General features: G+C 36.9%; 52 protein-coding genes, 10 tRNA genes, 1 riboswitch and 1 other annotated feature (1 of these 64 running past the window's edge). Of the genes, 50 read left to right on the plus strand and 12 right to left on the minus strand.

Features of this window, described 5'->3' with window-relative positions; all coding sequences use genetic code 11:
- Window positions 1-2 precede the first annotated feature (2 nt).
- The 8 genes from AC6UDA_RS02925 to AC6UDA_RS02960 all read left to right on the plus strand — a co-directional run bounded on the left by AC6UDA_RS02925 (window position 3) and on the right by AC6UDA_RS02960 (window position 799).
- Window positions 3-75 (plus strand) — tRNA-Val (locus AC6UDA_RS02925).
- An 8-nt stretch (window positions 76-83) separates the two neighbouring features.
- Window positions 84-158 (plus strand) — tRNA-Asp (locus AC6UDA_RS02930).
- A 68-nt stretch (window positions 159-226) separates the two neighbouring features.
- A tRNA-Phe gene (locus AC6UDA_RS02935) sits at window positions 227-299 on the plus strand.
- 6 nt (window positions 300-305) lie between these two features.
- Window positions 306-388: transfer RNA gene (locus AC6UDA_RS02940), tRNA-Tyr, on the plus strand.
- Window positions 389-398: 10 nt separating this feature from the next.
- Window positions 399-469: transfer RNA gene (locus AC6UDA_RS02945), tRNA-Trp, on the plus strand.
- Between the two features lie 14 nt (window positions 470-483).
- Window positions 484-556, plus strand: a tRNA-His gene (locus tag AC6UDA_RS02950).
- A gap of 57 nt (window positions 557-613) precedes the next feature.
- Window positions 614-684 (plus strand) — tRNA-Cys (locus AC6UDA_RS02955).
- A gap of 30 nt (window positions 685-714) precedes the next feature.
- Window positions 715-799, plus strand: a tRNA-Leu gene (locus AC6UDA_RS02960).
- A gap of 189 nt (window positions 800-988) precedes the next feature.
- Here AC6UDA_RS02960 and AC6UDA_RS02965 read toward each other — a convergent pair.
- Entirely contained in the window at window positions 989-1,522 is a 534-nt protein-coding gene (locus AC6UDA_RS02965) for an Ltp family lipoprotein (protein ID WP_500695751.1), read from the minus strand.
- Between the two features lie 745 nt (window positions 1,523-2,267).
- Here AC6UDA_RS02965 and AC6UDA_RS02970 point away from each other — a divergent pair.
- The 7 genes from AC6UDA_RS02970 (at window position 2,268) to AC6UDA_RS03000 (ending at window position 10,105) form a co-directional block, all read left to right on the plus strand.
- Entirely contained in the window at window positions 2,268-3,632 is a 1,365-nt protein-coding gene (locus AC6UDA_RS02970; protein ID WP_500710881.1) for a purine-cytosine permease family protein, read from the plus strand.
- A 1-nt stretch (window position 3,633) separates the two neighbouring features.
- Window positions 3,634-4,869 carry a cytosine deaminase gene (gene codA / locus AC6UDA_RS02975; RefSeq protein ID WP_500710883.1) on the plus strand — a complete coding sequence of 412 codons (1,236 nt, stop codon included), beginning with the start codon at window positions 3,634-3,636 and terminating at the stop codon, window positions 4,867-4,869.
- Between the two features lie 77 nt (window positions 4,870-4,946).
- Window positions 4,947-6,002 (plus strand): zinc-dependent alcohol dehydrogenase family protein, encoded by a 1,056-nt coding sequence (locus tag AC6UDA_RS02980; protein WP_500693616.1) that lies wholly within the window; start codon window positions 4,947-4,949, stop codon window positions 6,000-6,002.
- Window positions 6,003-6,231: 229 nt separating this feature from the next.
- On the plus strand, window positions 6,232-7,533 hold the full coding sequence (locus tag AC6UDA_RS02985; RefSeq protein ID WP_500693617.1) for a uracil-xanthine permease family protein: 1,302 nt from the start codon (window positions 6,232-6,234) through the stop codon (window positions 7,531-7,533).
- Window positions 7,534-7,847: 314 nt separating this feature from the next.
- A complete protein-coding gene (locus tag AC6UDA_RS02990; RefSeq protein WP_500693618.1) occupies window positions 7,848-8,627 on the plus strand; it encodes a transporter substrate-binding domain-containing protein in 780 nt (259 codons plus the stop codon).
- 24 nt (window positions 8,628-8,651) lie between these two features.
- A complete protein-coding gene (locus AC6UDA_RS02995) occupies window positions 8,652-9,368 on the plus strand; it encodes an amino acid ABC transporter permease (protein ID WP_500693619.1) in 717 nt (238 codons plus the stop codon).
- Complete coding sequence (locus tag AC6UDA_RS03000) at window positions 9,368-10,105, plus strand: amino acid ABC transporter ATP-binding protein (RefSeq protein ID WP_500693620.1); 738 nt, start codon at window positions 9,368-9,370, stop codon at window positions 10,103-10,105. Before AC6UDA_RS02995 ends, AC6UDA_RS03000 begins: the two co-directional genes overlap by 1 nt.
- 37 nt (window positions 10,106-10,142) lie before the next feature.
- Here the strand turns inward: AC6UDA_RS03000 and AC6UDA_RS03005 are convergent, their stop codons facing one another.
- Window positions 10,143-10,838 (minus strand): hypothetical protein, encoded by a 696-nt coding sequence (locus AC6UDA_RS03005; RefSeq protein WP_500693621.1) that lies wholly within the window; start codon window positions 10,836-10,838, stop codon window positions 10,143-10,145.
- Window positions 10,839-10,943: 105 nt separating this feature from the next.
- Window positions 10,944-11,025, plus strand: a riboswitch (SMK box riboswitch).
- Between AC6UDA_RS03005 and metK the strand changes: the two genes are divergently transcribed.
- Both metK and AC6UDA_RS03015 read left to right on the plus strand, forming a co-directional pair.
- Window positions 11,023-12,210, plus strand: coding sequence for a methionine adenosyltransferase (gene metK / locus AC6UDA_RS03010; RefSeq protein WP_500695744.1), 1,188 nt, complete (start codon window positions 11,023-11,025; stop codon window positions 12,208-12,210). (Overlaps the previous riboswitch by 3 nt.)
- 61 nt (window positions 12,211-12,271) lie before the next feature.
- On the plus strand, window positions 12,272-13,741 hold the full coding sequence (locus tag AC6UDA_RS03015; RefSeq protein WP_500710885.1) for an MDR family MFS transporter: 1,470 nt from the start codon (window positions 12,272-12,274) through the stop codon (window positions 13,739-13,741).
- Between the two features lie 2 nt (window positions 13,742-13,743).
- Here AC6UDA_RS03015 and mnmM read toward each other — a convergent pair whose 3' ends face one another.
- Complete coding sequence (gene mnmM, locus AC6UDA_RS03020; RefSeq protein WP_500693624.1) at window positions 13,744-14,313, minus strand: tRNA 5-(aminomethyl)-2-thiouridylate-methyltransferase MnmM; 570 nt, start codon at window positions 14,311-14,313, stop codon at window positions 13,744-13,746.
- A gap of 87 nt (window positions 14,314-14,400) precedes the next feature.
- Window positions 14,401-14,594 (plus strand) — a binding site (T-box leader).
- Between the two features lie 62 nt (window positions 14,595-14,656).
- On the opposite strand from mnmM, the gene leuS reads away from it, so the two are divergent.
- Both leuS and AC6UDA_RS03030 read left to right on the plus strand, forming a co-directional pair.
- Window positions 14,657-17,074, plus strand: a complete 2,418-nt coding sequence (leuS, locus tag AC6UDA_RS03025; protein ID WP_500710887.1) for a leucine--tRNA ligase — start codon at window positions 14,657-14,659, stop codon at window positions 17,072-17,074.
- 73 nt (window positions 17,075-17,147) lie between these two features.
- Window positions 17,148-18,830 (plus strand): putative polysaccharide biosynthesis protein, encoded by a 1,683-nt coding sequence (locus tag AC6UDA_RS03030; RefSeq protein ID WP_500693626.1) that lies wholly within the window; start codon window positions 17,148-17,150, stop codon window positions 18,828-18,830.
- Window positions 18,831-18,874: 44 nt separating this feature from the next.
- On the opposite strand, the gene AC6UDA_RS03035 is transcribed toward AC6UDA_RS03030, so the two are convergent.
- Complete coding sequence (locus tag AC6UDA_RS03035) at window positions 18,875-19,699, minus strand: NAD(P)H-hydrate dehydratase (protein ID WP_500710889.1); 825 nt, start codon at window positions 19,697-19,699, stop codon at window positions 18,875-18,877.
- A 110-nt stretch (window positions 19,700-19,809) separates the two neighbouring features.
- Between AC6UDA_RS03035 and pepV the strand changes: the two genes are divergently transcribed.
- Window positions 19,810-21,213 carry a dipeptidase PepV gene (gene pepV, locus AC6UDA_RS03040; RefSeq protein WP_500693628.1) on the plus strand — a complete coding sequence of 468 codons (1,404 nt, stop codon included), beginning with the start codon at window positions 19,810-19,812 and terminating at the stop codon, window positions 21,211-21,213.
- A 38-nt stretch (window positions 21,214-21,251) separates the two neighbouring features.
- On the opposite strand, the gene AC6UDA_RS03045 is transcribed toward pepV, so the two are convergent.
- Window positions 21,252-21,884, minus strand: a complete 633-nt coding sequence (locus AC6UDA_RS03045; protein ID WP_500693629.1) for a deoxynucleoside kinase — start codon at window positions 21,882-21,884, stop codon at window positions 21,252-21,254.
- A gap of 157 nt (window positions 21,885-22,041) precedes the next feature.
- Between AC6UDA_RS03045 and AC6UDA_RS03050 the strand changes: the two genes are divergently transcribed.
- Genes AC6UDA_RS03050 through AC6UDA_RS03060 form a run of 3 tightly spaced genes read left to right on the plus strand, consistent with a single transcriptional unit; the run spans window position 22,042 to window position 23,873 of the window.
- Complete coding sequence (locus tag AC6UDA_RS03050; protein WP_500709179.1) at window positions 22,042-22,728, plus strand: CPBP family glutamic-type intramembrane protease; 687 nt, start codon at window positions 22,042-22,044, stop codon at window positions 22,726-22,728.
- A gap of 14 nt (window positions 22,729-22,742) precedes the next feature.
- Window positions 22,743-23,369: a hypothetical protein gene (locus AC6UDA_RS03055; RefSeq protein WP_500693631.1), complete on the plus strand. Its 627-nt coding sequence runs from the start codon at window positions 22,743-22,745 to the stop codon at window positions 23,367-23,369.
- A gap of 3 nt (window positions 23,370-23,372) precedes the next feature.
- Window positions 23,373-23,873 carry a phosphatidylglycerophosphatase A family protein gene (locus tag AC6UDA_RS03060; RefSeq protein ID WP_500693632.1) on the plus strand — a complete coding sequence of 167 codons (501 nt, stop codon included), beginning with the start codon at window positions 23,373-23,375 and terminating at the stop codon, window positions 23,871-23,873.
- 32 nt (window positions 23,874-23,905) lie between these two features.
- Here AC6UDA_RS03060 and AC6UDA_RS03065 read toward each other — a convergent pair whose 3' ends face one another.
- Window positions 23,906-24,133, minus strand: coding sequence for an SH3 domain-containing protein (locus AC6UDA_RS03065; RefSeq protein WP_500693633.1), 228 nt, complete (start codon window positions 24,131-24,133; stop codon window positions 23,906-23,908).
- A 588-nt stretch (window positions 24,134-24,721) separates the two neighbouring features.
- Here AC6UDA_RS03065 and AC6UDA_RS03070 point away from each other — a divergent pair.
- The 3 genes from AC6UDA_RS03070 (at window position 24,722) to AC6UDA_RS03080 (ending at window position 27,477) form a co-directional block, all read left to right on the plus strand.
- The gene (locus AC6UDA_RS03070; RefSeq protein ID WP_500693634.1) at window positions 24,722-24,958 is read left to right on the plus strand and encodes a hypothetical protein; all 237 of its coding nucleotides are present in this window, start codon (window positions 24,722-24,724) and stop codon (window positions 24,956-24,958) included.
- 297 nt (window positions 24,959-25,255) lie between these two features.
- Window positions 25,256-26,527, plus strand: a complete 1,272-nt coding sequence (locus AC6UDA_RS03075; protein WP_500695735.1) for a BspA family leucine-rich repeat surface protein — start codon at window positions 25,256-25,258, stop codon at window positions 26,525-26,527.
- Window positions 26,528-26,631: 104 nt separating this feature from the next.
- A complete protein-coding gene (locus tag AC6UDA_RS03080; protein ID WP_500693636.1) occupies window positions 26,632-27,477 on the plus strand; it encodes a glycosyltransferase family 8 protein in 846 nt (281 codons plus the stop codon).
- A 111-nt stretch (window positions 27,478-27,588) separates the two neighbouring features.
- Here the strand turns inward: AC6UDA_RS03080 and AC6UDA_RS03085 are convergent.
- Window positions 27,589-27,672: transfer RNA gene (locus AC6UDA_RS03085), tRNA-Leu, on the minus strand.
- Between the two features lie 131 nt (window positions 27,673-27,803).
- Between AC6UDA_RS03085 and AC6UDA_RS03090 the strand changes: the two genes are divergently transcribed.
- The 4 genes from AC6UDA_RS03090 to AC6UDA_RS03105 all read left to right on the plus strand — a co-directional run bounded on the left by AC6UDA_RS03090 (window position 27,804) and on the right by AC6UDA_RS03105 (window position 31,996).
- Complete coding sequence (locus AC6UDA_RS03090; protein ID WP_500693637.1) at window positions 27,804-28,262, plus strand: MarR family winged helix-turn-helix transcriptional regulator; 459 nt, start codon at window positions 27,804-27,806, stop codon at window positions 28,260-28,262.
- A gap of 210 nt (window positions 28,263-28,472) precedes the next feature.
- Window positions 28,473-30,020, plus strand: a complete 1,548-nt coding sequence (locus tag AC6UDA_RS03095) for a UDP-N-acetylmuramoyl-L-alanyl-D-glutamate--2,6-diaminopimelate ligase (RefSeq protein WP_500710891.1) — start codon at window positions 28,473-28,475, stop codon at window positions 30,018-30,020.
- Complete coding sequence (locus AC6UDA_RS03100) at window positions 30,010-31,266, plus strand: carboxylate--amine ligase (RefSeq protein ID WP_500711129.1); 1,257 nt, start codon at window positions 30,010-30,012, stop codon at window positions 31,264-31,266. Before AC6UDA_RS03095 ends, AC6UDA_RS03100 begins: the two co-directional genes overlap by 11 nt.
- A gap of 4 nt (window positions 31,267-31,270) precedes the next feature.
- Window positions 31,271-31,996, plus strand: a complete 726-nt coding sequence (locus tag AC6UDA_RS03105; RefSeq protein ID WP_500693639.1) for an aspartate/glutamate racemase family protein — start codon at window positions 31,271-31,273, stop codon at window positions 31,994-31,996.
- 22 nt (window positions 31,997-32,018) lie between these two features.
- On the opposite strand, the gene AC6UDA_RS03110 is transcribed toward AC6UDA_RS03105, so the two are convergent.
- On the minus strand, window positions 32,019-32,354 hold the full coding sequence (locus AC6UDA_RS03110; protein WP_500693640.1) for a DUF1516 family protein: 336 nt from the start codon (window positions 32,352-32,354) through the stop codon (window positions 32,019-32,021).
- Between the two features lie 91 nt (window positions 32,355-32,445).
- Between AC6UDA_RS03110 and AC6UDA_RS03115 the strand changes: the two genes are divergently transcribed.
- The 7 genes from AC6UDA_RS03115 (at window position 32,446) to AC6UDA_RS03145 (ending at window position 41,841) form a co-directional block, all read left to right on the plus strand.
- A tRNA-Gly gene (locus tag AC6UDA_RS03115) sits at window positions 32,446-32,516 on the plus strand.
- A 220-nt stretch (window positions 32,517-32,736) separates the two neighbouring features.
- Complete coding sequence (gene argS / locus AC6UDA_RS03120) at window positions 32,737-34,428, plus strand: arginine--tRNA ligase (RefSeq protein ID WP_500693641.1); 1,692 nt, start codon at window positions 32,737-32,739, stop codon at window positions 34,426-34,428.
- Between the two features lie 100 nt (window positions 34,429-34,528).
- Entirely contained in the window at window positions 34,529-36,643 is a 2,115-nt protein-coding gene (locus AC6UDA_RS03125; RefSeq protein ID WP_500710893.1) for a transglycosylase domain-containing protein, read from the plus strand.
- 53 nt (window positions 36,644-36,696) lie between these two features.
- A complete protein-coding gene (locus tag AC6UDA_RS03130; protein ID WP_500693643.1) occupies window positions 36,697-37,044 on the plus strand; it encodes a YlbF family regulator in 348 nt (115 codons plus the stop codon).
- Window positions 37,045-37,103: 59 nt separating this feature from the next.
- A complete protein-coding gene (locus tag AC6UDA_RS03135) occupies window positions 37,104-38,315 on the plus strand; it encodes a metallophosphoesterase family protein (RefSeq protein WP_500706612.1) in 1,212 nt (403 codons plus the stop codon).
- The gene (locus AC6UDA_RS03140) at window positions 38,305-40,866 is read left to right on the plus strand and encodes an AAA family ATPase (RefSeq protein ID WP_500710895.1); all 2,562 of its coding nucleotides are present in this window, start codon (window positions 38,305-38,307) and stop codon (window positions 40,864-40,866) included. Before AC6UDA_RS03135 ends, AC6UDA_RS03140 begins: the two co-directional genes overlap by 11 nt.
- A gap of 15 nt (window positions 40,867-40,881) precedes the next feature.
- Window positions 40,882-41,841, plus strand: a complete 960-nt coding sequence (locus tag AC6UDA_RS03145) for a 3'-5' exoribonuclease YhaM family protein (protein ID WP_500710898.1) — start codon at window positions 40,882-40,884, stop codon at window positions 41,839-41,841.
- A gap of 36 nt (window positions 41,842-41,877) precedes the next feature.
- On the opposite strand, the gene AC6UDA_RS03150 is transcribed toward AC6UDA_RS03145, so the two are convergent.
- The 3 genes from AC6UDA_RS03150 to AC6UDA_RS03160 form a co-directional block, all read right to left on the minus strand.
- The gene (locus AC6UDA_RS03150; RefSeq protein WP_500695727.1) at window positions 41,878-42,759 is read right to left on the minus strand and encodes a peptidylprolyl isomerase; all 882 of its coding nucleotides are present in this window, start codon (window positions 42,757-42,759) and stop codon (window positions 41,878-41,880) included.
- 120 nt (window positions 42,760-42,879) lie between these two features.
- Window positions 42,880-43,170, minus strand: a complete 291-nt coding sequence (locus tag AC6UDA_RS03155; RefSeq protein ID WP_500693648.1) for a hypothetical protein — start codon at window positions 43,168-43,170, stop codon at window positions 42,880-42,882.
- A 3-nt stretch (window positions 43,171-43,173) separates the two neighbouring features.
- Window positions 43,174-43,614 carry an HIT family protein gene (locus AC6UDA_RS03160; protein WP_500710900.1) on the minus strand — a complete coding sequence of 147 codons (441 nt, stop codon included), beginning with the start codon at window positions 43,612-43,614 and terminating at the stop codon, window positions 43,174-43,176.
- Window positions 43,615-43,729: 115 nt separating this feature from the next.
- On the opposite strand from AC6UDA_RS03160, the gene AC6UDA_RS03165 reads away from it, so the two are divergent.
- From AC6UDA_RS03165 to trmB, 3 genes are read left to right on the plus strand one after another with little or no spacing between them, the layout of a single operon-like run.
- Window positions 43,730-44,467 carry an ABC transporter ATP-binding protein gene (locus AC6UDA_RS03165; protein WP_500706604.1) on the plus strand — a complete coding sequence of 246 codons (738 nt, stop codon included), beginning with the start codon at window positions 43,730-43,732 and terminating at the stop codon, window positions 44,465-44,467.
- On the plus strand, window positions 44,460-45,674 hold the full coding sequence (locus AC6UDA_RS03170; protein ID WP_500710902.1) for an ABC transporter permease: 1,215 nt from the start codon (window positions 44,460-44,462) through the stop codon (window positions 45,672-45,674). The genes AC6UDA_RS03165 and AC6UDA_RS03170 overlap by 8 nt, the downstream gene beginning before the upstream one ends.
- A 9-nt stretch (window positions 45,675-45,683) precedes the next feature.
- Window positions 45,684-46,325 (plus strand): tRNA (guanosine(46)-N7)-methyltransferase TrmB, encoded by a 642-nt coding sequence (gene trmB / locus AC6UDA_RS03175; RefSeq protein ID WP_500710904.1) that lies wholly within the window; start codon window positions 45,684-45,686, stop codon window positions 46,323-46,325.
- On the opposite strand, the gene AC6UDA_RS03180 is transcribed toward trmB, so the two are convergent.
- Window positions 46,322-46,654: a hypothetical protein gene (locus tag AC6UDA_RS03180; protein ID WP_500693653.1), complete on the minus strand. Its 333-nt coding sequence runs from the start codon at window positions 46,652-46,654 to the stop codon at window positions 46,322-46,324. The two genes, trmB and AC6UDA_RS03180, sit on opposite strands and share 4 nt — an antisense overlap.
- 82 nt (window positions 46,655-46,736) lie before the next feature.
- On the opposite strand from AC6UDA_RS03180, the gene AC6UDA_RS03185 reads away from it, so the two are divergent.
- The 10 genes from AC6UDA_RS03185 to AC6UDA_RS03230 all read left to right on the plus strand — a co-directional run.
- On the plus strand, window positions 46,737-47,060 hold the full coding sequence (locus AC6UDA_RS03185; protein ID WP_500699529.1) for a thioredoxin family protein: 324 nt from the start codon (window positions 46,737-46,739) through the stop codon (window positions 47,058-47,060).
- A 19-nt stretch (window positions 47,061-47,079) separates the two neighbouring features.
- Complete coding sequence (gene ytpR / locus AC6UDA_RS03190; protein ID WP_500693655.1) at window positions 47,080-47,718, plus strand: YtpR family tRNA-binding protein; 639 nt, start codon at window positions 47,080-47,082, stop codon at window positions 47,716-47,718.
- Between the two features lie 44 nt (window positions 47,719-47,762).
- Window positions 47,763-50,081: a DNA translocase FtsK gene (locus tag AC6UDA_RS03195; protein WP_500710906.1), complete on the plus strand. Its 2,319-nt coding sequence runs from the start codon at window positions 47,763-47,765 to the stop codon at window positions 50,079-50,081.
- 77 nt (window positions 50,082-50,158) lie between these two features.
- Window positions 50,159-51,490: a UDP-N-acetylmuramate--L-alanine ligase gene (gene murC, locus AC6UDA_RS03200; RefSeq protein WP_500693956.1), complete on the plus strand. Its 1,332-nt coding sequence runs from the start codon at window positions 50,159-50,161 to the stop codon at window positions 51,488-51,490.
- Window positions 51,491-51,502: 12 nt separating this feature from the next.
- Window positions 51,503-52,204: a Bax inhibitor-1/YccA family protein gene (locus AC6UDA_RS03205; protein ID WP_500693657.1), complete on the plus strand. Its 702-nt coding sequence runs from the start codon at window positions 51,503-51,505 to the stop codon at window positions 52,202-52,204.
- A gap of 93 nt (window positions 52,205-52,297) precedes the next feature.
- Window positions 52,298-54,961: a DNA polymerase I gene (gene polA, locus AC6UDA_RS03210; protein ID WP_500693658.1), complete on the plus strand. Its 2,664-nt coding sequence runs from the start codon at window positions 52,298-52,300 to the stop codon at window positions 54,959-54,961.
- A 12-nt stretch (window positions 54,962-54,973) separates the two neighbouring features.
- Complete coding sequence (gene mutM, locus AC6UDA_RS03215) at window positions 54,974-55,816, plus strand: DNA-formamidopyrimidine glycosylase (RefSeq protein WP_500693659.1); 843 nt, start codon at window positions 54,974-54,976, stop codon at window positions 55,814-55,816.
- Window positions 55,809-56,402 carry a dephospho-CoA kinase gene (gene coaE / locus AC6UDA_RS03220; protein WP_500710909.1) on the plus strand — a complete coding sequence of 198 codons (594 nt, stop codon included), beginning with the start codon at window positions 55,809-55,811 and terminating at the stop codon, window positions 56,400-56,402. Before mutM ends, coaE begins: the two co-directional genes overlap by 8 nt.
- Before the next feature lie 17 nt (window positions 56,403-56,419).
- Window positions 56,420-56,911: a transcriptional regulator NrdR gene (gene nrdR, locus AC6UDA_RS03225; RefSeq protein WP_500693661.1), complete on the plus strand. Its 492-nt coding sequence runs from the start codon at window positions 56,420-56,422 to the stop codon at window positions 56,909-56,911.
- Window positions 56,908-57,671: the 5' portion of a DnaD domain protein gene (locus AC6UDA_RS03230; RefSeq protein WP_500710912.1), read on the plus strand. 580 nt of this gene lie beyond the right edge of the window; the window shows 764 of its 1,344 coding nt (coding positions 1-764); its start codon is at window positions 56,908-56,910; the stop codon falls past the right edge of the window. The genes nrdR and AC6UDA_RS03230 overlap by 4 nt, the downstream gene beginning before the upstream one ends.

Below are 57,671 nucleotides of genomic sequence, written 5' to 3' on the forward strand. Positions count from 1 at the left end.
TTGGAGGATTAGCTCAGCTGGGAGAGCATCTGCCTTACAAGCAGGAGGTCACAGGTTCGATCCCTGTATCCTCCATAACGTATGGTCCGTTGGTCTAGTTGGTTCAGGACGCCTGCCTGTCACGCAGGAGATCACGAGTTCGAGTCTCGTACGGACCGTTTGTTGTGGGTAACCCTTGCAACATTAATTAAATAGTTTTATTATTATAAATGTCATAAAAGACAATGGCTCGGTAGCTCAGTTGGTAGAGCAACGGATTGAAGCTCCGTGTGTCGGCAGTTCGATTCTGTCCCGCGCCATTATATGGAAGGATAGCGAAGTCTGGCTAAACGCGGCGGACCGTAAATCCGCTCCTTCGGGTTCGGTGGTTCAAATCCACTTCCTTCCATTTTATTTATAGGGATATCGTACAACGGTAGTATACCGGTCTCCAAAACCGTTGATGTGGGTTCAATTCCTACTATCCCTGTTTATGATGTTATGGCGGTAGTGGTGAAGTGGTTAACACATCGGTTTGTGGTACCGACACGCGTGGGTTCGATTCCCACCTACCGCCCTTTTGATTGCTTGGTTCCAGTAGGGAAGGGCAGTTGTTAAGGCTTAGTGCCTTTATGGCGGTATAGCCAAGTGGTAAGGCAGAGGTCTGCAAAACCTTCATCACCGGTTCAAATCCGGTTACCGCCTTTGTTTTACTGCTTTAGCAATCATTAGCATGCCGGAGTGGCGGAACTGGCAGACGCGCTGGACTCAAAATCCAGTGATCATTGCGATCGTGTGGGTTCGAACCCCACCTCCGGTATAACATAGTTATATAGCTTATCTTAGCAAATCAAGAACGTTGTTATGACAACGTTCTTTTTTTATACTTTGATCTTACTGTGTATAGTTTATTTAATTTTTAAGTGGGTCACACCCTTTAAATACGTGTTAGAAATAAAATGGCCAAAATAAAAAGCCATCGTAAAATGACTTTTTATCTTATTATGTTTTATTGGTTAATTTGACCTAAGTTGTTTTTATTAATGGCATACTTAGCTTGTTCAGGGGTGTATCCCTCAGCTTCAGAGGTTAGCTGATCGTAAACTTGTTGAGCTGATAAATGTTGTTCTTTCGAATAGTTTTTTGCTGATTTAACCGCGTTTTCTTGATAATCTTTATCACTGAATTTATTAACGGCCGATTGAGCCGCTTCTGGTTTAAATTTATTTCCAGATTGTGATGTTAATTGAGTATATAAACGCTTCTTAGACATTGGAACAGATTCCATATAGCTTTTAGCGGTATTGTATGCATTATTGCTCTCAGTGTTTGCGCTATCAGTTGTTGAAATTGCCGACGCCGTTTTAGACGAACTCTCTAGTTTTACTTTTTGGGATGTTTGACTGTCCGATGTTGCAGAACTACTTTTCTTTTTATCACTGTTACTTCCAACAACGAAGATTACTACAAGTATGATGATTGCAATTATGATCCAAACCCAGAATCGTTTATACCATTTCTTTTTTTGTTTTTCCTTTGCCATAACAAACTCCTTATATTAGCTTTTAACGTCAATCGATTTTGGACGTATTTTATAATCATACTGATTATTTATTATTTAGTGACACCCGAAACACTACCTATTTAGTATATCAAAGTAGCATAAATAAAAAAATCATCAACTTAATCTTTAGTTGCTGACACATAATTATTGATGATAAAGTAGTTTTGTCAAAATAGTTGACGTTCCTTATTCCACCGTACACGCGGCAAAGATTGAGGGAGAGGTCAGGTAATTAAGCTTTCTTCTTGCTAAGTAACACTGATGTGACATATACTAATAATGCAGGGATGAGTCCGGGTACATTAAGGTTCTGTTGATCCTTCATTGTTGTTAATTTATTAACTGCCCGGACTTAGACCTGTTTTTTGATGGCTAAGCTAATTATGATAATTGATGCATTAAGATGAAATAGGGATCACCATTTGGTGATCCCTATTTTCGTTTATTTCGAAGTTTTATTTTTAACTTTCTCAATTTTAATTTTTGTTTCTTAAGCTTTAACTTTTGTTTTTTTAATCGTAACTTTTCACGCTTAAGTCTTGCTTCACGTCTCCCAAGCATATTGATCAACCCCTTAATTGAACTAGTACTTATGATACACTCTTCTTTTTTATAATCCAATCATCATTTTCATAGCTAAATTTAGCTTTTAAATCACTTTAAGAATTACTATAATTGGTTCAATGTGAATTTTGGTTATCATTTTAATTCAAGGGAGGAAAAAATGGAAAACGAAAATAAGTACGAAATTCATCCCATTCCAAAGAACGAACGCAACATGAGCTATTGGGATATGTTTGCTAACTGGTTTGGAGCAAACGCTAATAATGGAACTTGGTTTATTGGGGGTATTATTGCCGCTTGTGGTTTATGGGGCGGTTTTAGTGCTTTGGTGATTGCCTCAATTATTTCATATCTGTTTCTAAGTTTAATTGGATATGAGGGGTATAAAACGGGTTTATCGACGACAACTTTGAGTCGGGCGACATTTGGAATCAGGGGAAGCATGATCCCATCGGTTGTCAATTTAGTGATGTTTATGGGTTGGACCGCGGTTAATACTTTTATTGCGGCAACTTCATTATCCTATATTTTTAATTCATTCTTTGGATGGCCAATCTTTGGGAAGTCTGGTGGTACGTTCGGTTTAGTTGTTGGAATTCTGGTTATGAGTATTTTACATATTCTTAGTGTTATATCAGGGCAACGATCCATTAGAATTATTGAAAGAGTTGGAATTATTCTAGTTATAGTCTTTGTAATATGGGAAGTCTTGGTAGTGTTTAGAGATGTTTCGTTTACCCAACTTGCTCATTATATGGTTCCCAAAAGGGATCGGATGCCGTTTGGAGCAGCAATTGATAGTCTGGCTGCGTTTAACTTGGCATGGGTTACCAGTGGAGCTGATTTTACTAGATTTACTAATAAAAAGCGTGTTTCAACAAGTGCACCATTTTTGGGAGCTTTACTAGGGGCAGTCAGTTTTGCATCCATCGGATTATGCACTACCATCAGTATTGCCATTACGTCTGGAGTCTATGATCCCAATAATTCTGATCCAAGTACAGTGGCCAATAAATTGGGTCTAGGAATGATTGCAATGATTGTGATTGTCTTAACCAGTATGACTGCTAATGCTGTTAATTTACAGGCGGCTGGATCAGCATTAACGAATATGTATCATAAATTGACATTAAAACAGTCGTTGTTGATTGTCACCGTGGTGGCGATGATTTTAACCTTTACCCCACTTTTAAGTGGAAGCTTTCTTTCTGCTTTTACGGCCTTCCTTGATTATATTGGGATGTTTTTAGGCCCAATCATCTCCATCATGCTAGTAGATTACTTTCTTCTTAATGATCGTGACTACCGTTTGGAATCATTTGGAGATCCGAAAGGAGAGTTTTGGTATAGCCATGGAGTGAATTGGTTTGCGTTTTCACTTTGGATTTTAGGAATTTTGTTATACTTAATGTTGAAAAATGTTGCAATTGTTAAAAATACCATTGGAGCAACTTTTATTGTAATGGCAATTATTGCTGTTCTCTACTACGTTATCGGTCGGGCGTTAGAAAGACGGGACAAATAAAATGATTATTAAACAGGGATATATTGAGAATTCGACAAAAAAACAAGACATTTTAGTTAAAGATGGAAAGATTAAAGAGATTGGTGATCACATTGATGATCTTAAAGAAGAGGTGATTGACGCGAATGGTAAATTAATTATTCCACCATTTATTGATTCACATGTCCATTTAGATTCGACTCTGACAGCTGGTGAACCCCGGTTTAATGAAAGTGGAACCCTATTTGAGGGTATTTCAATTTGGTCTGAGCGAAAACAAAGCTTATCTGAAAAAGACGTTAAGGAGCGCGCCATTAAAACGCTCAAGAATCAGGCTGAACATGGAATTCAGTTCGTTAGAAGTCACGTTGATACTACTGATCCCAATCTTACCGCTCTTAAAGCACTTCTTGAGGCAAGAGAACGGGTATCTAGTTTTATCGATCTCCAATTAGTTGCTTTTCCACAGGAGGGGATTCTATCATTTCCACATGGCAAAGATTTACTAACAGAAGCTGTCAAAATGGGAGTTGACGCCGTGGGTGGAATTCCCCACTACGAATTTAATCAATATTATGGGCGTGATTCACTAACGTTTTTGATGAACTTAGCTGAAAAATATGGCAAACTTGTTGACGTTCACTGCGATGAAATTGATGATCCCAATTCCAGAAATTTGGAAGTTCTAGCTACTTTGGCGTATGAATCAGGACTAAGTGATCGGGTGACTGCAAGTCATACAACGGCTCTTGGATCGTATAACGATGCATATGCCGATAAGTTGATGAGAATTCTTAAGATGTCAAAGATTAACATGGTAGCCAATCCACTAGTTAATATGCATTTGGGTGGTCGATTTGATACTTACCCTAAACGACGGGGTCTAACGAGAGTCAAGGAACTTTTAAAGCATGGAATCAACGTCTCGTTTGGAGAGGACGATGTAAAAGATCCGTGGTATCCAATGGGGAACGGTAACATGTTGGATGCGCTTTACGTTGGTATTTTAGCGAGTCAATTGATGGGGTACCATCAAATTATGGATTCATATAAATTGGTTACTACCAACGCTGCTAAAACTTTACATGTTAGTGATCATTATGGAATTGAGAAGGGGAAACCCGCTAGTTTCTTAATCTTTGATACAGATAATTTTTATAATGAAATTAACGAAAGAAGAACGCTTTTATACTCGATTAGAAACGGGAAAGTTTTGGTTAAAAAACAACCAGAAGAAGTTCAAACTCATTTTGATTAGGTTTTAGTCAGTGGACTTCACTTTCATTTTCTTTGTGATATGATGAACGTAAAGATTACATTGAGGAGGCAATTATAATGGTAGAAGAAGCTAATACCGAGATCCCTAAAACTATGAATGCTTGGGAAATTGTTAAACCTGGACCGATTAACGGAAGGAAATCTCCCTTAAAATATGTTAGAAAAGACGTTCCAGCACCTGGTGATGGTGAAGTCTTGGTTAAGGTATTAACGTGTGGAGTTTGTCACACGGATTTACACGTTACCGAGGGTGATTTACCAGTCCATAAAAAAGATCTAACTCCTGGACATGAAATTATTGGTAAAGTAGTTAAAAATGGTCCTCATACTCGTCGATTTAAAATTGGTGATCGAATCGGAATCCCATGGTTACGGAAAACATGTGGTGTATGTAAGTATTGTCGTTCTGGCAGAGAAAATCTATGTCCATATTCTAAATATACGGGATGGGATCATGATGGTGGCTATGAGGAGTATACAACCGTTCCAGAGGGATTTGCTTATCGAATTCCAGAACGGTTTAATTCGCTTCAAGCAGCCCCACTGCTTTGTGCTGGAATCATTGGGTATCGGGCTTTTGAACGTGCTAACATTCCAGCTGGTGGTACCCTTGGAATTTATGGCTTTGGTGGGTCTGCTCACATCACCGCGCAATTGGCGATTGATCAGGGAATTGACGTTCACGTCTTTACACGAGGTGAAGATGCCAAACAATTTGCCTTGTCACTTGGGGCAAAATCAGTAAATAACACATATGATATGTCGCCCGTTCCTCTAGATTCATCGATTATTTTTGCACCAGTCGGTGAGGCTGTTCCTAACGCGTTGAAAAGTTTAGCTTCTGGAGGGACTTTAGCATTAGCCGGAATTCATATGACTGATATTCCTCAGATGAGTTACGAAGATCATATTTTTCACGAAAAGAACTTAACGAGCGTTGAAAGTAATACGAGAAGTGATGGCGAAGAGTTTTTGACCTTAGCTGATCGGCTACACATCGAACCTGACGTTACTGAGTTTCCACTTTCAAAGGCGGATGAAGCATTGAAAAGGGTCGCAAAAGGTGATTTGAAAGGTGCGTGCGTTTTAAACGTCGGGTTAGAGAGTGATTAGTTTCTAAATAAAATAAAAGGGATCTACCAATTATAAAATTTTTCGGTTGGAAATTTTATTGACAAACAATCATATAAAATATATCATTTTAACTAAATAAATCTTTAAGTGTGTCCAGTGAGGCAGCAAGATTTCGAATTTTAAAGTGATACTGTGAAACTTTATTTAATCGAAGACTGTTGTCCACTTGGACAGCAGTTTTTTTATTAAAGAAGGGGAGTCAGTATAAATGTCTCAGAAAAAGGACTATGTATTAGGAATTCATGATCGTCCATCACCGTTAAAGTGGGTCGGACTTTCCTTACAACACATGTTTTCAATGTTTGGTAGTACAGTAATTGTTCCATTGTTGGTAGGTTTAAGCCCAAGTATTGCGCTCTTTGCATCGGGAATTGGGACCTTACTCCATGTTCTAATTACTAAGGGGAAAATTCCGGCATATATGGGTTCGAGTTTTGCCTTTGTGACTCCCATGATGGCGTTAATGAAAACGACCGGAATTTCAGGAGTTTCACAAGGAGTAGTTGCCGTTGGTTTAGTTTATGTGGTGGTTGCCACGATCATTTCATTTATTGGATCTGATTGGATTGATAAGATCCTACCACCAGTGGTAGTGGGGCCGATCGTAATGGTGATTGGACTATCACTTGCAGGGAGTGCTGCCCAAAATGCAATGATGGATCATGGAAAATATAGTTTGGTTTTCTTTAGCATCGCGATGGCCACCCTGTTTTTAGCAATTTTTTTCAACGTTAAATTAAAGGGATTCTTGGGATTAATTCCGATTTTATTGGCAATTGTCTGTGGGTATTTAATTTCAATGGCGTGTGGATTAGTTGATATTCACGCAATTGCCACTGCTCCATGGTTTAAAATGCCTCCGTTTCATATCATTGGTACCGAGCGAGGCTTCAAGTTTGACTGGAATGCCATCTTGATTATGGCTCCAATCGCTTTTGTTACGATGACCGAACACATGGGTCATTTGATGGTACTCGGCGAAATGACTCACAAGAATTTCTTTAAGAATCCAGGTTTAAATCGAACGCTTGCTGGGGATGGAGCCGCATCGCTTGCAGCTGGAATTCTTGGTGGACCAGCGGTAACTAGTTATGGCGAAAATATTGGAGTCATGGCAATTACCAAAGTTTACAGTGTTTGGGTCATAATCGGAGCAGCGATTTTTGCCATGATCTTTGCGTTCGTGAATAAGTTAAATGTTTTAATCATGCAAATGCCGCTCCCAGTTATTGGTGGAATTAGTTTTCTCCTATTTGGGACAATTGCTGCTAATGGTGTCAAAGTGATGATTGACAATAAATTGGACATGGATAAGAAACGCAATTTAATGATTGCGTCGGTTATCTTGGTAATTGGAATTGGTAATGCATATATTCAAATTGGAAGTTTCCAGTTTACTGGAGTGGCTTTAGCAACTGTGATTGGAATCGTTTTGAATCTTCTCCTACCAAAAGACGAACATGATGATCCAGATCTTGAAGATCAATCTATTGACCCAGTAAAGAAATAGTAATATTATGATTTTATGTTAAAGAACACGAAGGGAGAAACTAATTATGTGTAAACCATGTTGTTGTAAAAAAGATTTGACAAAATCTGACAACACTTTTGGTATGCACTCAAAGGTTTCTCTATAAATGATATTAATTTATTATAATTATGAGAGGACTGGTGGATCCAGTCCTCTTTTTTGTGTTCTTTTGTGATTATTTAGGAGGTATCATCATGAAAAAGTTACTTGTCTGTTTAAATTTTTAGAGTAAAATAAACATAGCGAGTTAGTTAATTTTGCACAATATATTTTAATGAATGGGGATTTTAATTATGAAGAAAAGATGGCCTTTACTTTTACTAACAGGAGTGGCCGCGTTGGCTCTTACCGTTACCGCATGTGGGAAACAATCCGAGACTAAAAAGCCTGGGACTTTGACGGTTGGTATGGAAGGAACTTATGCTCCGTATTCTTACAAGGATAAGAACGGTAAGTTAACCGGCTTTGAAGTTGATTTGGCTAATGATGTTGCTAAAAAGATGGGGATGAAGGTTCAATACAAGTTAACTGGATGGGATTCATTAATTCAGGGACTCAATTCTAATTCTTACGATGTTATTTTTAACAATATGGCAATTAATCCAGCTAGAAAAAAGCAGTATCGGTTTGCCACTCCATACATTTATTCAAAGGCAATCATGATTACTAAGAAAGATTCACCAATTAAAAATGCTCAAGACTTTAAGGGTAAGAAGGTCGCTGAAGGTACTGGTACTGATAACTGGAATAACGCCGAAAAGCTGCATGCTAAACCAGTTACTTCACCAGATTTTAATACTTCAATGCAAATGATTGATCAAGGTCGTGTTGTTGGTGCCTTAAATGCTCAGCCAGCATGGCAAAGTTGGTATGCAAGCCATAAGAATACTGACCTTCAAGCTAAACTAGTTCCAACTAATGTTATTCCACAAAGTCAAATTGCTCCAATGATGAACAAGAAGTCTGCTAAGTTAAATAAACAGATGGACAAAGCAATTAATGAACTTCGAAAAGATGGTACCTTGAAACGATTATCAATGAAGTACTTCGGAGAGAATATTACCGATAAATAATATTAGTTAGGAGCTTAAAGAATTATGTGGGACATTATCATTTCATCATTACCGAGTCTCTTAGAGGCAATGATTAAATACACCATTCCACTAACAATTATTTCATTCTTTTTTGGTTTAATTCTTGCGATTGTTACCGCACTGATAAAGTTTTTAAAACCACATGGGAATGCATTTGTTAGAGTTATGTGGGGCATTTTTAGAGCCATTGCAGACGTATACGTGTGGGCTTTTCGTTCCACTCCATTGTTGGTTCAGTTGTTCATTATTTATTTTGGTTTACCGAATCTGCAAAATTTCATTCCCGGTTTTAATTTTGAAATTCCGGCCTTTACGGCAGCAATAATTGGGTTTTCGTTAAATACTGGTGCTTATGCTTCGGAAACCATTCGGTCAGCTCTGATGTCTGTTCCCCAAGATCAATGGGATGCTGCGTATACTCTGGGTTTTAGCACCACTCAAACCCTGTGGTACATTGTTTTACCACAAGCAGCACGAATCGTACTTCCTCCACTATCTAATGAATTTATTGGATTAGTTAAGGATACCTCTCTTGCAAGTACGATTACCATCACAGAGATGTTTCAGGTTAGTCAACAAATTGCGGCGCACAACTATCAGCCACTACTTATGTACACAGAAGTAGCTGCTCTTTACGCTATTTTGTGTAGTATTTTAACGATCCTTCAACACTATCTCGAAAAGCGTTCTTCAAGATACTTAAAGGGGGATGAAGGCTAATGATTAAGATTGAAGACATTGTAAAAAAGTACGATGGAAAAACCGTTCTGAATAAAATTAGTACGGAATTTCCTGAGGGAAAAACGACCGTAATTGTTGGCCCTTCTGGTTCTGGAAAGTCAACGTTGCTACGTTCACTGGACTTATTGGTTCATCCAGATTCAGGCGTAATTAGTTTTCCTAATTTTTCGTTAAACTACGCGGATAAGATTACCAGTAAACAAAGTAAGGAATTACGAGCACAGACTAGCATGGTCTTTCAAAATTGGAATCTTTTTCCTAATTTACGGGTGATTGATAACATCACAGCTGCACCAATCCATGTTCATAAGATTTCGAAAAAAGATGCGGTTGCTCAGGCAGAAAAATTATTGAAACGGGTTGGTCTTGAAAAATATGCTAATTTCTATCCCGATGAATTATCTGGAGGAATGCAACAACGAATCTCAATCTGTCGGGCATTGGCAGTCAAGCCTAAGTACATTTTATTAGATGAACCTACCAGTGCACTTGATCCGGAGTTAGAGACGCAAGTTTTAGAAATGCTGGAAGAGTTAGCCGATCAGGGACAGTCAATGATTATGATTACTCACAACATTGAGTTTGCTAAATTATCTGCTGATAAAATGTTATTCATCGAAAATGGGGAGAAGATTTTTGATGGATCAAAGGACGAATTTTTTAATAACCCTTCGCCAAGAATCAAAGAATTTTTAGATGCAATTTCTTTACAGTAAATAAAAATGAGGACTTCATATTTTGAAGTCCTCATTTTTATATGAAAGTTGCTAATCCAATAATTATAAATGAAAGTAAACAATTTTCTGGGGTTTCTTTTTCGCTGAAGATTTGAATTCCGTATGAGATTAATACTAAAGTAATTAAAATTGCACATTTTAATAAGGGAAAATTTGCTAGCAGAAGCGCTGCAAAGATTAAAATGAAGATAAAGTTTAATTTAGTTTCAAGTCGGTGATTAAAGAACGGAACAAAGAACAAACAGTATAAGCAAAATAGAATTCCAACGTTTACGAGGACACTTGATTCTAGGTATTGGTTATCGAGATAACAAAAAGAAATGACCGGAGCAATTGAATTTAAAAAGGAAAAGCAAACCAGTCCATAGTAATTTTCGAGTTTAAATTTGGGCATCATTACAATGATGTTGGTGATTCCAAGGATGACAAACAGGATGATTAATAAGATGGGAAACAAGGAGACAATCGCTAATAACACTGGGATGACGTTGAGAAATAAATTGATCCTCGGATCATAACGAATGATGAAAAGTAGAAGGGAAGCCGACCAAAGAAACTCTGATAGGATTAGCACCACCAGTCTGGTATTCCATTGTACTGATAGTAAGTCTACTTGCGAAGCAAAGAGCCATATTAGTGTATTCAAGATGATGAATACCGTAAGAATTAGGGCATGTAAGGTGGTTTGATTTTTTTCAATAAAAGTTTTCATAATATTATCCTTTTTGTATTAATAAATCCATGTTAATCAATTATGTAAATTTGTTCAATGGAGGTTTTGTGTGCTTTTTAATTACTTGCGAATATGTTATTATTATAAAGTTATGAGCAGATTCCCGATAGGATTCACGAAGAGTGAAGTTGCCTTGTAACCACAAACAATAGGGGGAATAAGAATGTCAGAAAAGCGTTTATTTACTTCTGAATCAGTTTCAGAAGGTCATCCGGATAAAGTTGCCGATCAAATTAGTGATGCAATCCTGGATGCAATTTTAAAAAAAGATCCAGATGCACGAGTTGCCTGTGAAACCTCAGTTACTACAGGGCTTGTATTGGTGTTTGGTGAAATCTCAACTAGTGCCTATGTTAACATTCAAAAAGTTGTTAGAGATACAATTCGTGAAATTGGTTATAATGATCCTAAATACGGATTTGATGCAGACAGTGTTGCTGTGTTAGTTTCACTTGATGAACAGTCACCAGATATTGCGCAGGGAGTTGATGAGTCGGTTGAGACTCGTGGTGGAGACGTCGATCCTCTTGATAAGATTGGTGCTGGGGACCAGGGAATTATGTTTGGTTATGCAGACAGTGAGACCCCTGAGTTAATGCCACTCCCAATCTCATTGAGTCATCATTTAATGCAGAAACTCTCTAAGCTTCGTAAAAATGATTCTATTCCTTATCTTAGACCGGATGCCAAAGCGGAAGTAACGGTTGAATACGATCAAAATGATGATCCTAAGCGTGTTGATACCGTGGTTTTAAGTACTCAGCATGATCCTGATGTTACTCAAGAACAGATTCGAAAAGATGTTATCGAGAAGGTTATCAAAACGACGATCCCGTCTAAGTATCTTGATGAGAACACTAAGTATTTAATCAATCCAACCGGAAAATTTGTGGTTGGTGGACCCGTTGGCGATGCCGGCTTGACTGGAAGAAAAATCATTGTTGATACATATGGTGGGGCAGCTCATCATGGTGGCGGTGCTTTTTCTGGGAAAGATGCAACTAAGGTTGATCGTTCCGCAAGTTATGCAGCGCGGTATATCGCTAAAAACATTGTTGCGGCTGGACTTGCAAAAAAGATTGAAATTCAGTTGGCATATGCCATTGGGGTTGCTGAACCAGTTTCAATTTCAGTTAATACGTTTGGAACTTCAAAAGTTTCAGACGATAAGTTAGTCGCTGCCATTAGAAAAGTATTCGACTTGCGGCCAGCTGGAATTATTAAGATGCTTGATTTAAAGCGACCAATTTACAAACAAACGGCTGCTTATGGTCACTTTGGGAGAACGGATGTTGATCTTCCATGGGAGCATACCGATAAGGTAAAAGAGCTACAAAATTATTTTAAATAGGATTTAAATGACGACCTTCAATGGTCGTTTTTTATTGTATCAAATAGAAAGATGATGAAATATGAAGGGTAAAACAAACGTTAAAGTTGTGACAATTGCATTATTTGTTGCCACATTTATGAGCGCAGTTGAGGGAACCATTGTTTCGACGGCAATGCCCACGATTGTCGGTGATCTTCATGGGGTGTCGTTGATGAACTGGGTTTTCTCAATTTTTCTTTTGACAAATTCAATTGCCACCCCAATTTATGGGAAGTTAGCCGATCAATTAGGTCGTAAATCGGTTTTTATATTTGGTCTGGTGGTCTTTGTTATTGGCTCCATGTTGTCAGGAATGTCCAATAGTATGGGAACATTAATTTTATGGCGAGCAGTTCAAGGAGTCGGTGCAGGAGTAATTATGCCAGTATCCTTTACCATTATTGCTGACATGTATTCTTTTGAAAAACGAGCTCAAGTGGTTGGTTTGAATGGATCAGCGTGGGGAATTGCCTCAGTGGTTGCACCATTACTAGGCGGATTTTTGGTTGACAACCTTTCTTGGCATTGGGTTTTCTTCATTAATGTTCCGATTGGGATACTGACGATTATTTTGATTGCATTATTTTTGCACGAACCAAAACGCAAGATTGAAAGTAAGATGGATTTACCTGGTGTCGTCTTAATTGCGGTTCTTTTGTTTTCAGTTATGTACACGTTTCAAGTCTTAAGTGAAGCTCCAATCAATTGGATAATGGTGACTGGATGTTTGGTGGTAGCAGTTATTAGTGGAATCTTATTTTATCGACAGGAGAAAAAAGCGACTGATCCACTAATTCCAATCCAGATGTTTAAAAGTCGAACATTTGTCACCCAGAATTTAATTGCAGCTCTGATTAGTGGTTTTATTTTTGGATATGAGGTTTATTTGCCGGATTGGACCCAGGGTATTTTAGGATTAAAAGCCACCATGGCTGGCTTTGCGATCACACCCAGTTCCGTTCTATGGCTGGTTGGTTCTTTTATTTCAGGGAAAATGATTCTGAAGTACCGGCCACAACAGATTATGAACTTTAGTTTAGCGTTTGTTTTGCTAGGAGCAATTTGTATGGTCCTACTTCCGATTACTACGCCATTTTGGGTTTTCTTTGTTCTTTCAGCCGTTTTAGGAACTGGCTTTGGAATTACCATTACTACTTCCACCGTTACGGTTCAAAACGAGGTTTCACCAGAACACGTTGGAGTAGCTTCTTCATTCAATACTCTGAGCCGAACCCTCGGTCAAACAATTATGATTTCTATTTTTGGAATTGTGATGAACACCTCGATGGCAAAAGGGGTTAGTGAACATCCAGGGACTAACTTAAAAATGATGAATACACTAATTAATCCCCAGACGGCGGTTAATTTATCCAAAAAAGTTCTGCCCGTACTGCATGAGATTCTTTACAGTTCCATTCATCATATCTTTATTTTGGCTTTATTATTAGTGATTTTATCGTATGTTGTGAACTGGTTTGACCATAAAAACACGCAAAAGAAAACGAACTAACATTACTTAGCTCGTTTTTGAATTGCCACTAGGATTGGTGGATCATTGATTTGATTGATAAATTGATATTTTAAAACGTGGTACCTGTGCTGATTGAGACTACTAGCAAATTTTAAAACCTGTTCCTTTTCCTCTTTGCCGCCAGCGTGACCATAGTACAGTACTAAAATGATGATTCCGTTAGGAGTTAAACATTCAAGAATATCACTAATAGCTTTAATGGTGGTTTTGGGTTTTGTTATGATTCTTTTGTCACCAGTGGGAAGGTATCCTAAGTTGAAAATTGCGGCCACAATTGGACTGTTCTGAACGTATTTCTTAACGTTTTCATGCCCATCAAGAATAACTTGACATTGTTTTTGCTCACCATATTTCGTTAAGCGTTGTTTGGTGGCTAAAACGGCATTCGGTTGAATATCAAAGCTAAAAACATGGCCGTTTTTACCAACGAGTTGAGCTAAATAAAGGGTATCGTGGCCTAGTCCGGCCGTTCCATCGATTACGGTTTCACCTGGTTTAACAATTTGTTTTAGTAGAGTATGGCTAAAATTTAATGCTGATTGTAGTTTCATTTGAAACACCTCACTAATTATTATATCAGTTGTTTGTGATTAACTTGTTTTTTTGGATAAAATTTGGTAGAGTTTATTTAATCATATAATATATCATGTAGGTGAAGTATTAGATTGTTTTATTTTTCAGAAACCAAGTGGGTGATGCAAACTTGGAAATAGAATGATTGAACTTATCATCGAAGTTTTAGCCGAATTAAAAGCTAAACGTTTTTCCGCGTTATGGAATCAAGGGTCTCTTATGAGAAATTTAGGTGGTACCGCGGAACCTCGTCCTATAGAATTGTTTTTCTATAGGCTTTTTTTATGGTGATTTTTAACGAACTAATAAGGAGTGAATTTGATGGCTTACGATCATTCAAAAATTGAAAAGAAATGGCAAAAGTATTGGGATGATCACCAAACTTTTAAAACCAGTGATAAACAAGAGAAAGATAAATATTACGTGCTAGACATGTTTCCTTATCCATCAGGTCAGGGGCTTCATGTCGGTCATCCAGAAGGTTACACTGCCACTGATATCATGGCGCGCTTTAAGCGAATGCAGGGTAAAAATGTCCTTCATCCAATTGGATGGGATGCCTTTGGGCTGCCGGCAGAACAATATGCGTTAAAGACCGGTCACAACCCACGTGATTTTACGAAGAAAAACATTGACAATTTTAGACGTCAGATTAAATCGCTTGGATTTTCCTATGATTGGGATCGTGAAGTCAATACTTCGGATCCTAATTACTATAAATGGACTCAATGGATTTTTGAACAGCTGTACAAAATGGGATTAGCCTATGAAGATGAGATTGAGGTTAATTGGGCCCCTGATTTCATGGGTGGAACCGTTGTTTCAAACGAAGAGGTTGTTAATGGAAAAACTGAACGTGGTGGTTATGACGTTTACAGAAAACCTATGAAACAGTGGGTTTTGAAAATCACTGCCTACGCTGACCGTTTGTTAGATGATCTTGACGATTTAGACTGGCCTGAAAGCATTAAACAAATGCAACGAAATTGGATTGGCCGTTCCGTTGGGGCTAGTATCTCATTTGATGTAAATGAAGAAGATGAAAAGATCGAAGTCTTTACTACTCGTCCTGATACTATTTATGGGGTGTCTTACCTGGTGCTTTCACCAGAAAGTCCGATTGTAGATAAAATTATGACACCAGAACAAAAGGCCGATGTAGAAAACTACCGGGCTAAAATTGCCTCTAAATCAGACCTTGAAAGAACTGATTTAAACAAAGATAAATCAGGAGTATTTACCGGAGCTTACGCAATTAATCCTGTGAACCAAAAGAGAATTCCAATTTGGATTGGTGATTATGTTCTGCCAAGTTATGGAACCGGAGCAGTCATGGCCGTTCCCGCTCATGATCAACGAGATTTTGATTTTGCTAAGAAGTTTGATCTGCCTATCATTCCAGTGATTGAGGGTGGTGATGTTGATGATGCACCTTACACGGGCGATGGGGTTCACATTAATTCCGGTTTTCTTGATGGATTGAATAAAAAACAAGCTATCGATAAAATTATCGAATGGTTAAAGGATCATCATGCTGGTAATAAAAAGGTTAATTATCGATTACGTGATTGGATTTTTAGTCGCCAACGTTACTGGGGTGAGCCCATTCCAGTAATTCACTGGGATGATGGCACAACTTCCTTAGTTCCAGAAGACCAGTTACCATTACGGCTTCCTAAAGCGGCTGACATTCAACCGTCTGGAACCGGTGAGAGTCCATTAGCTAATCTTACTGACTGGGTGAACGTGACAGATAAGAACGGTCGTCATGGTAAACGTGAGACTAATACGATGCCACAGTGGGCCGGCAGTTCATGGTACTACTTGAGATACGTTGATCCTCATAATGATAAAATGATTGCTGATCCGGAAAAATTGAAGTACTGGCTTCCAATTGATTTGTACGTCGGTGGTGCTGAACACGCTGTTCTTCATTTGTTGTATGCGCGATTTTGGCATAAGGTGCTCTATGATTTAGGAGTAGTGCCGACAAAAGAACCGTTCCAAAAATTAGTTAATCAAGGTATGATTCTTGGTACTAATCATGAAAAAATGTCAAAGTCCAAGGGAAATGTAGTTAATCCCGATGATATTGTTAAACAGTACGGTGCTGATACGCTGCGCTTGTACGAGATGTTTATGGGACCACTATCTGAATCTAAACCGTGGAATACAGATGGAATTGTTGGTGCTAATCGTTGGATTAAACGAGTTTGGCGCTTATATATGAATGATGACAATACGATAAGTAAGGCGATCGTTGATGACAATGATGGTAGTCTTGATAAGATTTATAACCAAACCGTTAAAAAGGTGACTGATGACTTTGAAAACATGCGTTTTAACGTTGCCATTTCTCAAATGATGGTTTTCATCAATGATGCATATAAAGCACAAAGGTTACCTAAAAAGTACGCGGAAGGGTTCATTAAACTTCTTTCACCAATTACGCCACATGTTGCTGAAGAATTATGGCAAAAGTTAGGTCATGATCATTCCATTGAACTTGCCAAATGGCCAGAAGCTGACGAAAGTAAGTTAAAAGAAGACCAAGTTGAGCTGGTGGTTCAGGTTAATGGAAAAGTGAGAGGTCACATTAAAGTTGGCGTGGATGCTGGGAAGGACGAGTCTGAAAAAGTTGCTTTAAATGATGAAAATGTTAAATCATTCCTTGATGGAAAGACTGTTAGAAAGGTAATCGTCGTTCCAAAGAAAATTGTTAATATTGTTGCAAATTAAGCTTGAATAAATTTGAAATTATTTTTCGAAATGGTTAAAATTTATATTTGTAACGTGAAAGTAGGGGAAATTTGTGAACAACGATTTCGAACAAGATGAATTAGAAAAAGAAGAAATTGAAGATAGTGAAAGATCACAAGGTAAGATGGTTAAAGGATCAGCCTGGATGACCATTGGAAGCATCCTCTCACGAATTCTTGGTGCCATTTACATCATTCCTTGGCGATTGATTTTTGGAGCGTCATTGTTTCCGCTTGCCAACACGTTGTATACCATGGGTTACAACATTTATAGTGAGTTTTTGACAATTGCCATTGCGGGGATTCCGTCGGCGGTTGCAAAAGAAGTGGCCCATTATAATGCGTTAAATGAGTATGGGGTAAGTGCGCGACTTTATAAGAAGGGAATTACCCTTTCGGTTATTACCGGAGTCGTTTGTGCACTTTTAATCTATTTTTTTGCTCCAATCTTAGCTGGTAGTGGGGGTAAAAATGCGGTTCCGGTGATTCGTTCGTTAGCATGGGCCGTCCTAATTATTCCTGCGATGAGTTTAACTCGTGGATATTTTCAAGGCTTCCAACAGATGGCTCCGTCAGCAATGTCACAATTTGTTGAGCAACTCGCGCGTGTCATTTACATGTTGGCTTCAGCCTTCTTCATTATGATCGTGATCCACGGAAGTTGGGTAACCGCCGTTACCCAGTCAACTTTTGCCGCCTTCATCGGTGCTATTTTTGGTTTTTTAGCACTAGGATGGTATTACTGGCGACGACGTGATCATTTTCAGGGGCTTATTGCTTCAAGTGATAACGCTATTAACGTTAAGACTAACGATCTTTATAAAGAAATTATTAGTCAAGCGGTTCCGTTTATTATTCTTGGTTCTGGCATTACCATTTTTCAATTAATTGACCAATATTCCTTTTTTAGTATTATGCGTTGGGCAACTAATTATACTAATACTAATTTACAGTATATTTATGCTATTTTTGCGGCTAATGCGAATAAATTGATTATGATTGTGGTTTCGTTAGCTTCCGCCTTGGCAATTACCGTAGTTCCGTTGCTTTCTGAAGCCCGAACCAAAGGTGACATTCATTCAATTAGTAAGCAACTTAGTAATGCGTTAATTTTATTTGAATTTGTCATGCTTCCTGCAGCTTTAGGGATGGCAGCTATTGCTGGTCCGATCAACCGAACCTTTTATGGAACCGCCAATATGGATTTAGGAGCGGACATTTTAACGTTTTCTGCTATCATTTCAATTAGTCTAGGCTTGTTTACGGTGGTTACCGCATTAATGCAAGGAATCTCTGAAAATAGACGAGCAGTTAAATACTTTGTGGTTGGAATTGTAATTAAGTTAGTTGCGCAAGTTCCTTTAGTTTACTTCTTTGGAGCTTTTGGAGCCTTAATGGCAACCGCAGTTGGATTTACAGTTGCTAACTATCTGATTGTGCATTCCTTAAGACATGAGTTTGGATTGGAAATGAGTAGTATTAAATCTAATTCTGTTAAAATTTTAGCGTTTGCTTTGATCACATACTTTGTGGCCTTAATTGTAGTTTATGGAGCTAACTTCTTGTTTGGGATGGTAGTCAATTACAATAGTTCACTAATCAGTTTGTTTGTTTCGATTTTGGCTACGTTAGCTGGTGGATTTGTGTACCTATTCTTGGTACTTAAAAGTCGGGTAGCTGATAAGGTCTTAGGAAATAAGATGCAAAGTGTGAGGAAGTTTTTACACATTCGATAAAAAAAGAAGATCCAGTCAGGATCTTCTTTTTTTATAAATTAAATTCATGCTTCGTGTTCATGCATAAAGCGTGGAAGCCGTTGTGAAATTTGATGAGGGAGAACTATATATTGAGTGGCTGCTAGTTCGTCGGCAATTGCACTGTGGGAATAAACGGCTGCTAAAACAGCATCAACCTCGTCGTCAAATTGGGCAACGAATCCACCGATAATTCCTGCAAGAGTATCACCCATCCCTCCAGTTGCTTGAGCAGGCGTCCCAGTCGTGTTTTGGTATACTTCATCTGGGGTATAAACCTGAGTACGATCAGATTTAAGAACGACAATCCCACCAATTTTGTCGCGGGCTTCTCGGTTACGTGCCTCAGTTTGATCGGCCATTTTAATTCCGGATAAACGTTGCCACTCCATTTGATGCGGGGTAAAAATTAATTTGGCTTGTGGTAATTTTAACCCACGTTCAGCGATCATCGTGATGGACGAACCATCAATTAAGAGGATTTGATCGGGGGTGACATTATCAAATACGGTTTCCATAATTTCACAACTATGATCATCGGTCCCAAGTCCAGAGCCAATGGTAATAACTTTCATAGCTTTAATGAGTTGAACCATTTGATCAGTGTCGTTATAGTCTGCAAACATTGCTTCGGGTAGCCAAGAGTGGAGCGCACTTTGATTCGTTGGATCCGTGATAGTAGTTGTGAGTCCAACGCCAGAGTAAACTGCTCCAAGCGAACTCATTATGATTGCACCACCAAAGTTTTCGTTTCCACCAACTAAAGCGATTTTACCGTAAGTTCCTTTAAAACTATTTTTGGGTCGAATGCGGATGGTTTTAGTTAGAATTGATTTATCAATTTTCTTCATTTTGTTCACCTCGGTTGCATTATATCATGCGTTGGTTGAATGTTGTCCAAATGAGTTGTTACTTTCTTGATTATGTTAGAATAAGGAATAACTAAGTAGGAGGGTATAACATGGCAATTGACTGGAAAGATAAAGCACAAAATTACAAAGATGATTACTTAAATGACTTAAAAAAATTGATTTCAATTGATAGTTCGAGGGACTTGGAGCACGCAACGGACGAATACCCATTGGGCCCAGGTCCAGCTCATGCATTACAACAGTTTCTCTCTTTTGGTGATCGTGATGGGTTTACTACCAAAAACATTGATAACGTAGTGGGATACATTGAGTATGGTTCAGGCGATGAAACCATGGCAATTTTGTCACATGCTGATGAGATGCCCGGTGGCGCAGGTTGGAATTCCAATCCATTCGAACTAAAGCTTGAGGGTGACAATGCAATTGGTCGAGGAGTTTCTGATGACAAAGGACCAGGACTTGCCGCCTATTATGGATTAAGAATGCTTAAAGATGCAGGGATTCAGCCGAAGGTCAAAATTCGCTTGATAATTGGAACGGACGAAGAGTGTGACTGGACTGGAATGAAACGCTATTTTGAGGTTGAACCAGATCCTTCATTTGGATTTTCGCCAGACGCCGAATTTCCCTTGATCAATGGGGAAAAGGGTAATGTGACGCTTGAAACGCATTTTGCTTCCAATAAAAGCGATGGTGAGAACACTCTGATGCATTTTAATGCCGGATTGCGTGAAAATATGGTACCACGTGATGCGGAAGCCGACGTTGTTGCTGCGGATGTCTCCAAAATGGCCGATGAATTTGAAAAATATTTAGATAGGGTTCCCGTAACTGGAAGCTATGAAATCGAAGGGAACAATATTAAAATCAGTGTAGTCGGGAAAGCAGCACATGGAATGGAACCTAAGAACGGTATCAATGCTGGAACCTATTTAGCTGACTTTTTGGTTGATTATAGTTTTGATACTAGTGGTGCTAATATCCTGAACTTCATCGACGAAAAACTGCATGATGATTCTCGTGCTCATAAATTGGGGCTTAATTTTACTGATGATGTGATGGGGGAACTAACCATGAACGTCGGTCTAATGAATTTTGATCATGAAAATGGTGGGATGGTCAACACTAACTTTAGGTATCCCAAGGGGATTACGACTGATAAAATTTTAGCTAAAGTTCAAGATGCCGCTGATCGGTTTAACGGGTCAACCAAACAAATTTCGCAAATGGTGCCCCACTTTGTTGATGCAGACGATCCCATTGTAAAAACCTTAATGGGTGTTTATCGCGATCAAACTGATCAGGATGACGCTCAACCAGAAGTTGTTGGTGGTGGGACGTATGCGCGAATGATGAAACGTGGGGTTGCCTTTGGAGCACTTTTCCCAGGAACAGAGGACACGATGCACCAAGCTAACGAATACACACCTGTTAATGATTTGATTTTGGCAATGTCGATTTACGGTCAGTCAATTTATGAATTGTCTAAGTAGAGATAAAAAAACTTTGAACAACGTGTTCAAAGTTTTTTTTATCGGATCGTTTTTAATTTTTTATCAATTTTTGCCAATACCTTAGAAACGTTTTGGGGATCTTCTAGATCGTACTTTTGAAGATTAATTTTCATCTTAGGACTGACATTGTATTCGTCATACCATTTTTGGTAAGCTTTCCACATTTTGTAATAATATTCTTCCAGTCCTGGATCGTTGTCCCATTGTTCATAATCACGACCACGCTTTTTGATTCGGTATAAGATGGTGTCGAAATCGCTGTAGGCATAGACTAAAAGGTCGGGACTTGTTTTTGGAAGCTCTTTAAGTTCATCCATCATATTGTCAAGTAGTTTTAAATAAACTTCTAATTCAACGTCAGAAATATTTCCCTCAGCATTATTTTCTTTGGTGAAAAGCGCGTCTTCATAAATAGATCGATCCAACACGTTGTTGTCTTGCTTTAACGCCTTTTTAATCATCGAAAAGCGTTTATTTAAAAAGTATATTTGGAGTAAGAAGCCATACTGTTTTGGATCTTTATAATAAAGTGGCAAAACAGGATTGTCTCCCACTGGCTCGTAGAAGGGCTCTGTTCCATAATGTGCGGCAATTTTTCCCGTTAAGGTTGTTTTACCGACACCAATCATTCCAGCTGTAATAATCACCATGCTTAGCTCCTCTTTTAGTTTAATAACGTCTTTTAGTATATCATTTCGAATCAGTTAGGTTAACGATGGATTTGAACACTAATTTTCCTTCTTTGTTTCAGACCTTATTATTATGGTATTCTATGTTAGTGGAAAAATTTGGAGATGAATTGGATTAATGAAGTGGGAAATGAGTTTAATTAAATTTTTGAAAAGAGCCGTTGTATTTATTGGACTAATTTTTTTGATTTTTGCGGTTCAAGTACCAGTTCAAATGATTGGAATTCACGATTATCATGGATTCAAGGCTTTTCTTTATGGATCCTCTTACATTGTTATTTTTCTTGTCGTAATTAGTTTAGCGCTATGGGCTTATCGAAGTGTGTACAGGCAACGAAGTCATCGGCTTACTGGTCACGATTTAAAGATTATTTTATTGTCAATCTTTAGCTTTTTTGTTATTGAGATTGTGCTTCAAGTTTTAAATAAATTGATTTTTAACCAACTGGGAACAAAGAATAATAATGCCATTTTAAGTCTTTTTCAAAGTAACATGACGGTGTTGGTCTTGATGAGCTTTTCGGCGATTTTTTTATCCCCAGTGTTAGAGGAATTGGTGTTTAGAGGATTTTTTATTAATGCCTTTTTTAATCAAAATGCGTTTTGGCTGCCAATTGTTTTTAGTGGGTTACTTTTTTCTTGTGGTCATATGAGTTCTAACGTGATTAGTTTTATGATTTATGCTATTTTGGGAATGATTTTAGCGTATGTATACAAGAAAACGGGGAAAATTGAAGTTTCGATTGGGGTCCACTTTTTAAATAACCTAATTGCAACCGGATTTATGCTAATGGCAGTCTTATAGTGGTGGAGTGAAAAATGGACGTAGTTGAATTTAATTATTTTAATCAATTAAAGAATCAATTAATGGCGGCTGATGAAGAGTTGGAGCAGCTTAAAAAGCAGTATTTACACTGGATCATGAATCTTGATCAACTCAAAAATGATTATGACGTGAACACAATTGATGAATTAGCTAGTGTTTTAAACGATGGGGATGACGATCAAAAGTCAGCGGATTTAAAAAATGCCCTACTCAATAATGATAAGGATTATTTGTTGAATGGGATGAAAGAGTTGAATAATACTGACTTTCAGAAGTGTAACGTAATTAATCAACGAATTCATAATTTAACTCAAAAATTACGTGAAGTTGAAATATTTTATAAGAATGTCGTTATTCCGATAGTTAACGAGATGAAGAAGAGTAAAATAATAGATGTTATTGGCGTTTCAAGTTCTAGAAATAGTAGTGACGTGGTTTTGAACTTTAGATTTTTATCGAGTTTTGCCGAATTTCAAAGAGATTTTCATAAAGAGATGTATGTTGATGCAATTATAAAGGGTCATCTTAAGGATAAAAGTGTAATGACAATGATGATTACTCAAGATAATTATCCAAACGAATATGATATGACCCTGATGAAAGATATGGAGGAAGATTAACTAATGGTAGATCGAGGAGACTATAAATATCCTGACACTCAGGCGTATAATTTTGTGCTTAAGCGACTGAATGAACATGGAGTAACGATTAAAGATATTGCACAGATTGCAATTGATTTACAGAAAAAATATTCAAATGTTCCTGATTTAGACTATGTTTGTGGGATTGTTAATGATATTTTGCATAAAAGGGAAGTATTGAATAACGCAATGGTAGGGCTTGAACTGGATCGTTTAGCACAAGATGGCGAGTTAGAAGAGCCACTTGAAAGCATTGTCTCCCATGATTTGGGGGTGTTTGGCGTTGATGAAACGTTGGCACTTGGAATTGCTTCAATCTATGGGACGATTGGGGTTACTAATTATGGTGAAATTGACACTAATAAAAATGGAATTGTAAAAGAACTCGATACAAACGGTCAAATTGTCAATACTTTTATTGATGATATTGTTGGAGCTATTGCTGGCGCTACTGCCGCTAAAATTGCACATGATAATGCTTAAAAAAAGGTCCTCACAAAAGTGAGGACCTTTTTTTAGTTTGACTTCTTTACTGCTTTGATGCATTTTGAATTAAACCTGAATTCATCATGAATACTGGTTGATTCACCAACGTCATGTCTCACGACTTTTAACCAATCGTCTTGGTTATCACCTAAGCCAGTTGGGTTAACAAATGTAACTTCGACTAAATCGCCAACTTCATAAGGAAGATTTTTATCGTATTCAACTAAATTATAAGTTTCATAAGCTTTTGTTTTCATATTATTTCCTCCATTGGTTAATTATATCAAATTATGTTTTAATCGCTAAAATTATGCAGTAAATTTTTGTCAATAAAGCGACTGATTGGTTATATTATATAATAATAATTATTATATTATGAGACAAAAGTGAATTAATAATTAGGATAAATACTGATGTCAAGGTATTATAATTATGTTTTGTGAAATTTAAGACTCTATTGTCGTTGTTTTTAATAAAGTTTATAATCTAAATTGTGAAGTAAGCAGTAAGAGATTCATAATGAAATATTGAATGTTGAGATTAAAAATAACTAGACAATTTTGTGAATGCTAATGTAGGAAATAGTGTTCACGTGGTGTTAGAAAGTGTGAGAAGCTTTTAACACCGTAATTAATACTGTCATAAATGATAAGTTGGTGGAAGATAAGTGTTATTGAGTACGTGAAAAATCATTTAATGATAGCCTATGTCTTGTTATAAGATTTGAAATTAAAACAACTATGCGAATTTATTCGTATTTCAATATGATGAATACTCTGAAATACCATTTAGGTCATGCTACTTCGTAGTATGACCTTTTTTGATGGGAAAGGAGGTGAGTCATAATGAAGGAGTTTAAACTAGTAGTTCCAAGTACAGATCGAAGCGTTCGGCTTAGTGGTAGAACTATTTACTATTACAGTATTGGAAATAAAAACAATTACTCCGTTGTTTTTCCATATGATGCCGAATATTTGAACTTACCGAACGGGAAAATGGTTTTTCGCTCGATTACAGACGATTATTTTGGCAAGGCCACAGATGGTAGTTCTTATCACGCTACTATTCGTCTAAACGACTAGTTATTGTAGAGCCAGAAGCTAATACTTCTGGTTCTTACATAGACTCCAATGATTTTTATTGGCATGGTGATAGTTTAATCAATGTTTTTATGGATAGATTATAACTATATAAATCCAATGATATAGATTTATAGAAACTAAAAGAGGGAATAATAACGCACATTATTATTCTCTTTTTACATAATTAATGTAATTATTATGGTATTTTTTTCACATGATAAAGCATAAATGTTGACATGACGGCATTTATGGCCTACTTTAGAAGTGTAAGGAAATATAAGAGAGTGAGATGATCTAATGAAAAAGGTAATTAAGGGAGCATTAATCGCAGGTGTGACCGTTGGTTTATTCTTTGGCTTGCAGATGAATAGTTCAGCAAATCACACTGAAACTACATATGCAGCAGCAACGGATACTAAGGAAATGACCTCACAAGCTAGACCTAGGATTTCTAAATTAAGATATGATAGTGGTACGTGGGGACAGGTCAACTGGAACTATAATGAGATCAATCGGACTTTAACGTTGAGCGGTAAAGATAAAACCTTGGGAACCTATGCATATTCACAACTTGGAGATTTACGTCAGGCTTTAAATGATGCGCAAGTTATTAATATCCAAGATAAGATGTATGCCCCATCAAATTCTGATTATCTTTTTTCTCAATCGGCAGATGATGACCCACTCCACCAGGGCAATCAAGGTTTAAAAAACCTGCAAACTATTAATGGTCTCGATAAATTGGATACATCAAAAGTATCTGGTATGGATTATATGTTTAATGGTGATACAGCACTAAAAAGTATTGATGTCACTCACTTTGACACCTCAAATGTTAATCGTATGAGACTGATGTTTGGTGCCGATATTCTTCTTAAAGACATCGACGTCAGTCATTTTGACACTTCTAAAGTTATTGATATGAGTTCAATGTTTGTTTATGACTATGCTGTTAAAAACATTGCCGGTTTAACGAGTTTTAAAATTAATCCTAATAATCGTAGTTTGAGTAATATGTTTCAGGATGACCATCAGTTACAAAGCCTAGATTTAACTAGCTTCGATACTCAGGCAGCTTCTAAGGGTAAATATAATGGATTGTCCGCTTTCATGAAGGGTGATAATAATCTTCACCAAATTAAGTTAGGTGATAAGACAATCTTAAGGGCTCCTGATGCACCTGGTGCAGGTCCAATTATTCCAGAACCGGTAGTAGGTACCCAGTTTGTATTTGACGGAAAAGATTACACTGTTAAATCACCCAATTGGATGAACATTGATAATAACAATCAATTGCAGAATAATTTAAGTCTTGCAGATGGACAATCACATCCCGGTAATTGGATTTGGGCAACCAATTACAATGTCCCTTCGATTTCCATAACTGAACAAGTTAATTTTGTAAATAAAAAGGGGCAGTACGTGAATGCAACTTCAGTTACTGGTATCCCAGGTGAAAAGCAAACTTTAATTGCTCCAACTGGATATCGATTTGAGAATAATAACGCTACCATTACCATTGGAAGTAAAAATGCGACGGTAAACGTTGTTGTTGTTCGAAATAGATAGGTCATAAAGTGGTCCACTTTTATAAATATCGCTACGAAAATTAGTGATACTTATTTTTACAAGTGGCCAAATAGTTTCAAATATTTTTGAAGGGGATAATGTGTATGATTACAATTGCATCTACTACTGATAACAATATGGCGATACCGCTGGCAGTCAACTATTCGTCAATATTGAACCATAATAAGAATTCAAGTTTCACGTTTTACGTTGTTAATGATCATTTAAGTTCCAACAGTGCTGATTTGTTAAAGGCCTTGGAAAAAGTCTACGACAACTGTAAGACAATTAACTTTTTGCAACCCAACACCGCTGCATATAAGGATGCTAATGTAAAATCTCCGGATAGTGCAATTAAAGAAAACACTTACTATCGAATTGAGATTCCTGAAGAAGTTCATGAACCTAAGATCCTTTATTTGGATGCTGATATGGTATGTGTGGGTGACATTTCGGATCTTTTTAATACCGATCTTGATGGCAACATTGTCGGTGCTGTTGAGGATTCTGGTTACGTTGACCGGTTAAAAAAGATGCATGTTAGTGATGAACCGGGTCAGTATTTCAATGCCGGATTGTTACTAATTGATACGAAAGCTTGGAATGATAATGACACTTCTGAGAAAGTTAGAAAGTTAGCAATTGATAAACCTGATATGCTGAAGTATCAAGACCAAGATGCTCTAAACGCCATTTTTAATGGACACTGGAAAAAACTTGACCCTAAGTATAATTTGCAAAGTCATCTAGTTAAGGGTGAGAGTGGATTAAATCCTATCCCAGAGCGTCGAGCAGCTGAGGCAAATGCACTTAAGCACCCTGTGATTATTCATTACACTAATTTTGATAAGCCATGGATCGTTAAAAATAACCATCTTCATCCATTACGCAATTATTATTACCAAGCTAAGAACCAATTAATTTACGATCTAGGCGATTATATTAGATAAAAAGTAGTGAGAGAGTGGACAATTGTCCACTCTTTTTGTTTACATAATTTAATTACTATTAATGAAAAAAGACGATATCAATAAGCTTGATAACGTCTTGTTAGTAACGAATGCCCGAGATGAGATTCGAACTCATACTCAGTAAACTGAACAGCGACCTGAACGCTGCGCGTCTGCCAATTCCGCCACTCGGGCAATTACTACCTTTCAATCATACAATAAAAATGTCGTAAAATAAACACTCAATTTTGTAGTATCCTTGTATTTATTATTTAATTGTGTAAAATATAAGATAGTACAAGAGTTTTTAGAAAGAAGAGATTATAATGGTTGAACCACGTAAGATTGAAAGCCAATTGTGCTTTGGAATCTATAATACAAGTAAAAAGTTTAGTCGGTACTACCAAATCGTTTTATCTCCATTTAATTTAACTTATCCACAATACATTACCATGTTGGTGTTATGGGAACATGCCCCAATGACCGTTCGTGAGCTTGGATCCTACTTAGACTTAGATAGTGGGACTTTAACCCCGTTGTTGAAACGGCTTGAAAAGCAGGGATGGGTGACAAGAACACGTAGTCATAAAGATGAACGAGTTGTCATCGTTGACACTACAGAATACGCTAAGGAACGTCGTGATAAAGTATATGAACACGTTAATCAATGTTTTTCTGTTTTGGATATGAGCCAGGATGATATTGAAAAATGTTTGAAGATGGTGAATGCAGTTGGTGACCGATTGGATAATGTTAGTGAGCAAAAATTAAAAGATGTTAAGTAGTAAAAAGACATTCTGTGTGAACTGGAATTAATTTAGTTTACGCAGAATGTTTTTTATTATATTAATTTATGTTTTCATTATTGGTTTTGAGTTAGTCATTATCTCTTTCTTTTGGTAGAATTGTCTAGGAGTAAATTAAAAACAAAATTAAAGTCCGAATGATTTATTTGGATTTCCATTACAAAAATTAGCGGAATGGAGCTGAATTTTTTGTCACTAAGCATTCAAGAAATTAAAAATATTCTTCGTGAACATGACTTATTAAAATCAGTTAATCAGACTAATGATAATGATTTTAACTACGTTAGTTATGATTCACGAGACATAAAACCGAAAACCTTATTCTTTGGGAAGGGAAACTTTAAGCCTGAATTTGTTACGTTAGCAAAAAAGGCTGGAGCAACTGGAATCGTGTGTGAAGATCATTTATCTGAAAGTAACGGAATGAATGAGATTTTGGTTACTAACATTCAAAAAGCAATGTCTTTGATCTCTGCTGCATTTTTCAATTATCCACAAGACGATTTGTTCATCATTGCCTATACGGGTACTAAGGGGAAAACGACTTCTTCATATTTCACTCGGGATGCAATTAGGAGGGCGAGTGGGGATAAAACCGCCTTATTTTCAACTATCAATACCGTGGTTGGTAATGAACCAAATCAAACATTTAAGTCACATCTAACTACTCCAGAATCACTAGATATTTTTAAGAATATGAGAGCCGCTGTCGATAATGGGATGAAATATCTCATTATGGAAGTTTCGTCTCAGGCATACTTAAAAAATCGGGTTTTTGGATTAAAGTATAACGTAGGTAATTTTTTAAATATTTCTCCCGATCACATTGGGGAAAACGAGCATCCGACTTTTGCAAACTATTTGCACTGTAAAGAACAACTCTTGGTTAATTCAAATAGATGCATTTTGAATGCCGATTCAGACCACTTGATTGATATTTATTATGCTGCCAAAACCACAACCGATCCCCAAAATATTTATTTGTTTGGTAAAAAGGGGACGACTCCACAACTTGAAGTCGACCTTGATTTCACGTACGAGCCAGTTTCAGATAGCTTGACTGATAATGATATTCAATTAAGTTCCATTTCTGATAAAGCTAAAAAGTTAGGCTTAGACGGAAATTATCGCATTGGTATTCCAGGTGATTACAATGAATCCAATGCAACCGCTTCGATCATATCGGCTGGACTTGCTGGCTTTAAACGTGGTGATATGTTAGATGGTTTGGCAGGAGCAAAAATTCCTGGAAGAATGGAAATCTTTAAGTCTAAAAACCATGGGAACGTTTACGTGGATTATGCCCATAATTATGCTAGTATGAATGCATTGTTAGGATTTTTAAAACGACAAGACCCTAGTGGAAAAGTTATTGTAGTGGTTGGAAGCCCGGGCAATAAGGGAATTGACCGTCGAGAGGGATTTGGCAAGGCGTTGACTCAAAATGCCGATGTAGCGTTTTTAACTACTGACGACCCCGCTTATGAAGATCCCATGAAGATTGCAAAGGAAATTGATAGTCATATCGATCATGATAAGGTTGACGTTCATTTCGAAATGGATCGTGAAAAAGCCATTAAAAAGGCCATTAATTTTGGTAAACGTGGAGATATTATTGTAGTAGCGGGTAAAGGACGCGATCCTTATCAAAAGATTAATGGTGTTGATACACCTTATCCAACCGATTCGGTTATCGTGGAAGATTACTTGGAGGGTTTAAATGGTAATGACAAATGAGAAAGTTCCGGATTTCACTCCGATCTTACTTGGAAGTGACTTTAATGTGTACGGGATGGCGCGTTCTTTCTACGAGTTGTATGGTAAGCGTGTCAAGGCTTATGCCCAGGAACGGTTAGCCCCCACAAGATTTACCAAAATTGTGGATCTGACGTTTATTCCGGGCTTTAGTGAGGATCCCGTATGGTTTAAAGAGATGAAAAAGTTAAAAAAGAAGTATGCCAACCACAAAGAACCAGTCATTTTAATTGGATGTGGGGATGGTTATGCTGAATTAATTTCTAAACATAAGAAAGATTTAGAAGATGTCTTTGTCTGTCCATACGTTGATTATTCGTTAATAAAACAACTTAATAGTAAAGAAAATTTTTATAAAATGTGTGATAAGTATGGAATGCCATATCCCGGCACCAAGATTATTTCCAAAAGCAATTTTGAAGATAATGACTTTGATCAACCATTTGATTATCCAATTGCACTTAAACCAACCAATAGCGTGGAATGGTTGGATATCCGTTTTGAGGGAAGAAAGAAAGCTTTTACCATTAAAAGTGATGCCGAGTATCGTGACATTGTTTCAAAAATTTATAATAATGGTTATACTTCCGACTTGATCGTCCAAGATTTCATCCCAGGTGATGACAGCAACATGCGGGTCTTAAATGCTTATGTTGACAAGAATCATCATGTTAAGATGATGTGTTTAGGCCATCCACTTTTGGAAGATCCGGCACCGTCTGCAATTGGTAACTACGTCACGATTATTCCTGACTTTGATCAACGGATTTATGATCAGATTCAACAGTTTTTAGAGTCGATTGAATTTACTGGGTATGCTAATTTTGACATGAAGTATGATGTTAGAGACGATACGTACAAGTTGTTTGAAATCAATTTGAGACAGGGACGCAGCAGTTTCTTTGTCACCCTAAATGGATATAACCTTGCTCAATGGGTGGTTCGTGATTACGTTCAAGATGACCTAGCGGACCAAAAGACAGTGTATGCCAATCAAGATCCTAAGAAATATTATTTATGGTTAGGGGTGCCCAATCGTGTTTTTCGTAAGTATGCCAAAGATAATGAAGATAAAAAGAAGGCGGAAGAGCTGATCAAAAAAGGTCAGTGGGGAACGACTTTTTGGTATAAAAAAGATGAAAACTTCATGCGTTGGCTACTTATGAAATGGATGGACCATAATTACGCAAAAAACTTCAAAAAATATTTTCATGTGAATAAGGAATAAGATAATGAAAAAGTTTTTCACAATTATTGGTGGGATGGGGACCCAAGCGACTGAGAGTTATGTTCATTTACTAAATCAACGGACCCCAGCTCACTGTGATCAAGATTATTTAAATTATATATTAGTTAATCATGCTACGGTTCCGGACCGGACGGATTATATTACTGACCCAAAAAATAATCCGAGCCCACTAGTTCCACTTGAAGAAGATATTAAACAACAGAGCAAACTGGGACCAGAATTTTTTGCGTTACCATGTAATACTGCCCATTATTTTTATGATCAGTTACAGAGTATGACGGATGTTCCAATTTTGCATATGCCTAGGCTAGCGGTAGCTGCAATTGCTAAGAAGTTTCCACACGCTAAAAGAGTGGGGCTAATTGCCACTAAGGGAACTCTAAAGGACAAGGTATATGATAAAGAAATTACTAAAGCTGGATATAAAGTTGTGCACCCGACCGCTGAAATTGCGGACGAGACGATGGATTTAATTTATAAAGGTGTTAAGGAGCACGATTATGTCGATCCAAAATTATACCATCATATTTTAAATCAAATGGTTAATGAATTGGATAGCGATGTAGTGATTTTAGGTTGTACTGAGATTTCGGTAGCAGAAGAGCGAGCTGGTAATCATGACTACCCTGTGATTGATGCGCAAGCGGAGCTAGTTGATGAATCAATTCGGTTAGCTGAAAAAATGCAAAAAAATAAATCATCCAAGTGATTGGATGATTTTTTAGTAGTAGTTATTGAATGAAAAACAAAAGCCCAATTGAGATTAAAATCGAAATCAGTGTCAATAAAATTACGTAGGGTTTTAAATTACCTTGGATTTTTCTCTGGTAACAAATATCAATGAAAGAAATCGCGACGATTGTCATTATAAAACTTAAAGAGACCAAATAACGATGCTCGTTAAAGTGATTCAGGGTAAAAACCACTTCACTAATCAACAAAAGAATGTAAAACGCGCGCGTATAGACGACACCCTTAATAATCTTTTTGTCTTGTTTACGCGTGATTCCGATTGTTAGTGAGATTAATAAAAGAATCCATAGTAAAGTAATTATGTAGATTAACATGATGTTTAGCCTCCAATCAAATTTTATCATACGGCTCTGTAGAAGTCTTGATGACAAGGGGTATAATTCATGATATAATTATACACGTATTGCGGGTGTAGTTTAGTGGTAAAATTTAAGCTTCCCAAGCTTACGTCGCGGGTTCGATTCCCGTCACCCGCTTTGGGAAGCTACCAACGATGAGAGTGTAGTACTAATTATAATTTCAAAGCAAATCTAAGTTGATGTGAGTTAGATAAATTGTGATTGGGAAGGCGTCCTTTCTAGGTATACAAATTTAATAATGAGTGGGTATTTCCAAATAGAGTGGTACCGCGGGTGATCTCGTCTCTTGCATTGATTTAATTAATGTAAGAGGCTTTTTATTTATGAGGAGGATATTATGGATTACAGACAACAAGTTGCAGACGTAGTTGCTGATGCAACTAACAACCAAATTTCAACGAGTGATATTTACGGAAAAATTGAGAAACCGAAAACTTCAGATAACGGGGACTTAGCATTTCCAACTTTTATTCTAGCTAAGGAGTTACATAAAGCTCCTCAACAGATCGCAAAGGATATCGTCAATAATGTTGATGGAAGTCAGTTTGATAAAGTCGTTGCCGTTGGTCCTTACGTTAACTTCTTCTTGGATAAAGGAAAAGTTAGTAAGCAAGTCATGTCAGAGGTTCTGACGGATAAAGAGCACTATGGTGATAATTACGATGGCAAGGATCAGACCGTGACCATTGATATGTCTTCTCCAAATATTGCTAAGCCAATGTCAATGGGACACCTTCGTTCCACTGTGATTGGAAATTCAATTTCCGAAATTTTAAGAAAAAATGGATATAAAACAATTAAAGATAATCATTTAGGTGATTGGGGAACTCAATTTGGTAAATTAATTACGGCTTACTTAAAGTGGGGAAATGAAGAGGACGTAAAGCGTCATCCAATTCATTACTTAGTTCAGTATTACGTCAAATTTCATAAGGAAGATCAGAAAAATCCTGAACTAGACGAAGAAGCACGCGAATGGTTTAAAAAACTCGAAGATGGTGATCCCGAAGCTACCAAACTATGGAAGTGGTTTAGGGATGTGTCGTTAGAGGCTTTTAATAATACCTATAAAAAACTGGGCGTTAAATTTGATACCTATAATGGTGAGTCATTTTACAATGACAAAATGGATGAAGTGGTTGACATCCTAAAAAAAGATGGATTGCTTCAGGAATCTCAAGGAGCTCAAGTGGTCGATTTAAGTAACGCTAACCTAAATCCAGCGCTGATCTTAAAGAGTGATGGGGCTTCTCTTTACATTACTAGAGACATTGCAACGGCGTTATACCGTGAACGGACGTATCATCCAGTCATGAATCTCTACGTGGTAGGATCCGAACAAACTAATTATTTCCATCAACTAAAAGCTGTCTTAAAAAAGATGGGCATAAAGAATGCGGACGGTGTTCATCATATCCCGTTTGGCTTAATTACGGTTAATGGAAAAAAGCTTTCAACTAGACGTGGGAATATTATCTTATTAAACAAGGTTTTAGATGATTCAATTACCATGGCAAAACAACAAATTGCTGAGAAGAATCCTGATTTACCGAATAAAGATGAAGTGGCTACACAAGTTGGGGTTGGTGCCATTATCTTTGGTGATCTTAAGAGTGAGCGAATCAATAGCATTGATTTCGTACTTAAAGACCAATTAAAATTTGAAGGTGAGACTGGCCCATACGTTCAGTATGCCCATGCTCGTGCTGAGAGTATTTTGCGGAAGTCGGGTAAAAAAGAATTTGATGAATCAGCAAATGAATTGACTGATGCAGGTGCTTTTGAAGTTATTAAGTTACTTCAGGCTTTTCCAGAAGTTGTAAAACAAGCTCGAAATGAATTTGAGCCTTCCGATATTGCTAAATATTCGCTAAGACTAGCTAAGTCATTCAACAAATATTATGCTCATTCTAAGATTTTAGCGGACGATGATGAGCAAGACGCCCGTCTCGACCTTGTCAAAAGTGTTGCGATTGTATTAAAAGAGTCGTTAAGATTGTTGGGAATTAAAGCACCCGATCAAATGTAGAATAAAGTGGATGTCAATTGACATCCACTTTATCTTTTAAAATCCATTAATGTCCATGTGTTACAATAGCATTTAATGATAAAAGGAGATTTGGACTTTTATGGATAACAACAGCAAAAGTAAGTCAATATTTAAAAGAATTTGGGGTTACTTCAGAAAATTCTGGCGTAGATTTCAAATTACGAGATGGATTATTGTAGTTGTTTTATTCGTTATCTTGGTTTTAAGTAGTTATTTGACGATTGTGGCAAAGACTTCGCACGTTCGTGATCTTCAGTCTAATTTATCAAAATCGACTGTGATTTATGATTCACATCACCAAGAAGCTGGCAAATTGTATGCACAAAAGGGTACTTACGTTCAGATGAATAAGATTTCAAAAAATATTCCTAATGCGATTCTTTCGACGGAAGATCGTAATTTCTATAAGGAACATGGCTATTCGGTTAGTGGTTACGGGAGAGCCATTTTACTTGCAATTAAGAATAGGGTACTTGGTCGTGACTACATTAGTGGTGGAGGAAGTACAATTTCGCAGCAGTTAGCCAAGAACACTTTTCTTTCCCAGCAACAAACTTTAACCAGAAAACTTAAAGAATTATTCATTTCAATTGAGATTGAGAACGTTTATTCAAAGAACCAAATTTTGACGATGTATATGAACAACGCTTACTTTGGTAATGGCGTGTATGGGGTCGAAGATGCCTCGAAGCGATACTTTGGGCAGTCTGCGGAAGATTTACCGGTCCAGGATGCAGCTGTGTTAGCAGGGATGCTATCGAATCCTAGTAATAATCCGATTGATCATCCGGAGGCGGCACGTCAGAGGAGAAATGTGGTTCTTGATTTAATGGCAAAGAACCATAAGATCACTAATTCAGAGGCAAAAAAATACCAGGCCATGCCGTTGAACACTAAAAATTCCTATCGTTCTACTAATGGGTATAAATATCCCTATTATTTTGATGCTGTTATTAATGAGGCTATCTCAAAATATGGATTAACTGAATCTGACATCATGAATCACGGGTATAAAATTTATACGAATCTAAATCAGCAACAGCAGCAAAGCTTTCAGACTGATTTTAAAAATCCTAATTTGTTTCCTAATGATGCTTCGGATGGGACCAAGGTCCAAGCTGCATCAGTTGCTTTGAATCCAAAAAATGGTGGGGTTCAAGCGGTTGTTGGTGGACGTGGTAAGACGGTTTTCCGTGGTTATAATCGTGCGACCGATATTAAACGTCAGCCTGGTTCGACGATGAAACCACTTGCGGTCTATACGCCAGCTCTTGAAAACGGGTATTATTATGATTCTGAACTTGAAAACCAGAAGAAATCGTATGGATCAAACCACTATACTCCGCATAATTACAATGATGTTTATACAGGAAAAGTTCCGATGTACCAAGCTCTGGCACAGAGTATGAACGCGCCCGCAGTTTGGTTATTAAATAAGATCGGAGTAAACAAGGGATACGATTCGGTTAAAAAATTCAACTTACCGGTCACGGATAAGGATAAGAATCTAGCATTGGCCCTTGGGGGCTTGTCCAACGGAGTTTCCCCACAACAAATGGCTGGTGCCTATACTGCTTTTGCTAATAAGGGGAAAATTTCACAGCCGTTCTATATTACTAAGATCGTTGATTCGACAGGGAAGACGGTCGTTGATAATGAACATCCAAGTTCAAAACAAATCATGTCTCCTTCAACGGCACGACAGATGACAAGTATGATGCTTGGTGTCTTTGATAATGGAACTGGTGTTGATGCTAAACCGAGCGGGTATCAAGTTGCCGGAAAAACTGGAAGTACTGAGGCTGATAATACTCCAGATTCCGATGCTACCAAAGATAAATGGATCATCGGATACACTCCTAACGTTGTGGTAGCAACTTGGGAAGGCTTTGATAGTACCAACTCTACGCATCATTTAGAGAATTTGACTGGGACCGACGTTGGTCCGTTGTACAAGACACAAATGCAACAAATTCTTCCGTACACCAAGGGAACCCAATTTGGTGTCCAAGACGCACAAATGGTGGCACGTGATGGTGATGAAGATAATGATACGCAGAATTCTAAACTATTTAAGGGTATTACTAATGATACTGGTAAAGTCGTTAAGGGAATCGTTAAAGAAGGAGCCAGTGGAATTAAAAAGGGTGCCTCAGAAGTTATTAGCGGTGCGAAAGCTTTACTAGGCCGATAGCTTCACGTATGTTAAAATATACACTGTAACAATATTTAAGGAGGGAAATAATTATGGCAGAAAATGATGTAATGAAAGACGCACAAACTTTACAGGATGCACTAGTAAAGACTGATGAATTTAAAGAACTCCAAGCCACATACGATGAGTTAAAGAAGGACAAAGATGCTTTTAAGACATTTAAGGACTTTCAAACTAATCAAAATGAATTAAGACAAAAGCAAATGGCTGGTCAACAAATTTCGCAAGATGATATGAAAAAAGCTCAAGATCTTGCCAATAAAATGAACAGTCTTGATATCATCAAAAAATTGATGGGTAAAGAAAAAGCAATGGGCAAAGTCATTGATGATGCTAATATGTTAATTACTAAGCCTTTACGTGATATGTATGAAGCTTAATTGATCGTTAATCGGAGCGCCCATTGGTGCTCCGATTTTTTTGTATGGGAGAAATTATAATGAAGTTTATTCATGCGGCAGATTTACATTTGGATAGTCCGTTTTTAGGAATCAGAGAGGATGCTACCACTCCGAGTAAGCTGTGGGACATTTTGCACGAGGCTCCATTCGATTCATTAAAGAAGATTATTGATGATGCCATTTTAGATGATGTTGATTTTGTTTTGCTAGTGGGAGATTTATTTGACAGTAGTCACCAAAGTGTCAAAGCCATTAGTTTTTTGATTAAACAGTTAGAACGATTGGATGAACATGATATTCCTGTACTTCTTTCGTTTGGTAATCATGATTATCAAAGTGAAGGTGCTAAAAATTTCAATTTTCCGGCTAATGTTTACGTATTTCCCAAAGAAGTGACGACGCATACATTGACTCTTAAAGACGGAAGAACAGTTGCTATTACAGGTTTTAGTTACGCTACTAGGAATATTTCAGATGATATTATCTCTGGATTTCCAGAACGTTCAAACGCTGACTACCAAATTGGGATGGTTCACGGTGCTATTAAGGGTGGCAACGACTCACAGTATGCACCGTTTACCATTAACGAAATGGAAAATTTGGGATATGATTATTGGGCATTAGGGCATATTCATAAACGTCAGCAGTTAGGTCATCATCCCTTAATTGAATATCCGGGGAATATCCAGGGCCGTCATAAAAATGAAATGGGTGAAAAGGGGTACTTATTAGTCAGTGATGAGACTAATGGAGGTTTAAACGTTCAGTTTGAACCCACCTGTCCGCTCATTTGGTCAAATCTTTCAATGAATTTACGGGGAACTGACTCAGAAGAAGCGGTCGTTAATCAAATTATGGAGAAAATTGAGTCGAGTGATTTTTCTAAGCTTAATTTGTTGAGCGTGAAGTTAAATATGAATGAAGAAGCCAATTTTTCATCAGAAGAATTGCTCGACCGGGTTAAGGAAAAGTTACAATATGATTTTGAACGATTTAATGCTTGGGTTTATGAAATTGACGTTGTTGATAATTCTGGGATGAAATTTAATGATCTAGATCAGAAATTCTGGGATGACACTAAGCATGAAGTTTATAATGAAGAAAACCTTAAAAATTTGGCGAAGAAGCTTTTTAAGCACTCTTACATTCGTGACAACTTTTTAAGTGATGAAGCCATCTCTAAATTACTTGATGAAAGTATGAATTTAATTACTAGTAAAACGAAAGGGAACGTGAAGGATGAGGATTAAAAAAGTTGAAGTATTCGGCTTTGGAAAACTTCATAATTTAACACTGAACTTTAGTGGGTTCCAGGTTATTTATGGAAGAAACGAGGCTGGAAAAACAACCCTCTTAAATTTCATTAAAGATGTTTTATTTGGCTTTCGGGACAGTCGGAGTAAGCGAGACTTCACTCCCAAAGATGACTATAAAATGGGTGGTCGTTTAACGGTTGAACAAAATGGAACTACTTACCTTGTTCAAAGAAATGAAGGTAAAAATGGTGGGTTATTAACCGTTTTTGATCAAAATAAAAATGAATTACCTGCTGGAATTTTGGATAAAATTTTAGGTCCAATCAATCGGGAATCATATGATAACCTGTTTTATTTTGGCAACGTTGATTTAAATGATATTTCGAGATTAAATCGTGAAGAATTGTCAAAACGAATCCAGCGTGTTGGGGTCGTAGGGATTGATAACTGGATTGAACTAGAGGACGAAAATCAGGAAAATGGTGGTAAGATCTATAAGCCGACTGGTAAAAAGCCTGAGTTAAACCGACTTTTAGTTGATCGAGAAAGATTGAACGCGAAAGTACATGAAGCCAGTAATGAATATCCCAAGTACCATGAATTGACCATTCAAGCTAAAAAAGAACAAGAAAAAAAGACTCAGAATCGCAATAAAAGAAATAAATTTTCTGAGCGATTAAATCAGGTTAATCAAGATTTAGCGAACTGGGATAAATATGCTCAATTAAGACAATTACAAGACGATAAATTAGCGGTTAAACACGGCTTTTCTGAGCATGACTTTGAAACATTTCAAGACATCCAAAATAAGATTAGTAATATTCAATTAGATGTTAAGAATGATGAACAAAACATTATTGATTTTAAGAATACGCATCAGGAATCCAATTCTGATTTGAAATTTTACAATGATAATGCTGATTTAATTCGTAATTTATATTTAGAACTGGACGGCCAAATCCAACAGGTCAGACGGATTGAACAGCTTGATCATGATATCAAAACATATCAGACTCGTTTGGCTAATGATGAATTTGATGCTGGTGGAAGTGAAAGTATTCCGTTTAATGATGATGAGATTGACAAAATATCGACCTTAATAGATGAGTATCAAAATGTAAAAGCACAAATAAACTATCAGGTTCATGCGATGCCCACAAATGAGAGCGGAGATAATTCGTTATCATTAATTGCTGATGCGGTTGGTCTAATAATTATTGGAATTGGAATTTTTATGGGTGGAGTAACTCTTCCTATTTTGGTGGTCATTGGGTTATTGTGTATTGGTTTTGGCATTTATCGTTATGTGCAAAAATCGAACCAACCAGTTAAAGAGGAGAATGATACTGACCATTTAAAGCGAAAATTGACTCAGATTGAGCAAGAGTTGGGTCAAATGGGAAACGAGCATCACATCCAGAGTATTCCATTTAACCAATGGACAAGTGCTTTACAAAACTCCATTAAACGACGTGACTTAGATCGTGATAGTTTACAGAATTTCATTGGAAACCAAAAGACAATGAATGAGAAGGTTGAGAGTTACCTCGATCGTTGGAATTTTGCTTCCAGTAAAATTGGTTTAAGTGATTCCGATAATGAAATGGTAGCGTTAAGTAAAATTAGACAGTTCATCTCAAATGTAAATGATCAAAAGCGAAATGCGGAACAGGTGAGCCATGAATTGAGTAGTTTAACTTCAATGGTTGATCGCCATCGTGAGCAGTTGAAAGAAGTAAGTGATCGGCTTGACCATTTCCTAAAGGAACGAAACGTTGCAAGTAGTAGTGATTTTAAAAAATTATACGATGAGCAGCGGATCGCTACGGATAAAAACAAACGTAAAGTGGAGTTAGAAAACTCACTTGATCAGACAATTGTTGAAAGATTACAAAAATACGATGATGTTAATCAGTTAAAAAAAGTGATTAATGATCTTCAGAAACAAATTGGACAATTGGACGCAGATTTTTCCGATCAATCTGATCGGTTGGCGCAACTTAACGTGCAAATTAATCACATGGAAAAAGATGGGACGCTTGATTCATTGACCCAGGAATTGGCCAGTATGGATACTAAAGTTAACGAATTGGTTCAAAAGTGGTTGGTTTACCAGTTAACTAATCAGTGGATTGAAAAAGTACTCGATGCCGCTAGTAGTGGAAGAATTCCTAAAGTTAGAAAGGATGCAGCTAAATTCTTTGAAACACTAACGGACGGTCATTATAGTAAAATTGATTATAATAAGAGAAGTATTACGGTTGTTAACTCTGATGGGGTTAAGTTCAAGGTTGAGGAACTTTCAAAAGGAACCATGCAGCAGTTATACTTATCGTTGGTTTTTGCGTTAACGTTGGCTTTTAGTGATGAATATCCAATGCCAATTATGATTGATGATGGTTTTGCTGACTTTGATCACTTTAGAACTGATAAGGCAATTGAATTAATGAAAGCTTTGGCTAAAAGCACGCAGGTGATTTATTTTACGGCTGATGATCGAATTAGACACGATGTAAGTGGCGATCATTTAATTGAATTAAAGTAGTGGAGGTGGAGTCAAATGAGCAAAAAATTGAAAGAATATCAAATGGATGAAGAAATCGATGCGTTTGTATTGGTTAAGTCGGCTGATACTAGAATTGCTAAGAACGGAAAACAATTCATTTCGTTTGTTTTTGAAGATAATTCCGGAGAGATCGGTGGAAAACTTTGGGGTGCCAGTAATGAGGATGTAAAGACTTTTAAAGCTGGTCAGGTCGTTCACATTAATGGCAAACGGGAAGCTTACCAGGGAAGTCCACAAATTAAGATTAATCATCTTCGACAAACAGAATCTGGTGAACCCAGTGATCCATCTAAGTTTATGCAACATGCTCAAATGACTCGTTCTGAGATGGAAGAATATATTGGTCAGACAATTTTCGAAATTATTAATCCAACGTGGAATCGAATTGTTCGGGTACTTCTTAAAAAGCACCAGGATGAATTCTTTACTTTTCCGGCAGCTAAATCGAATCATCATGCTTATGCAGGTGGATTAGCATTTCACACCATTTCGATTTTGAAGCTGGCCAAGGAAGTCGCTAAGCTCTATCCACAAGTTAATTCTTCACTTCTGTATGCAGGTGCCATCCTTCATGATTTAGGCAAGACTGCTGAGCTGTCAGGACCCGTTTCGACATCTTATACTAGTGAAGGTGATCTGTTAGGACATATCAGTATTATTGATGGGGAAATTGTTGAAGCTGCTGACCAACTAAAAATCGATCAGCATTCTGAAGATTTATTACTTTTAAGACATATGGTGCTCTCACATCATGGAATTAAGGAGTATGGATCCCCGGTTACGCCTGAATTGCTGGAAGCGCAGATTCTCCATGATTTAGATGAACTTGATGCTTCAATTAACATGATTACTGGGGCTTTAAATGATACGGAAGCAGGATCATTTAGTAAACGAATTTTTGGAATGGATCGAAATAAGTTTTATAAACCTGATAAAAAAGAAAATGGTCAGTAACTTTTAAGTTACTGACCATTTTCTTTTTATGATTGATTATTTCATTGGTTTTGGAGTTGATGTGTAATCAGCTAAGATGTTTTGTAAGTCTTTGTCTTGGATCTTTACATCTCCATCTTTAAGAACTTTTGAAACGACAGCGTGTAAGACATTACTATCGCTCATGCGTTCAGTTGCCAACTGGTCTTTTAATTCAGCTTTGTGATCCTGATATTTACCCTTGGAAGGGTGGTTTACCATTTGGATTACTTGGTATCCAGCTTTAGTTTTGACAGGTTCTTTGGTGTATTCACCATTTTTGAGTTTAAAGGCAGCATTTTTGAAGTTATTGTCAAGACTTGGATCCATATTATCGAATGGAGCCATCTTGCCGCCGTCTTTCTTGTTAGCATCAGTTGAGTACTTCTTGGCTAAGTCAGAGAATTTTTGACCGTTTTCTAAGCCAGAAATTACTTTTTCAGCGTCACCTTGATTTTTGGTGGTAATCTCATTAACGGTTACTTTAGGTTGATATTTCTTGAATTGGTTTTGCAAATCTTTGTCAGAGAAACTTGTGTTAGCAATTACAGCTTGCTTTAACAGAAGATTATCTTTGATTTGTTCTTTTAAACTTTTCTCAGTTAAACCTTGTTGACTGAGAAGGGTTTTAAATTGAGAACCATATTGTGACTTGTATTGGTTAAATTGGTCATCAACTTGAGATGATTTGACTTTATTACCATATTCTTTGTTAAGAACTTTGTTCAAAATCATAGTTTGGAGAACTGTTTTACCCTGTGGGGTCTTCTTCATACTATTGTAATATTGACTTTCTGTAATTTTACCACCACTAGTAGTAGCAACTGTTTTACTACCACAGGCAACCAGTGAAACACTTAAAAGTAATCCTGCAACTCCAACGAGCCATTTTTTCTTCATATATTAGCACATCCATTTCTTCAAAATATTAAAGTACTCAAGACATTCAGTACTCCATTTATTTTTAATATAACATATATTTGATGTAAATTAATATTTGGTCGAATAATTTAATTGAAATTAAATGTTATTTATTTCGTTAGATAAAAGATCAATTCTAGGCTTTAGCTGAAATTGGGCTTCCTGTACGTCACGATTAAGACCATCTATTATTGGTTTTGCATCATTTAAAGCTTTTGTGAATTGGTTTAAATTTTGTTTAACTGAACTAGCTGAATGAAAAATGTTTTTAAGGTCGGCAGTGGTTACGTTATCTGTGGGATTAGACTTCCTTTTTAAAAGTAGTAGACCCGTAACAGAAACACCAACTATTATTCCGGCACTAACTAAGCAAGCGGTCTTTTTTTTCATGAGTTAATCCCCCAATTGTTTGGTAATTGAATCGGCAACTTCTTGGTATTTAGTTTCGTCATATTCTTTAGAATTATCAGAAAAGTTAATTGAAAAAGTATCACCCACACTGTAACGGGGAATTAAATGAAAGTGAGCATGTGGAACAGATTGATAGGCAATTTTCCCGTTATCATTGACAATATTCATTCCCTTGATGTTTGGGTTAGAATTTTTGACCGCACGTGCAATTTCTGGTACTTTCGCAAATACTTTACTAGCTGTGGCTGAGTCAAAATGAAAAATATCCTGAATATGTTTTTTAGGAATCACCAGAGTGTGGCCAGGAGTTGTTTGGGAAATATCTAAGAATGCAAGAATTTCGTCATCTTCATAAACTTTATAACTAGGGATTTCACCCTTAACAATTTTACAAAAAACGCAATTTGGATCGTAATCAGTCATATAAATCTCTCCCTTCAAGTTAATCCAATTATACACTAACATTACCTGCATAATAAGTGATAGCAAGCAATTATGGTATACTGATTACAATAATGAAAAGAAATGAAGGGTAAATATGAGTTTGCAAGTAGAAGACTTGACTGGTGGCTACTCTGGTATGCCAGTCTTAAAAAATGAGACTTTTGATGTTAATGATGGCGAATTAGTTTCTTTAATTGGTTTAAATGGTGCTGGGAAGTCAACTACCATTAATCATATTATTGGACTCATGAAGCCATTTACTGGAACCGTTAAAGTCAATGGTTTGCAGATTGGTCAAAACATTGAAAAATACAAACAACAAATTGCATATATTCCGGAAATGCCAGTATTATACAAAGAATTAACTTTAAAAGAACACATTGATACTACTATCATGGCTTATAATTTGGATAAACAAGTAGCGTGGGAGAAAGCTAATCAGTTACTTAAGACTTTTCGGTTGGATAAACGACTTGATTGGTTTCCTGCCAACTTTTCAAAAGGAATGCGTCAGAAAGTGATGATTGTTTGTGCGTTCATTACTAATGCGTCGCTTTATGTAATTGATGAACCATTTTTAGGTCTCGATCCGCTCGCGGTCGATGATCTTTTGCAGTTGATTGAAGAAAAGAAGAGTAAGGGTGCCAGTATTTTAATGTCGACTCATGTTCTTGATACCGCAGAAAAGTATTGTGATCGTTTTGTGTTAATTAACAAAGGTGAGATTCAAACGGAAGGAACGATGGAACAGATTAGAAAAGAGTATCCCAATGATGGGAAGTCACTTTCAGATATTTATCTGTCTTTAGCAAGGGATGATAAAAATGAATAGGATTTTCCAAAAAAGGTTAAGCAATCATTTAATCGAAATGACTAAATACCTTAAATATGTTTTTAACGATTTTTTTGTGATTGCGATTATGTTCTTTGTGGGTGGTCTGGGCTACGCTTACTCTGGATTTTTAAAGCAATTATCAGGCAATTTATGGTGGGAGCGCCCGATTGCGATTTTGATTTTACTAGTGGTGCTTCAACTTGGTGGACTGGCAACTTTAATCAAGTCCGCTGATAAGGTTTTTATGGCCCCTAGGGAATACCAATTTGCTGGTTACTTTAAGGGAGCATTTCTCTATAGTTTGTTTATGGCATTGCTGATTGATTTAGTAACGTGGTTTGTACTAATGCCATTTTTAAGTGTTTCAATTGGTTGGACAATTTCAGAGTTAATCGGGTTGTTAATCGTAATTTTGCTTTTGAAAACCGGTTGGATGTCATATCAAGTAATCAAACTCTATTTTCAGTTAAATCGACATGTAGTATTAGCCGGTGTAACTGAGTGGGTTATCCCCCTTATTATTCTAGTATTAGCATTGTATTTTAATGTTTTTATAGCTTCACTATTAGCATTAGTTCTGGCTGCATTGTTAATGTATGTCGCTATTCTAACCAAAAATAAGATCTTAAACTGGAACTATGCAATTGAACATGAAGATTCTCGTATGAATCGGATTTATCACTTTTATAGTTTATTCACCGAAGTCCCTGAACTTTCAGGTCGGATTCACCGCAGAAAATACTTGGATCCAATTTTTAAGTTGTTAAAAAAAGATCAAGGTCACGTCTATTCGAATTTGTATCTTCGATCATTATTAAGAGACAGTGGACCAGGTTCACTATACTTTCGCTTAATAATTATTGCCGTTATTTTGGTATTGATTATTCCTAATCAAATTATTGTTTCGTTAATGACAATTATTTTTGTTTATTTAGTCGGATTTCAGTTAATCCCATTTTATGAGTATTTTGAAAGTAATGTGTTTACCCATATTTATCCGGTTAGTCAGAAGATCCAGCTGACGGATTTTCGACAGATCATTCAAATTTTACTTTTGTTTGAATGTTTTATCCTCCTGATTGCAATGTTAATCGCCCGGATGTCGGTTCCTGTAATCTTAATAACGGTGGTAATTTGGATTGTTGAGGGATATGTCTTAACGATTCCCTATTTAAATAAAAAAGTTAAACAAATTAGAAACTGAGGTTAAATGATGAGAGTTAGAAATAAGCCCTGGGCAAATCAATTTATTTTAGATCATCCTGAATTAATTGTTGATGATCCAGAAAAATACATGGGAAAGTGGGAAACACGTTTTTCTAGAGACGCCCCAATTTATGTCGAAATTGGTTGTGGTAAAGGAAAATTTATTACTGAAATGGCAGAAAAAAATCCCAATATTAATTTTATTGGGATTGAAATTCAAAAGTCAGTAATTGCAATGGCACTAAAAAAAGTCGTAAATAATCGTTTAGATAACGTTCAATTGATTCATACTGATGGCGGTCTTGTGAACACCATTTTTAAAAAGGGTGAGGTTTCAAAAATTTTCCTCAACTTTTCTGATCCCTGGCCAAAGAAACGACATACAAAACGGCGACTTACCTCGCCGCGTTTTCTTAAGAGTTATCAAGACGTGTTACCTGACCAAGCTAAACTGGAGTTTAAAACTGATAATCGTGGATTATTTGAGTATTCGTTGGTTAGTTTGAATAATTTTGGGATGAAGTTTGAATCCGTTAATCTTGACTTGCATGCTAGCGATGCTGCTAAAGATAATGTAGAAACTGAATATGAAGAGAAATTTAAAGAAAAGGGCCCAATCTATAAGATTGTAGCCCAATTTGTTGATTAACTAATCGACTTTGTGTTTAAAAGTTGAACGTTATCGAGGTTATTTGTGGTCAAATCGAATGTAAATCCATATGATTTAATGTCATGGTTATCATCGTCTAAAATGTTGATTCCGCCAAGGAACTGGCCATCTTCGTTTTGGTTAAAGTCGATCCAGTAACCATACAACTCACTATTATCAAACTTTTTGCTTAATGTATCGGACAAGTGACGTCTAACCCGATCTTGGTCGCGTTCTTGCTTGAATTTAATAAGTGAATACAGCGAAACTCCCGCAATTACGGATCCAGTAATAAAAGCTAGTTTGTGTTTTATGATAATAAAAAGCATCCCTTCGATTGAATTTGTTGAATTTATTATATAACATTTTTAATACGAGTGGGTTATAATATTAATGTTTAGGAGGGATACGATGGAACAATTACCAGTAATGAATCTTAACGAATTAAAGCAAAAAATTAAGCATGGAAAGTACATCCTATTTTTCTCTGCCACATGGTGTCCAGATTGTGCGTTTATCAAGCCTGTTATGCCAGAAATTGTAAAAGATTTTCCAAACTATGACTTTATTGCAGTTGATCGGGATGAAAATATCGATTTAGCTAAGGAAATGAACATTTTTGGAATTCCAAGCTTCGTTGCCTTTGATAATGGGATTGAGACTGGTCGTTTGGTTAATAAAGATCGAAAAACCAAGGAACAAGTAGAAGATTTTATTAAATCTCTTCCACAATAAATTCGGAGGTGAGCTAAATTTGATGATCGCAAGTTATAATCCAAGCCAAATGGGTGATGTTTTGGTTGTCATTCTTGGAGAAGGATCGGAACCACAGAAAATATCAAAATCAAATGATATTGTTCAGATTAAAGATAAGAAGGGACACGTAGTTGGCTATAATTTTTTCAATGCCAGTGAGATTTTAGGGAACTTAAAATCAGAGAATGGAAAAGTTGATCTTTCAAGTAACGATGTTGAAGTTTTAAATGATGCTTTAAAAGAGGCTGGGTTTAAAACTTTCTTACCTACTAGTACCGAACCAAAGTTTGTGGTTGGCTACGTTGAAAAAATGGAAGATCATCCGAAGTCTGATCATCTTCACATAACTCAAACCAAAGTCCAGAATGGGGAAATGCTGCAACTTGTTAGTGGGTCTCCCAATATGAGACCGGGAATCAAAGTTGTCGTAGCGGAAGTTGGAGCCATGATGCCAAATGGACAAATTATTTGGCCAGGAGAGCTTCGTGGGGTAAAAAGTGATGGAATGATTTGTTCTGGAAGAGAATTAGACATTCCTAATGCACCCGATAAACCAGGAGCTTTAGTTTTACCCGATTCTTATGAAGTTGGGCAACCATTTGATTTTGATAAAGCAAAAAATCTTTTTGACGAATAGTTTCTATTCGTTTTTTTATACATAATTCTTTAAGGGTGATTAAATTGGAACATTATGATGGACCGGCATTTTATCGTAAATACTTTAATGGGAAAGTTCCCTTTAAGAGTAGCGATAAAAAAATCAATGATTTTCATAGAACAACAAAAAAATCAAATCAAGAAATTATCCGTAGTGACGATTCTAATGTTAAACAATCAGCCTATCAGTCTCGTTATCAACCAAAGTATCAGAGCGGATTTCAGTTGCGATTTAAAGATGATAAAAAGCACTATGTTGAGTCCCGAAATTCCTTAGTGGAAAGAACAAAAGAATTTACTCCGCGTTCCCGTAACCAAAATAGTAATTTCTATTCCGTTCATCAGTCAGTCAGAAAACCATATCAAGATGCAGCCGTTGAATTGGAGAAGAATGATGATGATTTTGTTCTTTATCTAAATCCTAAAGATCCAACTGCCGTTCCAGCTGATGATCTAGATTTATGGGAAAATGACGTTCAACCAATTGTTAAAGAAAATGTAAATAAGAATGAAAACATTGTGGATAACTCTAAGCCTGTGGATAACTTTGAAGATGATAAAGAATCTTCAGCCAGTAAACGTGAATTAGGCCACTCGCTCGCAGATATCTTTAAAGAGGAGAGTGGCTTAGCGGCTAATCTAGCTTTGTTTAGTGATGATAGAAGAGATAATGATGATCAAAACGCATCAGGTACGGTATCAAGTAATCCCACTTTAAGTGAATCGGATCCACAAGATAAGTTAAAAGAACCTGATGAAAGAAGCGATAACGAGAAGACGTCTTCTCCAATTGATAGTACTGATAAGCGTCAAGATGAGGAAAAAGCACTTCTTCAACCTGCTAACGAACTTACTGATTCAAAAAGTGAAACCACAACGAATCATAGGCATTTGTCAGATACTTCAAGCAATCAGGAGGATCAGACTAATTATCAATTTCCTCGTCGTGACCTACTTAATCCACCAATTTCGACTTCTGATGATGGTTTGAGTGAATGGATTGAAAAGCAAGTTAAAACACTTGATGATACATTAAGGGCGTTTGGGGTTCATGGTCACGTAGTCGATTGGACCGATGGACCGACCGTTACTCAATTTCAAGTTAAGTTGGAACTTGGTGTTAAAGTAAGCAAAATCACTAACCTAACTGATGATTTAAAGATGGCCCTAGCAGCCAAAGATATTAGAATCGAGGCTCCAATTCCTGGTAAGTCGACGGTTGGAATCGAGATTCCTAATCCAAAGCCTAGACCAGTGATGCTTTCAGAGATTCTAGATTCAAATGAATTTGAATCTAGTCATTCACCGTTAGAAGTAGCATTAGGGATGAGTATTGGCGGCGCTTCTAAGACTGCCGATATTCAAAAAATGCCACATGCTTTGATTGCTGGTGCAACTGGATCTGGAAAGAGTGTGTTCATAAACAGTTTGCTTGTTTCATTGTTGTATCGAAATTCGCCCCGTGATTTAAGGATGATTTTAATTGATCCTAAGGCGGTTGAATTAGCGCCATATAATGGGATTCCACATTTGTTAACCCCGGTTGTTTCAGATCCGAAAGAGGCTTCTGCTGCTTTAAAATGGGTCACTGAGGAAATGGACAACCGTTATGAGCGATTAGCTGCTGCTGGGGTAAGAAACTTAACTCAGTATAATCAAGCGGCACATAAAAATGGCCGTGATGCGGATAAGTTGCCTCAAATCCTAGTTGTGATTGATGAACTTGCTGATCTAATGATGGTTGCATCAACAGAAGTCCAAGATTATATTGTTAGGATTACACAAAAAGCTCGGGCAGCTGGGATTCACTTGATTGTTGCTACTCAAAGACCGAGCGTTGATATTGTAACTGGGACCATTAAGAATAATATTCCAACACGAATTGCCTTTATGGTTTCAAGCCAGATTGATTCAAGAACAATCATTGATCAAAGCGGAGCTGAACGACTACTCGGTAAGGGAGATATGCTTTATCTGGGTAGTGGTGCCAGTCAACCAGTGCGACTTCAGAGTGCTTTTGTCACTAACCAAGAAGTTGAGCGAGTTTGTGATCAAGTTCGAAGTCAGGAAACACCAAAGTACGAGTTTCAGCCCAAATCATTGCTTAAAAGTGCAGAACAAGCTCAACAACATGATGACTTGTGGAAATCAGTTTTGAGTTATATCGCAGACGAAGATGGAATTTCAACTTCAAAATTGCAACGAGTGTTTTCCATTGGATACAATCGAGCTGCTAGTATTATTGATGATTTGGAGCAAAATAATTTTATTTCAGGTGAGCATGGCTCTAAACCGCGAGATGTTTATTTGACGAAAAATGAACTTGCTAAATTGAATATTTAAATTTTTAGATTTTCATTACTTTAATTGGTATTATTAAACCAGACAATAAAAAGGGGAATTCCAACTAAATGACTAACATAAATAAAGACACTACTTATTTTTTTGTAGGAATTAAGGGTACTGGGATGAGTGCGATGGCACTCATTCTCCATGATCGCGGTTGTAAGGTCATGGGTTCTGACATTGAAAAATATACCTTTACTCAGCAAGGATTAGAAAATGCTGGAATTAAGATTGAACCATTCAATCCTGATAATATTAAAAAGGGAATGACGATTATTAAAGGAAATTCTTTCCCTGATACGCATCCGGAAATTGAAAGAGCCGAAGAGTTAGGACTAAAAATTTATAGTTATCCTGATTTCTTGGAAGAATTAATTGAGGGGTACACGAGCATCGGAGTATGTGGTGCTCACGGAAAAACCAGTACCACTGGACTACTTTCTCACGTATTAGGCGGGATCGCACCAACTGATTATCTGATTGGTGATGGATCTGGGAAGGGAACCACTGATGCGCGTTTCTTTGTCTATGAGGCCGACGAGTATCGCCGCCATTTTCTGGCAACTTATCCGGATTATGCCATTATGACTAACATTGATTTTGATCATCCGGATTACTATACCGGAATTGAGGACGTTTTTGACGCTTTTCAAACCTTTGCAAACCAGGTTAAAAAGGCTATTTTTGCTTGGGGCGATGATCAGAATTTACGGAAGTTAAAAGCTTCAGTTCCAATTTATTACTATGGAACTAGTGATGATGACGATTTTCAGGCGGTGGACATTAAGCGAACAACTGCTGGATCGACTTTTCACGTTAAATATGACGGAAAGGACCTAGGGGAATTCAGTATTCCTTTGTATGGAGAACACAATGTCTTAAATTCTTTGGCGGTAATTGCCGTTGCATATTTTGAAGACGTTAATTTGGACGAAATCAGACGTGAACTTCAAACTTTCAAGGGGGTTAAGCGTCGTTTTTCTCAAGTTAAAGTTGGCGATATGACAATTATTGATGATTACGCACATCATCCCTCTGAGATTAAGGCCACTTTAGATGCCGCTAGACAAGAATATCCCAATAAGGAGATCATTGCTGTTTTTCAACCCCATACTTTTAGTCGAACGATTGCCTATCTTGATGACTTTGCTAAAACGTTAAGCAAAGCAGATAAGGTATACGTTACTAAAATTTATAGTTCTCCAAGAGAAAAGTCGGGACACGTTAAGAGCGAGGATTTGGTTAATAAAATTACCAAAGATGGTGGCTTAATTGAGGAAGAAAACATGTCTCCACTGTTGCAATATCACGATGCCGTGGTAATATTTATGGGTGCTGGAGATATTCAAAAGTACGAAAGAGCCTATGAGGAATTGTTAAGTCATTTAAGTAAGAAGGTTAATTAAAGGAGAATAAAAATGAATAATTTTGATGGAGAAAGTGGTCGTCGGGTAGTTGGCGATAATGCTGGACTCAACGCGTTTTTTACCAAAGTGTATGGGATTATGGGAATTGCGGTTTTAATTTCTGCTATTTCTGCGTATTTAAGTAGTGTTTTTATGCCAAACATCAGTAGTGGAGCCTCAGGATTAGTAATTTTAATCGTTTGGTTCATAATTTCCTTTGTGATTTCGGGATTTGCACAAAGTAATCCGACGTTAAGCTTTATCGGATTATTGGTTTTCTCGGTTTTAACAGGGCTTTCACTTAGTTACATTTTCATTGCCTTTAATCTTGGTACCATTGGAGCAGCGTTAGTATCCAGTGCTAGTATTTTCTTGGTAATGAGTGCAATTGGTTTCACTACTCACAGAGATTTAACCAAGTTAAGCACGCAATTGTTTGCAGCATTAATTGCTTTAATTATTGCGATGGTAATTAACTTATTCTTGAGAAATCCATGGATTGAGTTATTTATTTCAGCCGTTGGGATCATTATTTTTACTGCGTTGAGTGCTACTGATACACAAAACTTAAAGAAAATGTACATGCAGTACTCTGGTAACATTAATGTAAACGGACTTGCAATTTCTGGGGCACTTCAGTTGTATCTTGATTTTCTAAACCTATTTACATTTCTTCTTGAGGTCTTTGGTATTTTTGGAAATAATCGAGATTAATAAAAAAACATGGTCGATTGACCATGTTTTTTTTCGTAATTGAACTGATTATAAGTGTTAAAATAATAGTAATTAATTCTAAAGGAGAATTTTATGGCAGACAAGAAATTATTATTAATTGACGGAAATTCTTTAACGTATAAAGCATTCTTTGCGTTATTTACTTCCTTGGAACGTTTTACCAATGAAGACGGATTGCACACCAGTGCGATCTATGGTTTTAATCGAATGCTAGATGACATTTTAAAGGATGTTCAGCCAACGTCAGCTCTTGCCGCTTTTGATGCAGGTAAAACAACCTTTAGAACCAAAATGTACGAAGATTATAAAGCCGGACGGGCAAAAATGCCCAACGAATTACGTGAACAATTCCCGTTTGTAATGGATCTGCTCCATGATCGGGGAATTAAAACCTATGAATTGCAAGACTATGAAGCTGACGATATTATTGGGACGCTTTCAAGGAAAGCGGCTGATGACGGCTATCAAGTTACTATCATAACGGGAGACCGTGATCTTACCCAACTTTGTTCGGATAAAGTTACCGTTGCGATTTCAAAGAAGGGTGTGAGTGAAATTGAGAAATACACGCCAGACTTTGTAAAAGAGACGATGGGAATTACTCCTAGACAGATTATTGACGTAAAGGGTCTTCAGGGAGACAACTCGGATAACTATCCGGGTGTTGAAAAAGTTGGTCCAAAGACCGCGATCAAGTTAATTCAAAAATTTGATAGTATTGATAATCTTTATAATCATATCGATGAAGTTTCTGGTAAAAAATTGAAAGAGCATTTGATTAAGGATAAAGACCAGGCATTTTTGTCTAAAAAATTAGCCACCATTGACTGCAATGCTCCCCTCACAATTTCATTATCAGATTTAAAGTATGATGGTCCCGATAATGATAAGTTAGTTGATTTTTATAAGAAAATGAACATGAAATCCTTTTTAAAGGAAATGGAAGGATCAGAGAGTCAGTCGGCTGAGAAACTTCCAGATGTTAAATATACGATTTTAAATAAAGACAATTTAGCCGAGTTAGATCACTTGTCAGAAGATGTTGTCTTTAACATTGAAATGTTGGATGAAAATTACCATACTGCTCCATTTGTTGGTTTTGTTATTGGGGATAAGGATCATTGGTTTGTAAGTAAGGATATTGATCTTTTAGATGATCCGAAAATAAAGGGCATTTTAGAAAATCACGATATTAAAAAAAATGTTTTCGATGCTAAAGCGCAAATTGTGGCTGCCAATCGCGAACATATTCAGTTAAATAACGTTGATTTTGACATGTTATTAGCTTCATATTTACTGAATACCCTTGATAATAGTAATGATTTGGCTAAAGTGGCTAATCGGCACGGATATTATGGGGTTAAACCGGATAGTGAGGTTTATGGAACTGGAAAGAAAAAACAGCTGCCAGAAAATGATGAGACTTTTTTTGCTCACATTGTCAGGAAAGCATTGGCAATTAATGATTTAAAAGATAAAATGATTGATGATTTAAAGAAACACAATCAATTAGATTTGTACCGTAACATAGAAGTTCCATTGTCTTATGTGCTAAGTGCAATGGAGATTGAAGGAATTACGGTGGACGTAGATACCCTCGAAGCATTGAAGAGTAAATTTACTGAGCATTTATCAGAAATTGAGCAGTCGATTTATCACGAGGCTGGAGAAGAATTCAACATCGGGTCACCAAAGCAGTTAGGTGAAATCCTGTTTGATAAGTTGAAATTACCAGTTGTGAAAAAAACCAAAACAGGGTACTCTACGTCGGTTGATGTGTTAGAAAAAATTGCGGGTCTGAATCCGATTGTCGATAATGTCCTGGCGTACAGGCAACTGTCAAAATTGATTTCAACTTATATTGATGGAATCAAAAAAGACATCTATTCTCGTGATCATAAAGTTCATACCCGTTATCTGCAGACCTTAACTCAAACTGGAAGATTGTCCTCGGTTGACCCAAACCTTCAAAATATTCCAGTTCGAACTGAAGAAGGTCGCAAAATTCGTGAAGCGTTTGTTCCTCGTCATAAGGGATGGCAACTATTTTCATCGGATTATTCTCAAGTTGAATTACGTGTCTTAGCTGCCATTTCTGGAGATAAGAACATGCAGGAAGCTTTTAAAAATGGGGAAGATATTCATGCAGCGACCGCACGACGGATATTTGAACTTCCAAGCAACGAGGATGTTACTCCCGAGTTGAGAAGACAAGCAAAAGCTGTCAATTTTGGGATTGTCTATGGAATTAGTGCTTATGGACTTGCTAAAAATACTGGCATATCACGAAAACGGGCTCAAGCATTTATTGATAAATATTTTAAGGAATATCCAGGGGTCAAAAAATACACCCAAGATAGCGTTAAGTTCGCCGAAGATCATGGGTATGCTGAAACCATCATGAAACGTCGACGCTACCTGCCGGATATTAATTCTAAGCAATTTCAGAAACGTTCGTTTGCCGAAAGAACGGCAATGAACTCCCCCATTCAGGGAAGTGCTGCCGATATTGTTAAAGTTGCAATGATCAGAATGCAAAAAGAACTTAAGAAACACGGTTTAAAGGCCACGATGTTACTGCAAATTCATGATGAACTAATCTTTGAAGCACCAAAAGAAGAGATTCCAATTTTAGAAAAATTAGTTCCAAGTGTTATGGATTCTGCGGTTGATCTGGATGTACCGCTAAAAGTTGAAAGTCATTACGGACCAAATTGGTATGATATAAAAAAATAATGGGGTGTAGGAATGCCTGAGTTACCTGAAGTTGAAACGATAAGAAGAGGGTTAACCAATCTTGTACAGGGTAAAAAGATTGTTTCCGTGGATGCTTTGTATCCAAAAATGTTGAATTTACCAGTAAAAGAATTTGAAGATTTGTTAGCTGGTAAGGATATTTTACAAATTGATCGGAGGGGTAAATACCTCTTAATCCGGCTAAGTGACGATTATACTTTAGTTTCTCACTTACGAATGGAAGGTAAATATGATGTGGTACCTGAGGGTACTGAGAATCAAAAACATACTTACGTTGTTTTTCATTTAAGCGATGGTCGAAAGCTTCGTTACAATGACACAAGAAAATTTGGAAAGATGAATTTAGTTAAGGATTCTCAGGTTTATGATTTGTCAGGATTGAATAAAATTGGACCGGAGCCAACTGAGAATGATTTAACGTTTGATTATTTAAAGAAGCAACTGCATAAGTCTCACCGAAAAATTAAGGCATTTTTATTAGATCAATCTAACATTGCTGGGATTGGGAATATTTATGCTGATGAAAGTTTGTGGTTATCTAAGATTCATCCGGAACAGGCTACTAACTATTTAAGTGATCAGGAAATTGAAACTTTAAGGGAAAACATCATTAAAGAAATTCAGTTAGCTATCAAGGGTCATGGAACAACGGTGTTTACTTATAAAAATGCCTTTGGTGAAGAGGGCAGCTTTCAAAATCATCTTCATGTTTATGGTAAAAAGGGACAACCGTGTGAGCGTTGTGGAACTACTATTGAAAAAATCAAGGTTGCACAAAGAGGTACTAGTTTCTGTCCTCATTGTCAAAAAGTTCATGGTGATCTAAGTGAGTAAAGTTATTGGATTAACCGGTGGAATTGCAACCGGCAAATCGGCTGCAAGTGATTATTTAGTTACTTTAGGGGTTTCTACATTAGACCTAGATTCCATCACACATGAATTGGAACAAGATAATCGTGAGTTAATTCATCAAATTAGTGAGCAGTTTGGCAGTTTAGTGATTAAAAGTAACGGGCAAATTGATCGAGGTGTTTTGGGTAAGATTGTTTTTTCAAATCGTGATGGTATGAAAAAGTTAGTCCAAATTGTTAACCCATACCTTTTTCGTGAAGTTAATACTCGACTAAACAAGTTACACGATCAACGTTTGGTGATTTTAAACGCTCCCACCCTTTTTGAAAATGGATTTCAGATTTTAACTGATGCTAATCTGATGGTTACGTGTGATCCAGTTGTTCAACTGCAACGGTTAGTTAGAAGAAATGATATTTCAATAAGTCGAGCTAGTAAAATGATTGGTGCTCAATGGGCACAACCAATAAAAGCACGACTGTCTGATTGGTGTATTGATAACTCTGGCACTTTCGATCAATTGAAGTCGTCGGTTAAAGATTGGTATGATTTAGTAAGTGTTATGTAATTAGTGAAGGTGAAAAAATGCAATGTCCACGATGCCATCATATCGGTTCAAAGGTTTTAGAAAGTCGTCGGGTCAAAGATGGTGAAAGTATTCGTCGAAGACGGGAATGTGAAGAATGTGGATTTCGGTTTACGACGTTTGAAGTGATTGAATCAAGCCCCTTGTTAGTTGTAAAAAAGAACGGTGATCGAGAAGAATTTAATCGTTCTAAGATTTTGCGTGGAATTGTCAGATCATCTGAAAAGCGTCCAGTTTCGATGGAACAGATGAACCATATTGTTGATAAGGTTGAAAAAATAGCTTATGACGCTGATGATGGCAGCCATGAAGTGGCTAGCCAAACTATTGGTGAGGGTGTTATGAAAGGACTAAAAGAAGTTGACGAAATTGCTTACATTCGGTTTGCAAGTGTTTACCGCCAATTTAAGGATATGTCAGTCTTTTATAATAAACTCAAAGAATTAATGGATGATGAAGACGAAAATAATGAGGATAAGAATAAAGAATGATCAACGGAATTAATCCTAAAACTGATTTTAAAGTTTATCGATCACAGCCCATTAGTGATGTTGAACGTCATTATGTCGATTTGTTGTACATGCCCGTCATTGGTAAAAATGCATATGCCTTATACAATTGTTTATGGTTAATTGATGATGAGAAGCACGTTAATTTTGAATTAATGTCTGATCTTAGCATTGATGCCAAAGAACTAGATGATTCACTTATGAAACTTGAAGGATCCGGTTTGCTTAAGACGTATGTTGATCATTCTTTTGAAATCGACTTGTATGAGTATCAACTTTTACTGCCACTTAATCCTGACCAATTCTTTAGTGATAGTCTTTTGAGTCTGTTATTACTTGAAATGGTTGGTGAAGATCGCTATTTACAACTTTCAGATGAACTCTTACCAGAACATTTTGATTTTAGTGGGTTAGATGATCAAACTCGTAATTTCCTGCAAGTATTTTCAGTTAATAATGAGAAAGTAAATGACCAACCAAGTGTAATCAAGGCAGTTCGACACAAGACTAATGTAAAAAAAGATTCCTTTGATGATAAGCTTTCAAACGATCAGTTTGACTTTAAGCTATTGATGAATATTTTGGATAAGTCCTTTGTTGAAAATGAAAGTGTTAAAAAGTATGAGACACTCTTTAGTAACACCAACCGATTATATGGAATTGGTGAACTTGAGATGGCACAATACATTGAGAAGGCCAGTAACTTGGTTAACAATCGTTTTGACCCTAAAAAGTTTAAGAT

It is taken from the genome of Fructilactobacillus sp. X8R4C1, assembly GCF_059900905.1.

Coding starts and splice junctions, on each gene's coding strand:
- AC6UDA_RS03065 (WP_500693633.1), bottom strand. CDS start 24,133: ATGAAAACAAAAGCTTATGAAACTTATAATTTAGTTGAATACGATAAA.
- trmB (WP_500710904.1), top strand. CDS start 45,684: ATGAGAGTTAGAAATAAGCCCTGGGCAAATCAATTTATTTTAGATCAT.
- AC6UDA_RS02985 (WP_500693617.1), top strand. CDS start 6,232: ATGTCTCAGAAAAAGGACTATGTATTAGGAATTCATGATCGTCCATCA.
- AC6UDA_RS03110 (WP_500693640.1), bottom strand. CDS start 32,354: ATGTTAATCTACATAATTACTTTACTATGGATTCTTTTATTAATCTCA.
- metK (WP_500695744.1), top strand. CDS start 11,023: ATGTCAGAAAAGCGTTTATTTACTTCTGAATCAGTTTCAGAAGGTCAT.
- AC6UDA_RS03170 (WP_500710902.1), top strand. CDS start 44,460: ATGAATAGGATTTTCCAAAAAAGGTTAAGCAATCATTTAATCGAAATG.
- AC6UDA_RS02980 (WP_500693616.1), top strand. CDS start 4,947: ATGGTAGAAGAAGCTAATACCGAGATCCCTAAAACTATGAATGCTTGG.
- AC6UDA_RS02965 (WP_500695751.1), bottom strand. CDS start 1,522: ATGGCAAAGGAAAAACAAAAAAAGAAATGGTATAAACGATTCTGGGTT.
- codA (WP_500710883.1), top strand. CDS start 3,634: ATGATTATTAAACAGGGATATATTGAGAATTCGACAAAAAAACAAGAC.
- AC6UDA_RS03055 (WP_500693631.1), top strand. CDS start 22,743: ATGGACGTAGTTGAATTTAATTATTTTAATCAATTAAAGAATCAATTA.
- AC6UDA_RS03125 (WP_500710893.1), top strand. CDS start 34,529: ATGGATAACAACAGCAAAAGTAAGTCAATATTTAAAAGAATTTGGGGT.
- AC6UDA_RS03160 (WP_500710900.1), bottom strand. CDS start 43,614: ATGACTGATTACGATCCAAATTGCGTTTTTTGTAAAATTGTTAAGGGT.
- AC6UDA_RS03080 (WP_500693636.1), top strand. CDS start 26,632: ATGATTACAATTGCATCTACTACTGATAACAATATGGCGATACCGCTG.
- AC6UDA_RS03150 (WP_500695727.1), bottom strand. CDS start 42,759: ATGAAGAAAAAATGGCTCGTTGGAGTTGCAGGATTACTTTTAAGTGTT.
- AC6UDA_RS03105 (WP_500693639.1), top strand. CDS start 31,271: ATGAAAAAGTTTTTCACAATTATTGGTGGGATGGGGACCCAAGCGACT.
- AC6UDA_RS03145 (WP_500710898.1), top strand. CDS start 40,882: ATGAGCAAAAAATTGAAAGAATATCAAATGGATGAAGAAATCGATGCG.
- AC6UDA_RS02970 (WP_500710881.1), top strand. CDS start 2,268: ATGGAAAACGAAAATAAGTACGAAATTCATCCCATTCCAAAGAACGAA.
- AC6UDA_RS03005 (WP_500693621.1), bottom strand. CDS start 10,838: ATGAAAACTTTTATTGAAAAAAATCAAACCACCTTACATGCCCTAATT.
- pepV (WP_500693628.1), top strand. CDS start 19,810: ATGGCAATTGACTGGAAAGATAAAGCACAAAATTACAAAGATGATTAC.
- AC6UDA_RS03050 (WP_500709179.1), top strand. CDS start 22,042: ATGAAGTGGGAAATGAGTTTAATTAAATTTTTGAAAAGAGCCGTTGTA.
- AC6UDA_RS03090 (WP_500693637.1), top strand. CDS start 27,804: ATGGTTGAACCACGTAAGATTGAAAGCCAATTGTGCTTTGGAATCTAT.
- AC6UDA_RS03100 (WP_500711129.1), top strand. CDS start 30,010: ATGACAAATGAGAAAGTTCCGGATTTCACTCCGATCTTACTTGGAAGT.
- argS (WP_500693641.1), top strand. CDS start 32,737: ATGGATTACAGACAACAAGTTGCAGACGTAGTTGCTGATGCAACTAAC.
- leuS (WP_500710887.1), top strand. CDS start 14,657: ATGGCTTACGATCATTCAAAAATTGAAAAGAAATGGCAAAAGTATTGG.
- mnmM (WP_500693624.1), bottom strand. CDS start 14,313: ATGAAACTACAATCAGCATTAAATTTTAGCCATACTCTACTAAAACAA.
- AC6UDA_RS03075 (WP_500695735.1), top strand. CDS start 25,256: ATGAAAAAGGTAATTAAGGGAGCATTAATCGCAGGTGTGACCGTTGGT.
- mutM (WP_500693659.1), top strand. CDS start 54,974: ATGCCTGAGTTACCTGAAGTTGAAACGATAAGAAGAGGGTTAACCAAT.
- AC6UDA_RS03140 (WP_500710895.1), top strand. CDS start 38,305: ATGAGGATTAAAAAAGTTGAAGTATTCGGCTTTGGAAAACTTCATAAT.
- AC6UDA_RS03060 (WP_500693632.1), top strand. CDS start 23,373: ATGGTAGATCGAGGAGACTATAAATATCCTGACACTCAGGCGTATAAT.
- AC6UDA_RS02990 (WP_500693618.1), top strand. CDS start 7,848: ATGAAGAAAAGATGGCCTTTACTTTTACTAACAGGAGTGGCCGCGTTG.
- polA (WP_500693658.1), top strand. CDS start 52,298: ATGGCAGACAAGAAATTATTATTAATTGACGGAAATTCTTTAACGTAT.
- AC6UDA_RS03015 (WP_500710885.1), top strand. CDS start 12,272: ATGAAGGGTAAAACAAACGTTAAAGTTGTGACAATTGCATTATTTGTT.
- nrdR (WP_500693661.1), top strand. CDS start 56,420: ATGCAATGTCCACGATGCCATCATATCGGTTCAAAGGTTTTAGAAAGT.
- AC6UDA_RS03135 (WP_500706612.1), top strand. CDS start 37,104: ATGAAGTTTATTCATGCGGCAGATTTACATTTGGATAGTCCGTTTTTA.
- AC6UDA_RS03130 (WP_500693643.1), top strand. CDS start 36,697: ATGGCAGAAAATGATGTAATGAAAGACGCACAAACTTTACAGGATGCA.
- AC6UDA_RS03045 (WP_500693629.1), bottom strand. CDS start 21,884: ATGGTGATTATTACAGCTGGAATGATTGGTGTCGGTAAAACAACCTTA.
- AC6UDA_RS02995 (WP_500693619.1), top strand. CDS start 8,652: ATGTGGGACATTATCATTTCATCATTACCGAGTCTCTTAGAGGCAATG.
- AC6UDA_RS03165 (WP_500706604.1), top strand. CDS start 43,730: ATGAGTTTGCAAGTAGAAGACTTGACTGGTGGCTACTCTGGTATGCCA.
- AC6UDA_RS03185 (WP_500699529.1), top strand. CDS start 46,737: ATGGAACAATTACCAGTAATGAATCTTAACGAATTAAAGCAAAAAATT.
- AC6UDA_RS03035 (WP_500710889.1), bottom strand. CDS start 19,699: ATGAAGAAAATTGATAAATCAATTCTAACTAAAACCATCCGCATTCGA.
- AC6UDA_RS03070 (WP_500693634.1), top strand. CDS start 24,722: ATGAAGGAGTTTAAACTAGTAGTTCCAAGTACAGATCGAAGCGTTCGG.
- AC6UDA_RS03180 (WP_500693653.1), bottom strand. CDS start 46,654: ATGCTTTTTATTATCATAAAACACAAACTAGCTTTTATTACTGGATCC.
- AC6UDA_RS03205 (WP_500693657.1), top strand. CDS start 51,503: ATGAATAATTTTGATGGAGAAAGTGGTCGTCGGGTAGTTGGCGATAAT.
- AC6UDA_RS03155 (WP_500693648.1), bottom strand. CDS start 43,170: ATGAAAAAAAAGACCGCTTGCTTAGTTAGTGCCGGAATAATAGTTGGT.
- AC6UDA_RS03000 (WP_500693620.1), top strand. CDS start 9,368: ATGATTAAGATTGAAGACATTGTAAAAAAGTACGATGGAAAAACCGTT.